Source organism: Nocardia sp. 852002-20019_SCH5090214 (assembly GCF_001665865.1).
Taxonomy (GTDB): domain Bacteria; phylum Actinomycetota; class Actinomycetes; order Mycobacteriales; family Mycobacteriaceae; genus Nocardia; species Nocardia nova.
This window is the reverse complement of sequence record NZ_LZMK01000295.1, coordinates 1-56,582: the sequence shown is the minus strand read 5'-3', so window position 1 is coordinate 56,582 and position 56,582 is coordinate 1. Positions and strand designations below refer to the sequence as shown.

59 protein-coding genes and 1 pseudogene are annotated in these 56,582 nt (G+C 67.9%); 20 read left to right on the top strand and 40 right to left on the bottom strand.

The features are described 5' to 3' along the window. Positions 1-272 precede the first annotated feature (272 nt). The gene (locus A5780_RS42085) at positions 273-650 is read left to right on the top strand and encodes a hypothetical protein (RefSeq protein ID WP_030516063.1); all 378 of its coding nucleotides are present in this window, start codon (positions 273-275) and stop codon (positions 648-650) included. Here A5780_RS42085 and A5780_RS42080 read toward each other — a convergent pair. The 3 genes and pseudogenes from A5780_RS42080 to A5780_RS23400 form a co-directional block, all read right to left on the bottom strand. Beyond that, positions 651-926 (bottom strand): annotated as a pseudogene (locus A5780_RS42080) (Ada metal-binding domain-containing protein); the annotation flags it as partial. A 23-nt stretch (positions 927-949) separates the two neighbouring features. Continuing rightward, positions 950-1,702, bottom strand: a complete 753-nt coding sequence (locus tag A5780_RS23405) for a 2OG-Fe(II) oxygenase (RefSeq protein WP_064909599.1) — start codon at positions 1,700-1,702, stop codon at positions 950-952. After that, entirely contained in the window at positions 1,692-2,177 is a 486-nt protein-coding gene (locus tag A5780_RS23400) for a methylated-DNA--[protein]-cysteine S-methyltransferase (protein ID WP_064903029.1), read from the bottom strand. The genes A5780_RS23405 and A5780_RS23400 overlap by 11 nt, the downstream gene beginning before the upstream one ends. Before the next feature lie 150 nt (positions 2,178-2,327). Between A5780_RS23400 and A5780_RS23395 the strand changes: the two genes are divergently transcribed. Next, a complete protein-coding gene (locus A5780_RS23395) occupies positions 2,328-2,750 on the top strand; it encodes a PPOX class F420-dependent oxidoreductase (RefSeq protein ID WP_063012297.1) in 423 nt (140 codons plus the stop codon). A gap of 17 nt (positions 2,751-2,767) precedes the next feature. Here A5780_RS23395 and A5780_RS23390 read toward each other — a convergent pair whose 3' ends face one another. Continuing rightward, positions 2,768-4,240 carry an NAD(P)/FAD-dependent oxidoreductase gene (locus A5780_RS23390; protein WP_063012155.1) on the bottom strand — a complete coding sequence of 491 codons (1,473 nt, stop codon included), beginning with the start codon at positions 4,238-4,240 and terminating at the stop codon, positions 2,768-2,770. 39 nt (positions 4,241-4,279) lie between these two features. Between A5780_RS23390 and A5780_RS23385 the strand changes: the two genes are divergently transcribed. Further along, positions 4,280-5,317, top strand: a complete 1,038-nt coding sequence (locus A5780_RS23385; protein ID WP_231983061.1) for an AraC family transcriptional regulator — start codon at positions 4,280-4,282, stop codon at positions 5,315-5,317. Between the two features lie 13 nt (positions 5,318-5,330). Here A5780_RS23385 and A5780_RS23380 read toward each other — a convergent pair whose 3' ends face one another. Further along, a complete protein-coding gene (locus A5780_RS23380) occupies positions 5,331-5,813 on the bottom strand; it encodes a nuclear transport factor 2 family protein (protein ID WP_030516069.1) in 483 nt (160 codons plus the stop codon). Positions 5,814-5,916: 103 nt separating this feature from the next. Continuing rightward, complete coding sequence (locus A5780_RS23375; RefSeq protein ID WP_064909598.1) at positions 5,917-6,687, bottom strand: SDR family NAD(P)-dependent oxidoreductase; 771 nt, start codon at positions 6,685-6,687, stop codon at positions 5,917-5,919. A 114-nt stretch (positions 6,688-6,801) separates the two neighbouring features. Between A5780_RS23375 and A5780_RS23370 the strand changes: the two genes are divergently transcribed. Then, a complete protein-coding gene (locus tag A5780_RS23370; RefSeq protein ID WP_064909597.1) occupies positions 6,802-7,521 on the top strand; it encodes a TetR/AcrR family transcriptional regulator in 720 nt (239 codons plus the stop codon). Positions 7,522-7,622: 101 nt separating this feature from the next. On the opposite strand, the gene A5780_RS23365 is transcribed toward A5780_RS23370, so the two are convergent. Beyond that, on the bottom strand, positions 7,623-8,033 hold the full coding sequence (locus tag A5780_RS23365) for a DUF1801 domain-containing protein (protein ID WP_197521839.1): 411 nt from the start codon (positions 8,031-8,033) through the stop codon (positions 7,623-7,625). Between the two features lie 19 nt (positions 8,034-8,052). Further along, the gene (locus A5780_RS23360; protein WP_064909596.1) at positions 8,053-10,602 is read right to left on the bottom strand and encodes an ATP-dependent Clp protease ATP-binding subunit; all 2,550 of its coding nucleotides are present in this window, start codon (positions 10,600-10,602) and stop codon (positions 8,053-8,055) included. Between the two features lie 338 nt (positions 10,603-10,940). Between A5780_RS23360 and ctaD the strand changes: the two genes are divergently transcribed. Beyond that, positions 10,941-12,686: a cytochrome c oxidase subunit I gene (gene ctaD / locus A5780_RS23355; protein WP_082856844.1), complete on the top strand. Its 1,746-nt coding sequence runs from the start codon at positions 10,941-10,943 to the stop codon at positions 12,684-12,686. On the opposite strand, the gene yidC is transcribed toward ctaD, so the two are convergent. Together yidC and A5780_RS23345 are read right to left on the bottom strand one after the other, a co-directional pair. After that, positions 12,683-13,519, bottom strand: a complete 837-nt coding sequence (yidC, locus tag A5780_RS23350) for a membrane protein insertase YidC (RefSeq protein ID WP_064903038.1) — start codon at positions 13,517-13,519, stop codon at positions 12,683-12,685. The two genes, ctaD and yidC, sit on opposite strands and share 4 nt — an antisense overlap. A gap of 115 nt (positions 13,520-13,634) precedes the next feature. Then, entirely contained in the window at positions 13,635-13,931 is a 297-nt protein-coding gene (locus A5780_RS23345) for a DUF6412 domain-containing protein (RefSeq protein ID WP_063012305.1), read from the bottom strand. Positions 13,932-14,058: 127 nt separating this feature from the next. On the opposite strand from A5780_RS23345, the gene A5780_RS23340 reads away from it, so the two are divergent. Together A5780_RS23340 and A5780_RS23335 are read left to right on the top strand one after the other, a co-directional pair. Next, complete coding sequence (locus A5780_RS23340) at positions 14,059-15,153, top strand: dihydrodipicolinate reductase (RefSeq protein WP_064903040.1); 1,095 nt, start codon at positions 14,059-14,061, stop codon at positions 15,151-15,153. Further along, positions 15,150-15,629 (top strand): carboxymuconolactone decarboxylase family protein, encoded by a 480-nt coding sequence (locus A5780_RS23335; protein ID WP_063012167.1) that lies wholly within the window; start codon positions 15,150-15,152, stop codon positions 15,627-15,629. The genes A5780_RS23340 and A5780_RS23335 overlap by 4 nt, the downstream gene beginning before the upstream one ends. 44 nt (positions 15,630-15,673) lie before the next feature. Here A5780_RS23335 and A5780_RS23330 read toward each other — a convergent pair whose 3' ends face one another. The 10 genes from A5780_RS23330 to A5780_RS23285 form a co-directional block, all read right to left on the bottom strand. Continuing rightward, on the bottom strand, positions 15,674-16,315 hold the full coding sequence (locus tag A5780_RS23330) for a hypothetical protein (protein ID WP_063012169.1): 642 nt from the start codon (positions 16,313-16,315) through the stop codon (positions 15,674-15,676). 22 nt (positions 16,316-16,337) lie between these two features. Beyond that, complete coding sequence (locus A5780_RS23325) at positions 16,338-17,294, bottom strand: MlaD family protein (RefSeq protein WP_064909595.1); 957 nt, start codon at positions 17,292-17,294, stop codon at positions 16,338-16,340. Further along, entirely contained in the window at positions 17,291-18,352 is a 1,062-nt protein-coding gene (locus A5780_RS23320) for an MlaD family protein (RefSeq protein ID WP_064909594.1), read from the bottom strand. Before A5780_RS23320 ends, A5780_RS23325 begins: the two co-directional genes overlap by 4 nt. Then, positions 18,349-19,434 carry an MlaD family protein gene (locus A5780_RS23315; protein WP_063012307.1) on the bottom strand — a complete coding sequence of 362 codons (1,086 nt, stop codon included), beginning with the start codon at positions 19,432-19,434 and terminating at the stop codon, positions 18,349-18,351. The genes A5780_RS23320 and A5780_RS23315 overlap by 4 nt, the downstream gene beginning before the upstream one ends. Beyond that, positions 19,434-20,480: an MCE family protein gene (locus A5780_RS23310; protein ID WP_063012175.1), complete on the bottom strand. Its 1,047-nt coding sequence runs from the start codon at positions 20,478-20,480 to the stop codon at positions 19,434-19,436. The genes A5780_RS23315 and A5780_RS23310 overlap by 1 nt, the downstream gene beginning before the upstream one ends. Further along, a complete protein-coding gene (locus A5780_RS23305; RefSeq protein WP_064909593.1) occupies positions 20,468-21,466 on the bottom strand; it encodes an MlaD family protein in 999 nt (332 codons plus the stop codon). Before A5780_RS23305 ends, A5780_RS23310 begins: the two co-directional genes overlap by 13 nt. Continuing rightward, positions 21,463-22,488 carry an MlaD family protein gene (locus A5780_RS23300; protein ID WP_082976669.1) on the bottom strand — a complete coding sequence of 342 codons (1,026 nt, stop codon included), beginning with the start codon at positions 22,486-22,488 and terminating at the stop codon, positions 21,463-21,465. Before A5780_RS23300 ends, A5780_RS23305 begins: the two co-directional genes overlap by 4 nt. A 5-nt stretch (positions 22,489-22,493) precedes the next feature. Continuing rightward, complete coding sequence (locus A5780_RS23295) at positions 22,494-23,360, bottom strand: ABC transporter permease (RefSeq protein ID WP_064909591.1); 867 nt, start codon at positions 23,358-23,360, stop codon at positions 22,494-22,496. 1 nt (position 23,361) lies between these two features. After that, complete coding sequence (locus A5780_RS23290) at positions 23,362-24,207, bottom strand: ABC transporter permease (RefSeq protein ID WP_030516086.1); 846 nt, start codon at positions 24,205-24,207, stop codon at positions 23,362-23,364. A gap of 272 nt (positions 24,208-24,479) precedes the next feature. Beyond that, positions 24,480-25,055 carry an isoprenylcysteine carboxylmethyltransferase family protein gene (locus A5780_RS23285; protein ID WP_064903051.1) on the bottom strand — a complete coding sequence of 192 codons (576 nt, stop codon included), beginning with the start codon at positions 25,053-25,055 and terminating at the stop codon, positions 24,480-24,482. 202 nt (positions 25,056-25,257) lie between these two features. On the opposite strand from A5780_RS23285, the gene A5780_RS40180 reads away from it, so the two are divergent. Beyond that, a complete protein-coding gene (locus A5780_RS40180) occupies positions 25,258-26,724 on the top strand; it encodes a hypothetical protein (protein WP_197521838.1) in 1,467 nt (488 codons plus the stop codon). Positions 26,725-26,727: 3 nt separating this feature from the next. Here A5780_RS40180 and A5780_RS23275 read toward each other — a convergent pair whose 3' ends face one another. Continuing rightward, a complete protein-coding gene (locus A5780_RS23275) occupies positions 26,728-27,672 on the bottom strand; it encodes a phosphotransferase (protein WP_064909590.1) in 945 nt (314 codons plus the stop codon). Positions 27,673-27,766: 94 nt separating this feature from the next. On the opposite strand from A5780_RS23275, the gene A5780_RS23270 reads away from it, so the two are divergent. Beyond that, positions 27,767-28,213 (top strand): MarR family winged helix-turn-helix transcriptional regulator, encoded by a 447-nt coding sequence (locus tag A5780_RS23270; protein WP_064909589.1) that lies wholly within the window; start codon positions 27,767-27,769, stop codon positions 28,211-28,213. Positions 28,214-28,235: 22 nt separating this feature from the next. Then, positions 28,236-29,198, top strand: a complete 963-nt coding sequence (locus A5780_RS23265; protein ID WP_082976668.1) for an MBL fold metallo-hydrolase — start codon at positions 28,236-28,238, stop codon at positions 29,196-29,198. On the opposite strand, the gene A5780_RS23260 is transcribed toward A5780_RS23265, so the two are convergent. Beyond that, positions 29,170-29,817 carry a class I SAM-dependent methyltransferase gene (locus A5780_RS23260; protein WP_063012193.1) on the bottom strand — a complete coding sequence of 216 codons (648 nt, stop codon included), beginning with the start codon at positions 29,815-29,817 and terminating at the stop codon, positions 29,170-29,172. The genes A5780_RS23265 and A5780_RS23260 overlap by 29 nt on opposite strands. Positions 29,818-29,917: 100 nt before the next feature. On the opposite strand from A5780_RS23260, the gene A5780_RS23255 reads away from it, so the two are divergent. Next, positions 29,918-30,658: a VIT family protein gene (locus tag A5780_RS23255; RefSeq protein WP_036524962.1), complete on the top strand. Its 741-nt coding sequence runs from the start codon at positions 29,918-29,920 to the stop codon at positions 30,656-30,658. Here A5780_RS23255 and A5780_RS23250 read toward each other — a convergent pair. Together A5780_RS23250 and A5780_RS23245 are read right to left on the bottom strand one after the other, a co-directional pair. Further along, positions 30,655-31,314: a pentapeptide repeat-containing protein gene (locus tag A5780_RS23250; RefSeq protein WP_064909588.1), complete on the bottom strand. Its 660-nt coding sequence runs from the start codon at positions 31,312-31,314 to the stop codon at positions 30,655-30,657. The two genes, A5780_RS23255 and A5780_RS23250, sit on opposite strands and share 4 nt — an antisense overlap. Positions 31,315-31,355: 41 nt before the next feature. After that, entirely contained in the window at positions 31,356-31,793 is a 438-nt protein-coding gene (locus A5780_RS23245) for a hypothetical protein (protein ID WP_063012197.1), read from the bottom strand. Between the two features lie 85 nt (positions 31,794-31,878). Here A5780_RS23245 and A5780_RS23240 point away from each other — a divergent pair, with 85 nt between their 5' ends. Beyond that, the gene (locus A5780_RS23240) at positions 31,879-32,664 is read left to right on the top strand and encodes a helix-turn-helix domain-containing protein (protein ID WP_063012311.1); all 786 of its coding nucleotides are present in this window, start codon (positions 31,879-31,881) and stop codon (positions 32,662-32,664) included. 31 nt (positions 32,665-32,695) lie between these two features. On the opposite strand, the gene A5780_RS23235 is transcribed toward A5780_RS23240, so the two are convergent. Further along, positions 32,696-33,310, bottom strand: a complete 615-nt coding sequence (locus A5780_RS23235; RefSeq protein ID WP_064906770.1) for an NAD(P)-dependent oxidoreductase — start codon at positions 33,308-33,310, stop codon at positions 32,696-32,698. 142 nt (positions 33,311-33,452) lie between these two features. Between A5780_RS23235 and A5780_RS23230 the strand changes: the two genes are divergently transcribed. Both A5780_RS23230 and A5780_RS23225 read left to right on the top strand, forming a co-directional pair. Further along, positions 33,453-34,112, top strand: a complete 660-nt coding sequence (locus tag A5780_RS23230; protein WP_064909587.1) for a PadR family transcriptional regulator — start codon at positions 33,453-33,455, stop codon at positions 34,110-34,112. A 189-nt stretch (positions 34,113-34,301) separates the two neighbouring features. Next, positions 34,302-35,510: an FAD-dependent monooxygenase gene (locus A5780_RS23225; protein WP_064909586.1), complete on the top strand. Its 1,209-nt coding sequence runs from the start codon at positions 34,302-34,304 to the stop codon at positions 35,508-35,510. A 55-nt stretch (positions 35,511-35,565) separates the two neighbouring features. Here the strand turns inward: A5780_RS23225 and A5780_RS23220 are convergent, their stop codons facing one another. Continuing rightward, a complete protein-coding gene (locus A5780_RS23220) occupies positions 35,566-37,599 on the bottom strand; it encodes an MDR family MFS transporter (RefSeq protein ID WP_064909585.1) in 2,034 nt (677 codons plus the stop codon). A 231-nt stretch (positions 37,600-37,830) separates the two neighbouring features. On the opposite strand from A5780_RS23220, the gene A5780_RS23215 reads away from it, so the two are divergent. The 3 genes from A5780_RS23215 (at position 37,831) to A5780_RS23205 (ending at position 39,648) form a co-directional block, all read left to right on the top strand. Continuing rightward, a complete protein-coding gene (locus A5780_RS23215; protein ID WP_063012207.1) occupies positions 37,831-38,706 on the top strand; it encodes an oxidoreductase in 876 nt (291 codons plus the stop codon). Positions 38,707-38,770: 64 nt separating this feature from the next. Then, positions 38,771-39,244 (top strand): hypothetical protein, encoded by a 474-nt coding sequence (locus tag A5780_RS23210; protein ID WP_063012209.1) that lies wholly within the window; start codon positions 38,771-38,773, stop codon positions 39,242-39,244. After that, complete coding sequence (locus tag A5780_RS23205; RefSeq protein WP_064909584.1) at positions 39,241-39,648, top strand: DUF3817 domain-containing protein; 408 nt, start codon at positions 39,241-39,243, stop codon at positions 39,646-39,648. The genes A5780_RS23210 and A5780_RS23205 overlap by 4 nt, the downstream gene beginning before the upstream one ends. 14 nt (positions 39,649-39,662) lie before the next feature. On the opposite strand, the gene A5780_RS23200 is transcribed toward A5780_RS23205, so the two are convergent. The 10 genes from A5780_RS23200 to clpS all read right to left on the bottom strand — a co-directional run bounded on the left by A5780_RS23200 (position 39,663) and on the right by clpS (position 46,866). Beyond that, entirely contained in the window at positions 39,663-40,271 is a 609-nt protein-coding gene (locus A5780_RS23200; protein WP_063012213.1) for a non-canonical purine NTP pyrophosphatase, read from the bottom strand. Next, complete coding sequence (gene rph, locus A5780_RS23195) at positions 40,271-41,038, bottom strand: ribonuclease PH (RefSeq protein ID WP_030516106.1); 768 nt, start codon at positions 41,036-41,038, stop codon at positions 40,271-40,273. Before rph ends, A5780_RS23200 begins: the two co-directional genes overlap by 1 nt. A gap of 76 nt (positions 41,039-41,114) precedes the next feature. Next, positions 41,115-41,879 (bottom strand): cyclic nucleotide-degrading phosphodiesterase, encoded by a 765-nt coding sequence (locus tag A5780_RS23190; protein WP_063012215.1) that lies wholly within the window; start codon positions 41,877-41,879, stop codon positions 41,115-41,117. Positions 41,880-41,948: 69 nt separating this feature from the next. Further along, entirely contained in the window at positions 41,949-42,719 is a 771-nt protein-coding gene (locus A5780_RS23185) for a rhomboid family intramembrane serine protease (RefSeq protein ID WP_231983060.1), read from the bottom strand. Between the two features lie 105 nt (positions 42,720-42,824). After that, positions 42,825-43,787: a PLP-dependent cysteine synthase family protein gene (locus A5780_RS23180; protein ID WP_063012217.1), complete on the bottom strand. Its 963-nt coding sequence runs from the start codon at positions 43,785-43,787 to the stop codon at positions 42,825-42,827. Between the two features lie 5 nt (positions 43,788-43,792). Continuing rightward, positions 43,793-44,104 carry a MoaD/ThiS family protein gene (locus tag A5780_RS23175; protein WP_051756375.1) on the bottom strand — a complete coding sequence of 104 codons (312 nt, stop codon included), beginning with the start codon at positions 44,102-44,104 and terminating at the stop codon, positions 43,793-43,795. A 47-nt stretch (positions 44,105-44,151) separates the two neighbouring features. Then, positions 44,152-44,574 (bottom strand): Mov34/MPN/PAD-1 family protein, encoded by a 423-nt coding sequence (locus A5780_RS23170; RefSeq protein WP_064909583.1) that lies wholly within the window; start codon positions 44,572-44,574, stop codon positions 44,152-44,154. A gap of 163 nt (positions 44,575-44,737) precedes the next feature. Beyond that, positions 44,738-45,820: a P1 family peptidase gene (locus A5780_RS23165; protein ID WP_064909582.1), complete on the bottom strand. Its 1,083-nt coding sequence runs from the start codon at positions 45,818-45,820 to the stop codon at positions 44,738-44,740. Positions 45,821-45,839: 19 nt separating this feature from the next. Further along, a complete protein-coding gene (locus A5780_RS23160; RefSeq protein WP_063012315.1) occupies positions 45,840-46,409 on the bottom strand; it encodes a DUF2017 domain-containing protein in 570 nt (189 codons plus the stop codon). Between the two features lie 22 nt (positions 46,410-46,431). Beyond that, entirely contained in the window at positions 46,432-46,866 is a 435-nt protein-coding gene (gene clpS / locus A5780_RS23155; RefSeq protein ID WP_369817606.1) for an ATP-dependent Clp protease adapter ClpS, read from the bottom strand. Positions 46,867-46,980: 114 nt separating this feature from the next. Between clpS and A5780_RS23150 the strand changes: the two genes are divergently transcribed. Both A5780_RS23150 and A5780_RS23145 read left to right on the top strand, forming a co-directional pair. Beyond that, positions 46,981-48,294: a nicotinate phosphoribosyltransferase gene (locus A5780_RS23150; protein ID WP_064907091.1), complete on the top strand. Its 1,314-nt coding sequence runs from the start codon at positions 46,981-46,983 to the stop codon at positions 48,292-48,294. Between the two features lie 35 nt (positions 48,295-48,329). Next, complete coding sequence (locus A5780_RS23145; protein ID WP_064909603.1) at positions 48,330-48,908, top strand: isochorismatase family protein; 579 nt, start codon at positions 48,330-48,332, stop codon at positions 48,906-48,908. A gap of 71 nt (positions 48,909-48,979) precedes the next feature. Here the strand turns inward: A5780_RS23145 and A5780_RS23140 are convergent, their stop codons facing one another. Then, a complete protein-coding gene (locus A5780_RS23140; protein ID WP_064909581.1) occupies positions 48,980-49,840 on the bottom strand; it encodes an alpha/beta fold hydrolase in 861 nt (286 codons plus the stop codon). Between the two features lie 212 nt (positions 49,841-50,052). Here A5780_RS23140 and A5780_RS23135 point away from each other — a divergent pair, with 212 nt between their 5' ends. After that, complete coding sequence (locus A5780_RS23135; RefSeq protein ID WP_064909580.1) at positions 50,053-52,173, top strand: ATP-dependent DNA helicase; 2,121 nt, start codon at positions 50,053-50,055, stop codon at positions 52,171-52,173. Between the two features lie 174 nt (positions 52,174-52,347). On the opposite strand, the gene A5780_RS23130 is transcribed toward A5780_RS23135, so the two are convergent. From A5780_RS23130 to glgP, 3 genes are all read right to left on the bottom strand, one after another. Then, positions 52,348-52,878, bottom strand: a complete 531-nt coding sequence (locus A5780_RS23130) for a DoxX family protein (RefSeq protein ID WP_082856848.1) — start codon at positions 52,876-52,878, stop codon at positions 52,348-52,350. Between the two features lie 174 nt (positions 52,879-53,052). Further along, positions 53,053-54,417, bottom strand: a complete 1,365-nt coding sequence (locus A5780_RS23125; RefSeq protein ID WP_064909579.1) for an NCS2 family permease — start codon at positions 54,415-54,417, stop codon at positions 53,053-53,055. 137 nt (positions 54,418-54,554) lie between these two features. Continuing rightward, the coding region (glgP, locus tag A5780_RS23120; RefSeq protein WP_064909578.1) for an alpha-glucan family phosphorylase at positions 54,555-56,582 on the bottom strand (2,028 nt) is incomplete at its 5' end.

Here is a 56,582-nt window from a genome sequence, read left to right as displayed (position 1 = left end):
TATCCCATACCTTATTTCGAAAAGCCGGAACACTCCGCCGATTATTGTGCCGGATATCGAATTGCGTTCGTCGCCAAGACTTTCGGCGATGTCGCCCGGCAGGACCCGCACGGGTTGCGGCGCTGTCCGATTCGCGTCGATCGCCCGGGGACCGGGGGCGGTCCCGGCCGGGTGGTGTGCACCACCCAGCCATGAGAGGGCCGGATTGCGGGGTGATTGCGGCTCTCGGCGCTTACACTTTGCGAGACCAACTGGAAAGGGACTGGCGCAGAATGGACGCGGTCGTCACGGAAGTTGCGGTCGAAGGTAAGCGGCTCATCGACGAGGTGTGGCTGGGGCGGATCAGTCGCGAGCAGGCGGTACATCGGTTCGTGCAGGTGGGCGACGGTTTGGTCGAGTTCGACACGGCCGCCGACATCGTCGACGACGGACTGGCCTGGCTCGATTCCCACGCCTCCCGGCTACGACTACTGGCCTGGTGCTCCTGGCTGGAACTACCGGTCTTCGGCGGCCTGGCCGTGCTCGGCGTGCTGACCGAGGACTACCTGTCCACCGGATTCTCGCTGATCCTGCTGGCCGCCCTGCAATTGGTGCACCGGCACATCGGTCCGCCCCGGCCGCCGATCCGGCGGCGGCAGCGCAGCATCTGAGCGCGCGGATTTCCAGCGCCGATACGCCTCCGGCAGACACCGCGCGCACGGCCGGTATCCGGCGGCGACGGCGGTGGCCTCGTCGGCGAAGAACACCCGGTATGCGGCGTAGTTGCCGCGACGCAGGGCGCGCAGTGCCGCCGGGCAGTCCAGCCGCCCGTAGATGCGCTGACGCCGATGCCCGCCGACCGTGCCCGCGGTCGGGCTGCGGTACGGCACGGCGTCGGAGCCGAGCAGCACGTAATACCGCGCCGGAGCACGGTCCCCGTCATCCATCGACACCCCTGTCGACGCCGCCCTCACGCATCGTGGAAAACGAGGCCGAGGGTATGGCGGTGCCCGCTGCGCACCACGCTCACGCCGTGGCGCATGGGCGCGGCCGACCAGCCGCGGGCGGACCGTACCGGGCGCTCGCGGGTGGTGAAGACCAGCCCGTGCCCCTGCGGCAGAGTGACTGCCGCGCCGCGGGATTGGGCGCGCGGGCGCTGTTCGACCATCAGGAATTCGCCGCCGGTGTAGTCCGAGCCGGCGGCATCCAGTCCGACCACCACCTGCAGTGGAAAGATCATGTCGCCGAAGAGGTCTCGATGCAGCGCGTTCCAATCGCCCGAGCCGTAGCGCAGCAGAATCTGCGCCGAGCGGTTCTGCCCGGCCCGGTGGCACTGGGCGATCCAGTCGTCCAACTCGTCCGGCCACGAACCGGGGCGGCCCAGTCGTTGCGCCCACATCCGCGCGATGGGCAGCAGTTTCGGATACAGCGCGGCGCGCAACTCGGAGACCACCGGAGGCAGATCGTGGGTGAAGTAGCGATATTCGCCGGACCCGAAACGGTGGCGCGACATCTCGATGGTGGAGCGGAAGCGGTGGTCCTCGCCGTACAGGGCCGCGAGCGAGCGGCATTCGTCCGCGCTCAGCAGGCTGCCACTGAGCGCGTACCCGTGCTCGTCGAGGTCCTCCGCCATCCGCGTCCAGTCCTGCGCATCCACCCGAGCGCCGAACGACGTCGCGGTGAGCCCCGGTCCGGTCGCTGCCGGACCGTTTTCACGCGGCATGTTCGAGCTCCAGCAGTTGCCGCTTGCGCTCGAGTCCGCCCGCGTAGCCGGTCAGGCGGCCGTTCGCGCCGATCACCCGGTGGCACGGTCGCACGATCAGAACCGGGTTGGCACCGATCGCGGCCCCGACCGCCCGCACCGCAGCCCGCGGCGCACCGACCCGGGCGGCGATGTCACCGTAGGTCACCGTGCGGCCGTACGGGATGTCGTCGAGCGCCTGCCACACCCGACGCCGGAATTCGCTGCCCTCGACCGCATAGTCGAGTTCGAAGCGGGTGCGCTGCCCGGCGAAGTAGCTGTCTAGCTGGCACACGACCGATTCGAACGGTGCGCGATCCTCGGCCCAATCAGGTTGCGCTACAGCACCTTTCCCGCCCGCGATGGACAGGGCGGTGAGGGCGACACCACCCGGGCGCACCTCGCCGACGAGCATGAGCTCACCGAGCGGACTCGCCGTCGTCGTGTAGACCGTCATTGCTGATCCTTTCGGTATTCGATCCGTACGCTCCCCAATCTGCCGGAGCCCCGGATCGAATACCGGCGGAAATCAGACATCGCGTCCGAACCGCGCGGCGGGTGCGCGCATTGCGGGAATGAAATGATTCGCGCAGGCGTCGGACCGGATATGCGACTTCCCGATTCCGCGCGCGAATTCGTCGGCGCCGGCGCCAACGCGACCCTGGTCACCCTGAACGCCGACGGCAGCCCGCAGATTTCCGTCGTCTGGGTGGCGTTGCAGTCCACTCCCGAGGGCGACGAGCTGGTCAGCGCACATCTCGGCGAATATCTGAAGGTGCGCAACGTGCGCCGCGATCCGCGGGTGGCGCTGACCATCGTCTCGGATCAGCCCAGCGAGTTCATGCGGCCGTATCTGTCGGTCACCGGCACCGCGCGCATCGTCGAGGGCGGGGCGCCCGAACTGCTGCAGGAACTGGCCGCCGTGCTCGCCGCACCGGGTCTGAACTTCCCTCCTGCCGACGCACCGCCGGGACTGCTGACCCGCGTACGGATCGACAAGATCGGCGGCGTCGGCCCCTGGGCGAGCTGACCGGACCGGCGCTGCACTCAGGCGTTCGACAGCGCCGCCGTGCGCCGGACCGGCTGCAGCGTCTTGTCCAGATTCGTGCGCATGGTCGTGGCCGAATCCAGCAGGTAGTTCTGCCGCACCTTCCACGGATGCCGATCGCCCTGCCGCGGGAAGTCGCCGATGGACCGCTGGATATAGCCGGAGGCGAGGTCGAGCAGCGGATGTTCGGTGAGCTCGCCCTGCGGTTGCGGTACCACCGCGTCGTATCCACGCCGGTCCATATGGGCGATCACCTTGCAGACCAGCCGTGAGGTCAGGTCGGCGCGCAGCGTCCAGGACGCATTCGTGTAGCCGATGCAGACCGCGAAGTTGGGGACGCCGGTGAGCATCGTTCCCTGCCAGACGAACCGGTCGGACAGGTTCACCGGCTCACCGTCGACCTCCAGCGTGATACCGCCGAAGGCCAGCAACTTCAGGCCGGTCGCCGAGATGACGATGTCGGCGGGGAGCACCCGGCCCGATGTCAGCCGGATGCCCTCGGGCACGAAGGTGTCGATGTGATCGGTGACCACCTCGGCCTTACCCTTGCGCATCGCCTTGAAGAAGTCGGCGTCCGGCACCGCGCACAGCCGCTGATCCCACGGGTTGTACTCCGGGGTGAAGTGTTCGGCGACCAGCTTCTCGTCCTTGAGAATGCGAGTGGTCAGCCCGGTGAGCAGCTTGCGCGCCGCCTGCGGACGACGTCGGCAGTACTGATAGAAACCGACGTTGAACAGGATGTTCTTCGTGCGGATCACACGATGCGCCAAGCCCGCCGGCAGCAGTTCCCGAATCTTGTCGGCCTGCTTGTCCCGACCGGGCACCGCGGAGATCCAGGTCGGTGAACGCTGCAGCATGGTCACCAGTTCGGCCTGCTCGGCCATCGCCGGAACCAGCGTCACGGCGGTGGCGCCGCTGCCGACGACCACGACCTTCTTGCCGGCGTAGTCGAGATCCTCCGGCCAGAACTGCGGATGCACCATGGTGCCGGAAAAGGTCTCCACGCCCGGGAATTCGGGCGCGTGGCCCTCGTCGTAGTCGTAGTAGCCGGCGCACGAGTAGAGGAAGCGGCAGCTCAGCGTGCGCTCCGCATCGCCCTGCCGCAGGGTCAGCGTCCATCGCGACTCGGCGCTGGACCATTGTGCCGCAACGACTTTGGTGCCGTAGCGAATATGCTTGTCGATCCCGTAGCGGCGCGCCGTCTCGGTGATGTAGCGCAGAATCGAGGGACCGTCGGCGATCGATTTGGCATCGCGCCAGGGCTCGAACGGGTAGCCGAGGGTGAACATATCCGAATCCGAGCGGATGCCGGGGTACCGGAACAGGTCCCAGGTGCCGCCCAGCGACTCGCGCGCCTCGAGAATCGCATAGGACTTTCCGGGCAATTCGGTCTGCACGCGGTAACCGGCGCCGATTCCGGACAGACCAGCGCCCACGATGACGACGTCGACATATTCACCAGCTGCGGTCATGGTTCCAGTCTCCTGGTTCCGCCCGCGGCATTCTTGACTTTGCGCGACAAGTATTTGATTCTGGACGACATGTCGGTGATCCGCTCGGCCGGTTTGCGCGGTTTTCGCGCGACCGTGGCCGAACTCGGGGGAAATGCGGAGGAATACGCGGCCGCGGCCGGTTACCCGATCGCCGCCCTGGACGCGGACGATCTGCTGGTGTCGGACGAGGCGATGGCGCTGGTGCTGGAGATCGCCGCCGACCGGCTGCGGTGTCCCGATCTGGGCCTCCGGATCGCCGCCCGGCAGGACCTCGGCATGCTGGGACCACTCGCGCTGGCCATCCGCAGCTCGCCGACCCTGGCCGATGCGCTGGAGTGCACCTCGCGCTACCTGTTCGTGCACGCGCGCTCGCTGAGCCTGACCATCGAACCGGATCCCTACGGCGACCGCGGTGTGACGGCCCTGCGCTACGGCGTCGAACCGGGGTTCCCCCAACCCGTCCAGGGCACCGATCTCGGCCTGGGATTTCTGCATCGCACGCTGATCCGGCTGGTGGACGGCCCGTACGGCCTGCGCTCGGTGGAGCTGCCGTACCGCCCGCCGGGTCCGCGCGCGGCCTACGAGAATTTCTTCGGCGTCCCGGTGCGCTTCGAGCGACCGGCGGCCATGCTGCGGCTGCCGAGCAACCTCACGAGCCGGGCGATCGCGGGCGGCGATGCGAATCTGCGCCGGCTGGCGGTGGCATTCCTGGCCGAACAAGCCGGTGACACCGGCGCCTCCACGGTGCCGGGGGTGCGGGCCGCCGTACAGCAGCTGCTGGGCACGACCGCACCGCAGATCGATTCGGTGGCAAGGCTTTTGACGATCCATCCGCGCACCCTGCAGCGGCGCCTGGCGGCCGAGCACACGACCTTCGCCGCCATCGTCGACGATGTGCGCCGCGGTGAGGCCCGACGCTATCTGACCACAACGGATCTGCCGATGAGCCAGATCGCCTCACTGCTCGGCCTCGCGGAACAGGCCACCCTGACCCGCTGCGCGCGCCGCTGGTGGGACAGCACTCCCACCGCGATCCGGCGCACCGCCCGGGCCTGAGCGGCCGACCGGATCAGTGCGTGACGCTGGGGTCCCAGCGGCTCGCGGTGATGGTGAATCCCTGGATCGAGGACAGCGGCATCATCGCCTCGTAGTTGCGCTGATAGCCGGTCTTCGTGATGCGCCAGCGGCCGTCGGATTCACGGCGATAGGTGTCGCGGTAGTACGCGGCGCCGCGAATCATGATCCCGTGCTCGGGAACGATGACCGTATCCTCGAGACACCAACTGCCGGAGGCGGAATCGCCGTCCACCGCGATCTCGGGATGACTGCACACATGCGAGGTGATCATGGTGCCGGTCATCGCGCCGCTGAGATAGCCGACGATGGCGTCGCGGCCCTCGAACTGCAGCGGCTTACCGCCCGACGGCGAGCCGTAATCGGCCACCGCGTCCGCGGCGAGGGTATCGGCGAACTCGTCCCACTCCCGCAGATCCAGCGTCCGCAGATAGCGGTATTTCAACGCACGAATCTCTTCCAACGCAACCAGATCCATCGCGGTCACCTCCTGGTTTCGGCCCCGCCAGCACAATAGAACACGTTTCTGTTTCGGTCCGGGCTTTCCCGATGACCGGGACGGCCCGGACCGATTCGCCACATCAGGCGTGGGTGCCGCCGTCGATGCGCACCTCGGTGCCGGTGATGAAGGCGCCGTCGTCGGAAGCGAGCATGGCCACCACGCCTGCGACCGTGTCGGGCGAGGCGAAACCCTGGCCGAGCATCGGCATGAGCTTGGTGAACAGCGAGAAGTCGGCGTCCTCGGGCAGGCCCGGGCCGCGGCCGTCGGTCATATCGCTCGAGATCGAGCCGGGCGCCACGGCCACCGCGCGCAGGTTCTGCTTGGAGTACTCCGAGGCCAGCGCATGGGTCATCGACATGATGCCGCCCTTCGACGCGGCATAGGCGGCCATATACGGGTGCGCGAAGTAGGTGGACGTGGAGGCGAAGTTCACGATGACGCCGCGGCCGCTGTCCAGCAGCGCAGGCAGCGATTCCCGGATCATCAGGAAGGTGCCGGTGAGGTTGGTGGTGATGATGCGGTTCCAGTCCGCCAGCGGCATCTCGTGGGTGTGCGCCGAGCGGAGAATGCCGGCCGCGTTGACCAGCGCGTCCAGCCCGCCCAGGGTCTCCACGGCCCTGGCGACCCCGGCCTGCACCGAGGACTCGTCGGAGATGTCGATCGTGACGGTGGTCAGCCGATCGGCGCTGCCCTTCTCGGCGGCCTGCTTCGCGGTTTCGGCCAGCCCCGCCTCGTTGACGTCGGCGGCCACCACGGTGCCGCCCTCGGACAGGATGCGATGCACGGTGGCGCGGCCGATCCCGGATCCGCCGCCGGTGATCAGAACCCGGCGGTCTGCGAAACGCTCCATTGCGAAACTCTCCTCAACTGCGATTTTCTCATTTTGATTGACACAGTACGCCTGAGTGGCACGTTGTGCCAGAGTGACAATTCGCGCTTAGACTGTGCGGACAGGAGGTGACTCATGCCCGAGTCGAGAACCGGCCCGTCCGCCCCCGCATCGCAGCGCCCGAACCTGGCCGCGCGGCGCAAGTCGGCGACCCGGATGGAGATCGCCCACACCGCCGCCCGCTTGTTCGCCGAGCGTGGCACCGCGGCGGTCACCGCCGAGCAGATCGCCGCCGCCTCCGGCGTCGGCCTGCGCACCTTCTATCGCTATTGCCGTACCAAAGAGGATGCCGTGGAACCGATGCTGTCGGCGGGTGCGTCTCGCTGGCTGGACATTCTCGGCGACGGACCGGACCGATTGCCTAGGATCGCGGAACTGGAGACCGCCGCGATCCGCGCCCTGAACGTGGTGGACCGCGACGAACTCGATATCACCCGCGGCCTGCTGCGCGCGATGGCCGACGATTCGGCCCTGCGCGCGGTCTGGTTCCGGGTCAACCTCACCGGTGAGCACGCCCTGCTGGAGTTGCTGACGAAACTGTCCCCGGACACCGATCCGCTGCGCCTGCGCACTCTGGCCGCCGCGGCAGCCGGCGCGATCCGCATCGGACTCGAGCAATGGGCCGACGACGACGGCCCGGTGGCACAGCCGGGTAGTGTTGCCGAAACATCCTCGGCCGCAGCGCGAACCGATACGCGAGCGAGCGGACCGGCTCCCCTGGTGGTCAGATGTATGCGCGAACTCACCGCCGGCGTCTACGCACAAGCCGCTGCGGACACGACAACGGCGGGCTGAAAACGGCCACGGCGCCGGACCGCGCGATCCGCCCACGGCGACGTGCGGGCCTGCGCCGATCCGCCGCACGACGGGTCCATGAACTCTGCCGGGCAGATCCGTCAATCCACCTGTGCGGCATCATGTTTCAGCTTGCGCCAACCGCCCGCGCGATTGTTCGCGATGATCTGGCGCAGCATCGCCGACAGCGCGGGGGCGTTGATCGTCTCCCCCTCGCGAATCGCCACGGTGCGCGCCGTCGTATTGTCGTGGCCGCCCGTGATGATGCCCTCCGGATCGGGCACCATCACCCCGTCGTAGAGGAATATGTCGACGTGCGTCTTCGTCGCCAGAAGCGCGCAGATGTTTCCGTCGAGGACGAAATACGGTCGTACTCTGCGCTTTACGGTCTCGGTGACATCCCGGTCGGCGGCGTGAACGAGTTCGCGCACCTGGCGGCAGAGATCACGCTGCCACGCCGGTAGCGCGTCGATGTAGGCGTCGACGCGCGGATCGGCCACGTAGCTCACCATGCCGGACTCCTGGCGGAGGTCAGCTCTTGCCGGATTTCGCTCCGGACTTCTTCTCGGACTTGGCATCGGACTTACCGTTCGCCTTCTTACCCTTCGGCTTCTGGCCGTTCGCGGAAGCGTCGAGCGAGCGTTCGGCCCCGGATCCGGCCACCGCGGCGACGAGCAGCCCGGACTCGTCGGCATCGACGCGCACGGTGTCGCCCGGGTTCAGCTCGCCACCGAGCACCAGCCGGGACACCTGATTCTCCAGTTGCTTCTGCACCGTCCGGCGTAGCGGGCGAGCGCCGAATTCGGGCTGATAACCGTTCTCCGACAACCAATCCCGCGCCGCGTCGGTGACGTCGAGTTCGATGTTCTGGGCGCGCAGGCGGCGCCGGGGGCCGTCGAGAACCAGATCGACGATGCGGCGCAACTGTTCCTGGTCGAGCCGGTGGAACACGATGGTCTCGTCGATGCGGTTGAGGAATTCCGGCCGGAAATGCTGTTGCAGCCGCTCCATCAACCGCGGGGTGATGGCGTCGAGCTCCGCCGAAGTGGCCTTCAGAATCAGATCCGAACCGATATTGCTGGTCATGATCACGATGGTGTTCTTGAAATCGACCGTGCGACCCTTGGCGTCGGTGACGCGCCCGTCGTCGAGCAACTGCAGCAGCACATTGAAGACGTCCGGATGAGCCTTCTCCACCTCGTCGAACAGGATCACAGAATACGGCTGGCGGCGAACCTTGTCGGTGAGCTGTGCGGCATCCTCGTAGCCGACATATCCGGGCGGTGCGCCGACCAGCCTGGACACCGTGTGCTTCTCCTGGAATTCGCTCATATCGAATCGGATCAGCCGGTCCTCGTCGCCGAACACCGCCTCCGCCAGCGCTTTCGCCAATTCCGTCTTGCCCACACCGGTCGGGCCGAGGAACAGGAACGAGCCGATCGGACGGTTCGGATCCTTCATCCCGGCGCGGGCGCGGCGCACCGCCTCGGCGACGGCCACGATCGCCTCGTCCTGCCCGATCACCCGCTTGTGCAGCACGTCCTCCAGCTGCAGCAGGCGCTGTCGTTCCTCGACCGTCAACTCCGACACCGGAATTCCGGTCTGCTTGGACACCACCTCGGCGATGTCGTCGAGAGTGACCGTCGGCGCCTCGTCGGCGGTGATGTGGCCGACCCGTTCCTCGGCGGCGGCGATCTCGCTCTTGAGTTCGTCCGCGCGGGCGTAGTCCTCGGCCGCGACGGCGGCATCCTTCTCGCGCTCGAGGCGCGACAATTCCTCCTGTGCCGCACGCAGATCCGGGCCCGGCATGCGGGTGCGCAACCGGACCCGGGCGCCGGCCTGGTCGACCAGGTCGATCGCCTTGTCGGGCATGAACCGGTCGGTGATGTAGCGGTCGGACAGCTCCGCCGCGGCGACCAGCGCCTCGTCGTCGTAGTGCACCTGATGGTGCTCCTCGTAGACGTCGGCGAGTCCGCGCAGTATTTCGATGGTGTCCGCGACCGACGGTTCCGGGACCAGCACCGGCTGGAAGCGGCGCTCCAGGGCGGCGTCCTTTTCGATGTAGCGCCGGTATTCGTCGACGGTGGTGGCGCCGATGGCATGGAGTTCGCCGCGGGCCAGCGCCGGTTTGAGCAGGTTGCCCGCGTCCATCGAACCCTCGCCGCCGGTGCCGGCGCCCACGATGGTGTGCAACTCGTCGATGAACAGCACCAGTTCGTCGGAGTGCTCGCGGACCTCGTCGAGAATCTTGGTCAGCCGCTCCTCGAATTCGCCGCGATATTTGCTGCCCGCCACCAGCGAGCCCACATCGAGGGCCACCACCCGCCGGTCGGCCAGGGTGCTGGGCACGTCGCCGTTGACGATGCGCTGCGCCAGGCCCTCGACGATCGCGGTCTTGCCGACACCGGGGTCGCCGATGAGTACCGGATTGTTCTTGCGCCGCCGGGAAAGGATTTCCACGGTCTGCTCGATCTCCTCGGCGCGGCCGACGACCGGGTCGACCTTGCCCGCGCGGGCCTCGGCGGTCAGATCCCGGCCGTATTCGTCGAGCGTCGGTGTGTCGGTGGGCTTCTTCTGCCCCTCGGCGACGGGCAGTTTTGCACCCGAAAGAGACTGCGCGGCAGGACTTTCCAGATTGTCGGCAATGCCCAGCAAGATATGCTCCGGGCCGATGTAGCTCGATCCCGCTTCGGCGGCGTTGCGCTGCGCGGTGCGCAGGGCCAGTTTGGCGCCGGGGCCCAGGACGACTTGGCCGCCCGCGGTCGCGGTGGCCTCTCCGCTGCCGGCGGCACCGCGCATCTGCGCGGCGACCTGGTCCGGATCCCGGCCCAGCTGGGCGATGATCCCGCGCGACGGTTCGACCTGGGTGGCGGCGTAGAGCAGATGTTCGGCGGTGACCTCCGGATTACCCCAGTCCTGCGCGGCCGAGCGGGCGATCGCGATCAGCTCCTTGGCGCTGTCGCTGAGCAGCCGGCCCAGATCGATGCGCTGTACCGGTGGCTGCGCGGCCATCCCGGGGCCGAAGAAGCGATTGAACAGATCGTCGAAGGAGTTGAACGAACTGGGCCAGGCAGCGGTCATGTCCACACCTCGTATCTCGGAATCTCGTCGTCGCAGCGGCGAGCGAACGGACAGCTACGGTCCGCACCGCCGCACTCACCTCAGAACCACTCCGAAACGGTCGGGTCCAACCGTACTCCCGGCCGTCGTTTCCGTGGAGGTCACCGAAGCATCCGTTACTTCCCAGCGATCCGCGTGGAAGTTTCCGGCGATCCATCTGCCGGGAAGTGGGTATCGATGGGAGCATGGGCGCGTCCGGCGAAGATCACGACCGATCGCGCACCGATACCCGGCGGGATTCGACACGTTGATCTTGCCGCGGTGCCACACTCGAAGATGGTTGGGCTCGAGGAGGAACTGTGACTACAGCACCATCTCGCGGCGCCGCCGAGATCGAAGCCGCAAGGCCTTATCCCCGGCGGATCGCCCCGAAGGGTTCGCAGCTCTGGACGATCGTCACGACGACCGATCCGAAGCTGCTCGGCATGATGTACATCGTCAGCTCGATGGCGTTCTTCCTCGTCGGCGGGCTGATGGCGCTGCTGATGCGGGCCGAGCTCGCTCGCCCGGGTCTGCAGTTCCTGTCGCCGGAGCAGTTCAATCAGCTGTTCACCATGCACGGCACCCTGATGCTGCTGTTCTATGCCACGCCCATCGTGTTCGGCTTCGCCAACTGCATCCTGCCGTTGCAGATCGGCGCGCCCGATGTGGCCTTCCCCCGACTGAACGCGCTCAGTTATTGGCTCTATCTCTTCGGCGCCACACTCGCCACCGCAGGATTCGTCACACCGGGCGGCGCCGCCGACTTCGGCTGGACCGCCTACACCCCGCTGTCGGATATCGTGCACTCCCCAGGTGTGGGCTGCGATATGTGGATTCTGGGTCTGGCCGTCTCCGGCCTGGGCACCATCCTCGGCGGTGTCAACATGCTCACCACCGTGATCGTCCTGCGCGCGCCGGGTATGACCCTGTTCCGGATGCCGATCTTCACCTGGAACATCGTGGTGACCAGCGTGCTCGTCCTGATGGTCTTCCCGATCCTCACCGCGGCGCTCATGGCCCTGGAATACGACCGCCGTCTCGGTGGCCACATCTACGATCCCGCCACCGGCGGCAACCTGCTCTACCAGCACCTGTTCTGGTACTTCGGCCATCCCGAGGTGTACATCATCGCCTTGCCGTTCTTCGGCATCGTCACCGAGATCTTTCCGGTGTTCAGCCGCAAACCGATCTTCGGCTACACCGCCCTGGTCTACGCGACGATGAGTATCGGGGCGCTGTCGGTGGCGGTGTGGGCACACCACATGTTCGCCACGGGGGCGGTGCTGCTGCCGTTCTTCTCCTTCATGACCTTCATGATCGCCGTCCCGACCGGGGTGAAATTCTTCAACTGGATCGGCACGATGTGGAAGGGCCAGCTCACCTTCGAAACGCCGATGCTGTGGGCGCTCGGATTCCTCGTCACCTTCCTGTTCGGCGGCCTGTCGGGCGTCATCCTCGCCAGCCCGCCTCTGGACTTCCACGTGACCGACACGTATTTCGTTGTGGCGCATTTCCATTACGTGCTGTTCGGCACGATCGTGTTCGCGACGTTCGCCGGCATCTACTTCTGGTTCCCGAAGATGACCGGCCGACTACTCGATGAACGCCTGGGCAGACTGCATTTCTGGACCACCTTGCTGGGCTTCCACACCACCTTCCTGGTGCAGCACTGGCTGGGTGCGGAAGGAATGCCGCGTCGCTATGCCGATTATCTGCCCTCCGACGGATTCACCACGCTCAACACCGTGTCCACCATCGGTTCGTTCATCCTCGGTTTCTCGATGATCACCTTCGTGTGGAACGTGTTCCGCAGCTACCGCTACGGCGAGGTGGTCACGGTGGACGACCCGTGGGGGTACGGCAATTCGCTGGAGTGGGCGACGACCTGCCCGCCGCCCCGGCACAACTTCTACGAGCTGCCCCGGATCCGGTCGGAGCGGCCGGCATTCGAGTTGCACTATCCGCACATGATCGACCGCCTGCGCGCCGAATCGCATATCGGCTGGGGCGCCCCGCATGCGGAGGTTTACGAGACCGCCCCCGCCGAACAGGAACGGGCCTAGATCGTCGGGACCGCCGGTGGCGGCAGCGGTTCCAGCGGGCCGAGCCTGCGATGGACCACGTGCTGCTGCACGAAGGTCCAGGTATTGCTGGTCGCGAAGTAGACCAAGATGCCGACCGGCATCACCAGGCCCGCGACCAGTGTGCCCAGCGGAAACAGCCACAACGTCATCGCGTTGATCAGCCGCATCTGCGGGGTGATCTCGAGCTGGCGAGCGATCGACGCCCGCGCGGTGCAGTGGGTCGCGACGGCCGCGATGAGTACCAGCGGGATCGCCACGACGGCCACCGACGCCACGCTGTCGGTGGAGGTCAGCGTCGCCGACAGCGGTGCGCCGAACAGATCGGCGTGCAGGAACGACCGCACCTGCTCCGGTGCGAACACGTAATTCGCGGTATCGGCGTTCTGCGCCGCGGACATCGCCGTGGTGTTTCCGAGGAACGGCACATACGAGCCGCCGCCGGTGCGGTCGAAGGAATGCAGCACATGCAGCAGTCCCAGGAACATCAGCAGTTGCACGAGCACCGGCAGGCAGCCGCTGAGCACGTTGAAGTTGTGCTGCTGCTGCAATTTCCGGGTCTCGACGGCCAATCGCTCGCGGTCGTCGCCGCATTCGACGCGCAGCTGCCGCATCTTCGGTTGCAGAACGGCCATCGTGCGGGAGAACCGGACCTGAGCGAGGAACGGCCGATACAGGGCGGCGCGCAGGGTCACCACCAGCATGACGATCGCCAGGGCCCAGGACAGGCCGCTCGCGGCGCCGAACAGGACGGCGAATCCAGTGTGCCAGAGCCAGAGAACGGCGGCGACCGGGTAGTACACGAAATCGAGCATGGGATATCACCTCACTTCGAGGCACCCGTGAAGGTACGGGCGAGTGAACAGGGGCGGCTGGACAGCTGCGCGTTCACTGCGGCCGGCTGGGAGCACCGGCGTGGGTGACGCGCGATCAGCTCCAGCGACCCGGTGCCCTGGGCCGCACCCGGCCCGCCGTATCCGGATTGCTCTGTCGCAGAAAAGATCCCCGCCGCCGCTGCTGCGCCGACACGGGTGGTCCACTGCTGACACCGATCGGCTGCAGTCGCACCCGGCTGGAGTAGGCGGCGACCACCGCCAACGCGAGAACCGCCGCGGCGGCAACCGCCAGCAGTGAATTCGGTTCGCCCGCAGGCATGATCGTGGCGGCGACCACGGACAGTACGAGGGCGCACAGCATCAGCGCCGTCGAACGGATCCGCATCACCATGACGATCAGGGTACCGAACGGCACGGCGCACCGAGCTGAGCCGACGGCCTGGTGTCCGGGCACAGGGACCGACGGCAGACCCGGCAAAACGCCCACAGCGAACCAAGCACTTGCTAGTGTCGGAGCGATGATCTCGACGATCGTCTGGGGTACGGGCAATGTCGGCCGTGCCGCGATCCGCGCCGTGCACGCGCACCCCGAACTGGAATTGACCGGGGTGCTGGTGCACGATCCGGCCAAGGTGGGGCGCGATGCGGGCCGGCTGGCCGGACTCGACCACGACCTCGGTGTCGCGGCCTCGGCCGATGTCGACGCCCTGCTGGCACGCCATCCTCGCGCGGTCGTGTACGCGGTGTCCGGCGATATCCGGCCCGACGACGCCCTGCGCGATATCGTGGCCGCGATCCGCGCGGGCGCCGTGGTCGTCACCCCCGCCCTCTACGCGCTCTACGATCCCCGCAACGCTCCCGCCGAGGTGCGCGAGCCGGTGCTGGCGGCGATCGCGGCGGGCGGTGGTTCGCTGTTCGTCTCGGGTATCGATCCCGGGTGGGGCAACGATGTGCTGCCGCTGCTGGTGAGCGGGCTCGGTCACCGGGTCGACACGATCCGCTGCCAGGAGATCTTCGACTATTCCACCTACGACCAGCCGGATTCGGTGCGCTACCTGGTCGGGATGGGACAGCCGATGGACTACGAGCCGCCGATGACCGCGCCCGGTGTCCCGACGATGGTGTGGGGCGGTCAGATTCGCCTGATGGCACGCGCCCTGGGCGCCGAACTCGACGGCATCCGCGAGACGCTGGACCGGCGTGCCCTCGGCACCACGGTGACCACCGCGGCGATGGGTGACTTCGACGCGGGCACCCAGGGTGCGGTGCGGTTCGAGGTGCAGGGCATGGTCGGCGGCCGGCCGCGCATCGTGATCGAACACGTCACCCGCATCCACCCCGACTGCGCACCCGACTGGCCGCGCCCGCCCGACGGCGCGGGCGCGCATCGCATCATCGTGGAGGGCGATCCGCGCATCGAGGTGACCGTCGAGGCCGAGACCGAGGGCGGTAACCGCGCGGCCGGCGGAAATGCCACTGCCGTCGGCAGATTGGTCAACGCCATCGACTGGCTGGCCGCGGCCGAGCCCGGCCTCTACGACGCCCTCGACGTCCCCTTGCGCCCCGCGGTCGGCAGATTCGCGAGCGACCCATCCGAAAGGACACCGCAATGAACATCGACATCCCCGAGGGGACGGATCCGATCGGCTACGTCTGGGGTGAGATGGTGCCGGGGATCGGGCCCGCCGCCTCGAAACTGTCGCTGGCGGTCTACTCCCACAGCACCCTCGGACTGCGAGAGTTCGAGGCGGCGCGGCTGCGGATCGCACAGATCAACGGCTGCCTGTTCTGTCAGGACTGGCGCACCGAGCGCGACGGGCAGAAGGTGGAGATCGGCTTCGAGCAGGCCGTCACCGATTGGCGCACAACCGATTCCTTCGACGACCGAACCCGGCTGGCCGCCGAATACGCCGAACGCTACGTCCTCGACCACCACAATCTGGACGACGAGTTCTGGGCCCGGATGCGTGCGCACTACAGCCAGGCCGAGATCGTCGAGCTGAGCATGTGCATCGGTTCGTGGCTGGCGTTCGGCCGGCTCAACCGCGTCCTCGGACTCGACACCGTGTGCGTGCTGCCGGGCCACTGAGGGTCCGGGCGCTGCCCGGGGGTGCTACTGCTCGGGCGAGGCCGTCACTGTTTGGGCAGGGCCCCGGCCATTCCGCCGACGTCGGTCACCTTCCAGCCGCTGCCGGGATCGACGTCGACCGTGTAGGTGACGGTGGTCTGCGCGCCCTGCGGCGTCTGTGCGCTGGTGGAGTTCACGTCGAGGAAGACGTCGACCTTGTAGACGCCGTTCTCGTTGCTCATCACCTTGGCCGCGATCGGGGTCGCCGACGACGTCCACTTCAGCGGGACCAGGATCTCCTGCAGTTTCGGTGCGGTAGCGTCGAATTTCCCGGCCAGCTGCGGCGAGGTGCCGGCCTTCAGCTTGCCGATCCACGCGCCGACGTTCCGGTAGTCGATATTCGAGGCGCCGACCGCGTAATCGGTGGCGACCTGCTCGGCATGCTGCTGCGCGGCCGCCCGGTCGTCGCGGTCGCGCAGATCGCCGCGCGCCGACAGCCACAGCGATCCGAAGACCGCGGCCGGCGCGATCAACGCCACGCCGGCCGCCACGGTGGCGACGGTCGACAGCCGGATCGACAGTGTGCGAGGCGTTTTCGTGGTCTGCGCGGTGGTCTCGGCTGCGGTTGTCTCGGCAGGCGCGGCCGCGGAGGACTCGGCCTCCGCGTCGACTGCCCGCTTCGGTTCGGTACCGATGTCGTTCGACATGGCGTCCTCCTTCTCGGTGGTACTACTTGACATTGATGCGCACCCGCACGGTTCCGTCGGTGCCCACATCGTCGAGGGCCTGCGTGATCAGATCGGAGATGTCGATGCGCGGCGCGGAATCGGTGGTCGCCGCCGCCAGCGGCGCGAGCGCCGGGCCCAGGGATTTCAGTTCCGGACCGAGTTGCGCCAGCCGGTCGGTCAGCTTCGCCAGGAACGGCGCCAGGCCGTTGCCCTCGGTGTAGCTTTCGGCGGGACGGGCGTCCACCATCAGGCCCACCGCCGCGACCAGATCGTTCAGGGCGTGGGTGAACTGCACGAACGCCGGTGCCGCCGTACTCGTGGCCGGACCGGCCCACTCGATATCGGCGGCGGCGGCCTGAAAGCTGTTGAGCAGATCCGCGATCCGCGGGCTGCGGCTCATGATCGCGGCGGCCAGCAGATCTCCGGAACGGGTCAGATTCGGAATCGCGGCGTCGGTGCCGTTCAGCGCGGAGCTCGCGGTGGCGACCAGCGAGCCGACCACCTCGGGATCGAGCTGGTTCATGGTCTTGGTGACCAGCCGCGCGACGTCCGGAATCGACAGCGGCATGCGCACATTCGACGTTTCCAGACGCTGGCCGTCGTGCAGGTACGGCCCGTTACCCGAGGTGGGCCGGAATTCGACGTACGGTTCGCCGAGGGCCGACAGATGTTCGATGGTCACGGTGCTGTCGGCCGGCACCCGTTTGTCCGCGGACAGCCGCATCCCCACCTCGACACCCGCGGCGGTATGCCGCACGGCGGTGACGCGGCCGACCTCGAGTCCGGTGAGCAGCACCGGCGATCCGACACCCAGACCACCGGAATCGGTCAGCACCATGGTGGTTCGGTTGTAGTCGGCGAACGGGTCGGCTCGTACGACGCCGAAGGTCAGATAGCTCGCTCCCAGGACGGTGATCGCGACGATACCGCCCAGCGAGGTCAGCGCACCCCACCTCATCGCACCACTCCGATCATCCGCAGCGTCGCCAGGATGCGGTCGGTCTGCTGATCGGGCGGCACCTCCGCGGACGCGTCCGAGCGCACGCCGACGATATTCACCTTCGGCCCACGTTCGACGAACGGAATCACCTTGTCGCGCAGCAATTCCACGACCGCCTGCAAGTTCGAGGGACGGCTCAGGTCCACCGGTCCGGCCGAGAGCAGCAGCGGCGCGACTGCTTGGGCGGCACCGTCGGCGCCGCGCAGCACCGGCCCGAGCCAGGTCAGCGACGCACCCACCGGCCCCAGCCCACCGAAGATCTTCGTCACGCCGACGATGGAATCGGTGATGCCGTTCATTCGGTCGACGGAGGTCCGGCTGAGGATGTCGTCGAGTTCCGGCTGAATATCGTGCAGCACCTGAGCGTTGGTGCCCAGACCGTTGAGCAGCGCGTCGACGCTGTCCAGGTTGTTCGACAGATCCGTGGCGTCGGTGGCCATGGTGTGCGAGATGCGGGCGGTCTGCGCCGGATCCTGCGGCAGGGTGCGATTGAACTGCTCGATGACGTCCTGCAGTTGAGTCACCGCACCGCCCTGGGTGAAGGCGGCGATCAACGCCATCGTATCTTCCAGTTGCACAGGCGGTTTCGACTGCGCCATCGGAATCGTGGACCCGTCGTGCAGCAGGGTGCCGAAACCGTTCGGCGGGGTGGTCAGCGCGACGTGGATATCGCCGAGCACCGTGTTCTGCCGCAGTTCGGCGACGGTGGTCGCGGGTAGTCGCGCCGCTGTCGAGATGTCGGCGTCGACCACGACGTAACCGCCGCGTCCGCCCGAGGCCGCCGGATTCACGACGGTGACCCCGGAGACCGTGCCGACCTGCGCGCCGTTGGCCATGATCTTGGCGCGCGCCGGCAGGTTCAGCACATTCGAGAACTCGATGCGCACGCGGTAGGTCGGGCCGGACACGGTGGTTCCCGGTACCGGCACCGACGACGGGTCGAACGCGCATCCGGCGGCCGACACTGCTGCCGCCAGGACGATCGCCGAGCCGGCGGTGAATCGCCGAAACCTCATCGCGCACCTGCCATTCCGAATATCAGGGCCGCCATGTCCACCTTCGCCAGGCCGTCGGCGGCGGTGCAGCGCCCGGGGGCGAGCGCGTCGATCGCCGCGCACACCTGATCGGCGTGTTCCTGCGGAATCGCCACCTTCGGCGGGGCGTAGCCGATGCCGGAGTCGCCGATCGTGTGCACGATCCGGGCGAGAACCGGTGTCAGCGAGATCATCTGGGCCAGTGAGCCCACATTCGCGCGCAGGAATTTCACCAGCGGAACGGTGTCGTCGAGGGCGCGCATGATCGGATCGCCGAACAGGGTGGTGATGTCGTCGAGCATCGGCAGCACCTGCCCGAGGCCGTCGAACAGCGCCGCGCCGGGCCGCAGCAGATCCTCGGTGGCCTGGTCCAGGACCGGCCCCAGGCGGGTGAGCATGGTCTTCAATTCACCCCAGTGCGCCTCCACATCCTTGGACACCGAGGCGAACGCGTCGAAAATGCCTGCCAGATGGGCGATATCGGCATCGGGCGCGGACAGCGCGGTACCGAGTTTCTGCACCAGCGCGTTGATCTGCGGTCCGGTGCCCGCGGTGGCGTCGTTCAACGAGGTGAGTCCCCGCGCCAGGGCATCGGGGTGCGCGGCGTCCGGGCCCTGGATCTGCGACGACAACGCGGCCAGCGCGTTCAGGGTGTCGCTGATGCTCTTGGGCGTCAGGGTTTTGGTGAGGCAGCGGGCGGGATCCCAGCGTGCGGTCTCCTTGCCACCGGACACCACCGCGAGTTCGCGGGAGGCGACGATGCTGTCCGACAGCGTCGTCGCACCGGCGTCGGCGAGGATCGGATGATCGGATCGGACGTCGAATTCGACCTTGACCGCATTGCCCTGTGTGGCAACGGATTTCACGGTACCCACGGTGATGCCGCGCATCGTGACCTGGTTGCCGGGATAGAGCCCGACACTGTCGGGCATGATCGCGCAGTAGGCCGTGGTCGCCCGCATCGGCTGGAAGGCGACGAGATAGCCGACCGCCGCGACCGCGACGACGGCCACCGTCCCGGCGATCGACATGAAGGCCCGCGAACCGAGCAGCTTGTGCAGCATCAGCAGTCCTTCCCCGGCACCGGAATACACAGGTGGGCGGCCGGTGCGCCGACCGTCTGCCCCGACTGGTCGACCGTGACCGCGTCGTCCGCACCGCTGAGTTGCGCGAACTTCTGCTGCAGGCTCCGCACCGTCCCGATCACCGGCTCGAGTTCGCCGCCGAGCTTTTCCAGCTGCGGCAGCGCGTCACTCAACTGCCGCAGTTTCGGTTTCAGCGCCGAATCGTAGGTGGGCGCCAGTGCCGCGACCCGCTCGATCACCGCGCGCAGCAGCCGCACGCCCTCGCGCAGTTCGGCGCGCTTGTCGACCAGCAACGTCTCCATCTGGTTGACATTGACCATCAAGCGGCCCAGGTCGTGTTCGGCCCCGTCGTACATCGTGACGTATTCGTCGGCGACCGCGATCGCGTCGGTGACCTGGGTGCGCTGCCGGTTGAGCGCGTCGACGTAGGTGCCGAGCGTGTTCAGGGTGGTGCGCAGCGCATCCGGCGCGGCCTCGATGGAGGTGTCCAGGGCGGCCAGATTGCGGCGCAGCGTGTCGCCGTCGATCTGCCGCAGCGGTTGCGCCGCATCCTGGAAGGTCTGCACGAGGCTGTAGGGCAGCCGCACCCGATCCATCGGAATCGGCTTGTCTCCCAATGGTTTACCGCCCACGGGAAACAGTGCGACATAGTTGCCGCCGACGATGGTCAGCATCCGGATGTCCAGCGTGGACTGATCGCCGACGAAGACGTCCGAATCGACGGTGAACCGCATCCGCACACGATCCGGATGCAGCTCGAGCGATTTCACCGTGCCGACCGGGATACCGGCGACGCGAATATCGTCGCCGACCTTCACCGACTGCGCTTCGGACAGTTCGGCGGTGTAGGTCTTCTTGCCGAACGGCACCACGTAGAGGATGCCCGCGGCGGCCGCGCAGACCACCACGAGCGCGACGCCGACGATACCGAGCCGGATTTCGCGCCGGCGGATGGTCGCCGCATCCGCCACGCGCCTATCCCGCGACCGGAAGAGATTCGCCCGGAACAGTTTCAGCCGTTGCATATCGCCACCTGCTGTCCCGCGACGAGCACCCGCACCACCTGCGGCAGTTCGGCATTTCCCTTGGAGCACTGCGGTTTCCAGCCCGCCACCGCCTTCGGCGTCGCCGCGTCCAGCCCGCCGAGCAGGGCCGGCAACTTGCCGAAGACGTCCACGGCCTCCTTCGGGTCGGGAAACAGCCGCCGGATCAGTGCGTCGACGTCGTTGCCGGACTGCAGGCCGAGGGCGTCGAACAGGCTGTCCAACGGTCCCAGCACCGACGGCGCGGCCATCGCGAACTGCGCCAGCCCCCCGATGTTGGTCTGCAGGGCCTGGAAGATATCGGTGAGCCGGGCCAGCAGCGGCACCAGATAATGCACCCGCCCGCCGACGCGCTGCGACAGATCCGACATGTTGTGGATCAGGGCGCCAATCACCTGCTGGCGGTCGTCCACATAGGAGGCGAGCCGGCCGATCGCGGCCAGCACCGGTTCGACATTGCTGCCGTCGCCCTCGATCAGCGCGACCATACTGGCGCTGAACTGGTTGATCGCTTCCGGGGAAATGGTGGCCAGCACCGGTTTCAGGCCGTTGAACATGCTAGTGACATCGAACGACGGCACGGTGTGGTCGATGCCGATCGTGCGTCCGGCCGGCAGCCGCGTCCCCGGCTTCGGCTGCTGCTGCAGGTCGATATAGCGCTGACCGGTGAGATTCTGATAGCGGATGGCGAGCTTCGAATTGTCGAAGATCGGCGCATCAATCTTCAGCGACAACCGGACTCGTGCCAGTGTCCCGTCGAGGGAGATGTGCTCGACCTTGCCGACCTGCACGCCGAACTGGCGCACGTCGTCGCCCACCTTCAGCCCGTTGGCATCGGTGAACAGCGCCTGATGCGTAGCGGTCTCGCCGCCGACGGGCCGCTTGATCGCGGTGAACACGACCGACAGCACGACGATCATCACCACGGCGGACAAGCCCAGCCGCCAGGCGGCGGCGCCCACCTTCATCGGATCCCTCCCAGCAGCGGTGCCGGCACCGGCACGCCGCGCACATCGATTTCCGTGTCGAGCACCGGGCCGTCCGGGGTGTCGTGCAGGCCGGCGCGCAGGCGGCGCACGAGTTCGGCCAGATCGGCGCCGGACTGCTGTGGCCGGGGGACCATCCGCGCCAGCACCGCGAGGACCGGAGCCACCGCGTCCGTGCTGCCGGACAATTCGGATCCGGCACGAGTGCCCAGACCGGCCAGCGCGGGCAGGACCGAACCGGTCAGCGCCGACGTTCCGGCGTCGTAGGAGGCCCGATTGTTCTGCAGCCGTGGGATATTGCGGATCAGGTCGAGGACCTGGATGGTCGCGCCCGCGAAGCGGCCGCCGCCGTCGAAGGCCGGGCCGAGCCGGCCGACCAGTTCGGAACTGGGCATCTTCTGGTTGTCGGTGATGGTCTGTGCCACCGAGATCAACGCCTGGGCCAGCGGCGTGAATCCGCGCACGTCGTTGGAGACCTGGGCGATCACCGTGGCCATCTGCGGGGTCAGGAGTGCGTTGCCGGTCTGCGACAGCCCACGCAGCAGTCCGCCCATGGTCGCGTCGTAGACCGCGTCGGCGTGCTGCCCGGTGAGGTCGATGGTGGAGCCGCCGCGCAGCGGGGCGCCGCCGGAGCCCGGCCGCAACTCGATCTCGCTGATGCCGAACAGGTTCGCCGGCGCGTAGTCCACCCGCAGGCTGTCGTCGATACCGTGCAGCTGAGATCGGTCCAGTCGCAGCGTGATTCGCTGCGTGCCGCCGTCGGCGGGCACGATCGCCGCGACCTCACCGACCTGCACACCGTCCACTCGCACCGGTGTGCCGGTCAGCACCCCGTCGCCGATCTGCTCGGTGTGCAGCGCGATGCGCAGGCTGTCGTCGGCGCGCAGGCCGCGATAGGCCAGCGAGGCGATCGCGACGGCGGCCACGAGCGCGATCGCCACGCCGCCGACCAGCAGCGAGCGCCGCTTGTCCACCGCCACTCCGGGCATTCCGTAATTCGGCACCTGTACTACCCCGTGAAGTCGATCGACGCGTTGAAACCCCACAGCATCAGCGTCAGCACCATGTCGATGGCCACGATCGCCACCGACGACGCACGCACCGCGCGACCGGACGCGATGCCGACGCCCTCGGGCCCGCCGGTGGCGAAGAAGCCGTAGTAGCTGTGGATCAGGATCACGACGGTCGCGAAGATCGCCACCTTGATCACCGCGGCGGTCACGTCGAATCCGGAAACGAACTGGAAGAAGTAGTGGTCGTAGACACCGGCCGACTGGCCGTGGACCAGTGTGACGAGTCCGCGGCAGGCCAGATACGACAGGATCAGCCCGATCAGGAAGGTCGGCACGATCGAGACGGCGCCGGCGATCACCCGGGTGGTTACCACGAACGGGACCGACCGCAGGCCCAGGGCCTCGATCGCGTCGATCTCCTCCGAGATGCGCATCGAGCCGATCTCGGCGGTCATGCGACAGCCGGCCTGGGCGGCGAATCCGATGGCGGCCACGATCGGAGCCAGCTCGCGGGTGGTGGCGTAGGCCGAGACGATGCCCGAGACCGGGCCCATGCCCAGGATGTTCAGCATGGTGAAGGATTCGACGGCCACCGAGGCGCCCATCACCAGGCCGAGCACGATCATCATCGGCACCGTGCCGCCGCCGACGATCACCGACCCGCGTCCCCAGGTCATATCGGAGATGATGCGCAGCGTCTCGTCGCGATACCGCCTGAGCGTCAAGGGGATCGACGACAGCACCTGCCAGATGAAGGCCAGGACGAAGCCCAGTCCCTCCACGCGAGCCAGCAGCAAGCCGCGGCGGCGATAGAAGCGCACGAAGTGGCTGAGCCCCTTGGGCATATAGGTCGAGATCGCCACGTCAGACCAGCCTCGTCGGCAGGAACATCTCGACCACCTGGGTCACGCCGAGATTGACGATCGCGATCGACACCACCGACAGCACCACGGCCGCGTTCACCGCATCGGCCACGCCGCGCGGGCCGCCCTTGGCCTCCAGTCCGCGCTGGCAGGCGATGATCACGACGAGAAATCCGAACAGCACGGCCTTGAGCAGCGAGACCCACACATCGGCGACGGTGGTGAAGGATCCGAAAGTGGCCCAATAACTTCCGGGGGTGACGTTCTGACCGCCGACGGCCACGGCATAGCCGGCGACGATGCCGACGAAGATGATCAGGATGTTCAGCAGCGGCGCGACGAGGATCATCGCCACCAGTCGCGGGATCACCAGCCGGTGAATCGGCGAGATGCCCATCGTGTTGAGCGCGTCGATCTCCTCGCGGATGGTGCGCGCGCCCAGATCGGCGGCGATCGCGGCCGCGCCCGCGCCGCCGAGCAGAAAGCCGGTGGCCAGCGGCGCGCCCTGTTTGATCACCCCGAGCCCGCCGGTCGCGCCGAGCAGCGAATCCGCGCCCAGGGTGTGGATGAGGTTGCCGACCTGCACCGAGACGATCACGCCGAACGGGATCGCGATCAGGATCGCGGGGATCGCGGTCACCGTCACCAGCCGCCACGCCTGCAGAATCGCTTCGCGCCACTGGAATTCGCGCCGCACGACGTCGGTGGCCGTGCCGGTCACCGATTCCCGGGCGATATCCACGGCCCTGCCGAAGGTTCGCAGTGCGGACACGACGGTGTCCGAGAAATTCTTGCGAACGATACGAACAGCGGACGCGCCCGAGGAGGCCCGGGTCACCGGCGCCATGATCGGCGGGCCGCGTCCGGGCGGTGTGGCTCGAATTTCACAATCGTCTCTCCGTGATCGGCAACACTGCCAACACGAAGCTATCGGTTACAGCTAGTTACAGTAAAGCTGATCACGGTGTGAGGGTGACCGCTCCGAGGGGCGTTCGAAGTGCGGCGATAAATCCAGCTCACGTGCATGTTTTCTTAAGTGAACGCGAGTTCTGGAACCTGTTATCAGCAACGAACGGCTATCGCTATGACCCGCGTCACGTGTGACCGGCCACAAGGCGGTCACCAGAGACCGGGGACGAGCCGCCTCGTGCGAGCGCGGTAGTCCTCGTAGGAACGGCCCAGGGTGTCGACCATCGCCCGTTCTTCCACATCGATACGACGCAGAAATGCCAGGGTGGGCACGACGATCAGCAGCAGCAGCGAGATCCAGTTCCCCGCCGCGACACCGAAACCGATGGTGAGCAGCAGAACTCCGGTATAGGAGGGGTGCCGCACCCAGTGATACGGCCCGCGATCGACGACGGCCTGATCGGCATCGACCTCGACGGTGGTGCGAAAGGCCTCGCCCAGCACCGTGATCGCCCAGATTCGCACACCGAGCCCCACGACCATCAGCGCGACTCCGGCAACCTGCCAGACAACCTCGCGATGGGTGGTGAAGCGCAGATCGCTGTCGGCCGGCAAGGCGATCGAGACCACGTTCGCCACTGCGATCGATACGGCGACGACGATCATGATGGTGGTCCGGGTCCCGCGGTCGCGGACGGTGGATCCTTTGCGGCGCAATCGGTCCCGAATTGCCAATCCGATCTCGAAGAGCAACCAGATCCACGTCGTCACCACCGCGGCATTCACGACGACCCTCCCATGGGCTCGCGGCGGGACCGGGCGCCCGCCGGTACCGAATAAACCACCGCCACCGCGTCCGGCACATCGGGAAAGTCCCGGAGATCTCCCCCGATCTCATCCCAGGAGGCCTCGCGCCGTTCCGACAGAGCTGCGCAGTATTACTGTATTGATCCGACGGCGAACGGGCGTGCCGCGTGAAGGGGAGCCGATGACCGCCGAACTGATTCCGGGCGAGCTGACCCACGACGGCCGGCGGCGGAGCTTTCATCTGCGACCGCCCCGGGACCCGGACAGTCCGCTGATCATCGCGTTGCACGGGAATATGGGACCGGATGCCGAGGGCGGCGGTCTGCTCATGCACGACTGGACCCGATTCGCCGATCACGCCGAGGAATGGGGTGTCGGTGTCGTCTATCCGGACGGCTGCCACGGCAGTTGGGCGGACGGCCGCGGCGTCACGGCCGCGGAGGAAAACGGGGTGGACGATGTGGGGTTCCTGCGCACCCTGATCGACTGGTGCGCGGAGAAGTTCCGGACCGCATCCGATCGAACGCTGGTGGCCGGCATTTCCAACGGCGCCTTCATGTCCCATCGTCTCGCGCTCGAATGCAGCGAACGGGTCGCCGTCTTCGCCGCGGTGGCCGGGGCACTGCCCGCCGATCTGACCGCGGTGCGGCCGACCCACGCGGTGTCGGCGATGCTGATCAACGGCGATGCCGATCCCCTGGTTCCGCTCGCCGGCGGCCATTCCCGCCACCGCGGGCCCGGACGGCGAACCGCGCGGTCGGATTCTCGGCGCCGCCGCGACCGCCGAGCACTGGGCGAGCCTCGACCGATGCGCGGACGAACGAACTACCGTCACGACCGCCGGCTCACGACGCGTCACCGCCGCACACGGCATCGGCGATACCGCCGTGACGGCATGGACGGTAGTCGGCGGCGGTCACACCTGGCCGGGTGTCGCCGTCCCGGAGGAATGGGCCGGTGCTCCCGGTGCGGTATCCACCCTGGAATTCGATGCCACCGTCGAAATCCACCACTTCGCCCGCCCGCTGCTGCGACCGGCGGCGCGGCGGCTACGTCCACCTCGGTCGGAGAAGGAGAACCGATGAGCATTCTCGGCAAACTGCTCGCCAATCGCCGCGCCGGTACATCGGAGCTGGCGTGGAATCAGCCGAACCTGAGCAGCGACACCGTCTTTCGGCTCACGAGTCCGGATTTCGAGCCGGAGACCACGCTCGACATCCGGCATGCCTCCCACCGAATCGGTGGCGCCGACGAGTCCCCGGCGCTGAACTGGAGCGGCGCGCCCGACGAGGCGGCGGGCTTCCTGCTGGTCGTCGAGGATCCCGACGCTCCGATGCGGAAGCCGTTCGTCCATTGCGTCGCGCTCCTCGAGCCGTCGCTGCGGAGCTTGGCACGCAACGCATTACGTGCCGATACCACCGAGCCGGGGGTACGGGTGCTGCGCTCCGGTTTCGGCAGCGGGTACATGGGTCCCGCGCCGGTCAAAGGACACGGTCCGCACCGGTACGTCTTCCAGTTGTTCGCCCTCGGCGCGCCCCTCACCACAGCCGCGGGCAAACCTGTCGAGAACGCGAAACCCCGGGATGTGCTGGCGGCCGCGCAGGCCGTGGGCCGGGCCCGGATCGACGGTTTCTACGAACGTCGTTGAGGCTCAATCGCCGTTCGGCCGATAGCTGCGCAGGGCCTGCCGCAGTACCGCCAGTCGCTGGTCCCGAAAGTCCGTGCGGCCCTGTTCGATCGCGTCCAGTACGTCGAGGGCGGGGTCGGCACATGCCCAGAAGCGCAGCTTGTTCTCGGTGACGGGCTCGAGATCCCGTGCGCGACAGCGCTGGATCTCGCGCACGAAGTCGCGCCCCGCCTCCGGGTACAGATAGCAGAGGTCGTAGTCGGGATCGCCGATCTCCACATCGCCGAAGTCGATCAGGCCGCTGATCGCGCCGTCGGTGATCAACAGATGGTCCAGGCTCATATCGGCATGGATGAGGGTCGGTTCGAAGTCGAAGTTCGCGTCGTCGTCGAGATATCGCTGCCAGGCTGCGGACAACTCCTCGGCCTCGGCCGCGTCCAGCAACGGAAGCACCTCGGCGCGAACGGCCTTCAGATCCGCGGCGAAATCACCCCGCAGATCGGTGACCTCGACACCGAAGCTCCGTGCCCGGTCCGCCGGAAACGAATGGATCAGATCGATCAACTCCGCGATCGTCCGCGCCGCGTCGGAGTGCAGCAATCCCCGCTCGGCCCATTCTTCTTCGTCGAGCGAGTCGCCCGGTACCAGCGGATACACACAGAACTCACCCGGCCCCAGCGGATTCGGCGCGGTGAACAGGAATTGCGGAATCGGCACCGGCAGCAACGGGGCCAATTCCGGAAGCAGACCGGCCTCGCGCGCGATTCCTTCCGCGCCGTGCGGGTCCTGGGGCAGACGCAACACGTAGGGCTGTCCCGCCCAATCCAGCTGCAGCGCAACGCTGTCCAGCCCGGCGCCCAGCAGACACAGTGAACCACTCGCCAACTCCGGCCGGGGCGAGCCGGCGAGGACGCCGCGTACCCGGTCCTGCCAGCCGGGGGGAAGTTCTACGCTCGCGCGCATATCCATGTCCGAATCGTAGAACCGGTGTCCACCGGTTATCGCCGGGCGGCGATCGGCGCACGCCGGGCGGCCGGGATGACGGCCGTCTAAGATCGGCAGCGTGCCGGAATCCGGGAGCTCAGTACCCGCCTCGGTCCAGGTGTGGCGGGCGTTGCAGCGGGTGTACGTCGACCTGCGCCCGGAGCTGGATGCCCAACTGCGTCGCGGCTACGGCATGCCCGCCAGCTGGTACGACATGCTCGTGGAACTCGCGGGCACGCCGCGTCTGCGGATGAGCGACCTCGGCGCGACCATGGTGCTCAGTCGCACCCGGGTGAGCCGCCTGGTCACCGAACTGGAGGCGCGCGGCCTGGTCACCCGCGAAACCAATCCCGCGGACGGCCGATCGGCGTACGTCGCCATCACCGTGGCCGGGCGGCAGCGGTTGCACGAGGCCACCCCCCGCCATCACGCGGTCGTCGACCAGCATTTCGCCGGTCTGGGCGCCGACGAACTCGGCGCTCTCGCCACCGCCCTGCACAAGGTGCTCGCCGAGGACAATCCGTGACCCGGTGGCGCACAATGGGCCGATGTCCGCTCTCTCGACGGTGCTCGATCCGCTTCGGCACACCGCCGGCTATGCCCGCTACTTCCTGAACAAGAGCGCGCGCGACCGCGAGGATGCGCAGGCATTGCGTGAGCTCGAAGCCCGGCCGCTGACGCTGCCCGCCGGTCTCGAACTCGAATGGCTGGGCACCGCCGGGTATCGGATGACCTACGAGGGCGCGACACTGCTCGTCGATCCGTTCCTCACCCGGGTGCCGTTGTCGACGGTGGTGCGCCGCCGCACCGCGCTTCCCGATCCCGCATCGATCGACCGCTTCCTGCCCGGCCTCGGCGACGTAACGGGAATTGTTGTCGGACACGGCCATTGGGACCACGCGCTGGACGCTCCCGAGCTCGCGCGCCGTTTCGGCTGCCCGGTCTACGGCTCACGGTCGGTGCGCAATCTCATGGCCCTGCACGGACTCGGCGAACGGGGTGTGGAGGGGGAGCCGTACCGCCGCTACGAACTCGGACCGTTCACGGTGACCTTCGTGCCGAGCGTGCATTCGAAGATCCCCTTCGGCACCCGGATCCCCTCCCCCGGCGACACCAGCTGCGAATCCCTGGCCGCGCTGGCGCCGATGGCGTACGGCTGCGGACAGACCTGGGGCATCCACATCGCGGTGGCCGGTATCGAGATCTACCACCAGGGCAGCGCCGATCTCATCGATGACGCGATCCGGCACCGCGAGGTCGACATCTTCCTCGCCGGAGTGGCCGGACGGTCGGTGACGCCGGACTACTGGCACCGGATCCTGACGCGGCTGCGCCCCGCCACCGTCGTGCCGATGCACTACGACGACTTCCTCCGGCCGCTGGACGCGCCCATGGGCTTCACGGTCGATATCGCCCTGGCCGCGGTGCCCGACGAGATCGGCGCCGTGAGTCGCGCGATCGACGTGGTCGCCCTGCCGGCGCTCAGTCCTCGCGAACCGGACGCCCGATGAGCAGATGAGCCGGAATCGGCTGCCGGTCGATCTGCCGGTGTTCGACCGCCAGCCCTGCTCGTTGCAGCGCGCCCGATACCTCGTCGACCGGCCGCAGCCGGAAGCCGTGCGCGGTGAACGGCATCTTCGCCATCGCCGCCGGATCTCCGATGCCGACCACCACCCGGCCACCCGGGCGCAGCACCCGAGCCAGCTCCGCGCAAGCCCGGTCCAGATCGTCGATGAAATAGACGGTATTCACCGTGATCACCGCATCCAGGCTCGCCGATGCGAGCGGCAGTTCGGTGAGCGCGCCTTCCACGATCCGCAACCGGCCGGTGCCGATATCGCGGGCGAAGCGAGAACGGGCACGCGCCGACATATCCGGAGAGATCTCCACGCCGTGCACGGTCCCCGCCTCACCGACGGTGCGCAGCAGGATCGACAGCCCCACGCCCCCACCGAAGCCGATATCGGCCGCGGCCTGTCCCGCGCCCACCTCGGCCGCCTCGACCGCGGCGTCGATGGCGAAGCGATTGGCCCGGTTCAGCATCCGCGCCACCACCTTGCCCAGCACCCCGTGCGGATTGCCCAGCTGTTCGGCGACCGTGGACATAGCGCGTGTGACAAGGGAATTCATGGCACGCATGCTACCGATCCGGGCTCGCCTGGGCGGCGGACGCGGCTCGCCTGCGGCGCAGGTCCACCACCCGGCCCGCTCGGCGGCCTACTCTGCATCCGTGAACGACTCCGACAATGTGCGCGACTCCGGAAGCTGGAAGCATCCGCACGAACCCCACGGCGGCGGTTTCGCCTCCCGGCTGAACTGGTTGCGGGCCGGAGTGCTGGGCGCCAACGACGGCATCGTGTCGACCGCGGGCCTGGTGGTGGGCGTCGCCTCGGCCACCGCGGCCACCACGCCCATCCTCACCGCCGGTGTGGCCGGGCTGGTCGCGGGTGCGCTGTCGATGGCTGCCGGCGAATACGTCTCGGTCAGCACCCAGCGCGACAGCGAACGTGCCCTGCTCTCGCTGGAGAAGCGGGAGCTCGCCGAAGATCCCGATTACGAACTGACCGAGTTGACCGAGATCTATCGGCACAAAGGACTGTCGGAGGCGACCGCGCGGCAGGTCGCGCAGGAGTTGACCGCCCACGATGCCTTCGCCGCGCACGCCGAGGCGGAATTGGGTCTGGACCCGAACGAGCTGACCAACCCGTGGCAGGCCGCGTTCTCCTCCGCGCTGGCGTTCACCTGCGGCGCCCTGTTGCCGCTGCTGGCGATTCTGCTGCCGCCGGCGAACTGGCGCATTCCGGTGACCTTCGCCGCCGTGCTGGTGGCGCTGGCCGCGACCGGATCGCTGAGCGCGCGCCTCGGCGGCAGCAATCGACGCCGGGCCGTGCTCCGGGTGGTGATCGGTGGTGCGCTGGCCATGATCGTGACCTACGGTATCGGCCAGATTCCGGGCGTATCCAGCGGCTAATCGCGGATTCGATTGTCGCGCACGATGATTCCCGCCGCCCGCGCGAAGGCGGGCGCCATCTCCATCAGCTGGGGTGTGGTGATGATCGCCCCCTTCAGCGTTCCGATATCGGCGATGAGGTCCAGGGCGGTCGCGCCCCGCAGGTCCACGTCCTTCAAGGTGGCCCCGTGCAGGGCGACGCCTTCGAGCCGCGATCCGGGAAAGTCGACCTTCCGAAATGTGGCGGCGGAGAAGTCGGTATCGCGAAACACGCAGTCGGCGAAGGTCACGTCCTGCAGTGTGGCCGCACGGAAGTTCACCGATTCGAATTTGCATCCCTCGAACCGGATGCGACGCAGCTGCGCGTCGACGGCGATGACTCCCGACCACGCGGAGTCGACGAATTCGGCATTCAGCCACCGAGTTTCGCAGGCGTCGATCCCGATCCACCGCACCCCGCGCAGCCAGACGTCGTCGAATCGGCAGTGATTCAGGCTGCCGCCGCCGAGGACCACACCGGTCAGCGCCGACTCGCTGAACCAGGAGCCGCCCGCCGACACCTCGTCGAGGGACGTGGCGTCGAGGTGGACCCGCTCGTACTCGGTGTCGGGTGCGAGCGGTTCCAGCAGCGGCGTCAGACTCGGGGCATACGGCAGATCGGCGAGGTCGCGAGGCATTCCTGCACCCTAGACATGCGCACCGACAGGCCCGCGGCGGCTCACTTCACGAATTGGTGGTCGGTGCGCACCCTCCCGTCGGTGTCGAAGGTCAGCACCTCGAGTCCGGATCCGGCGACCGTGCCGTCCGCGCGCGAACGCATCACCCAGGTCAGGGCCACGGCGGCCCCGGCGTGCCGAACCGGCTCGCCCTCGGGCTCGAAGACATGCTCACCGTCGGCGACGAACATGTCGTATGCCCGGGTGACACGGGTGAACATCGCGTCGTAGCCGCGGACCTCGATCGCCGGAGCGGCGACCCCGTAGTGGCGGGCGGTGTCGCGAATGCCCTCGGGCGGATTGACCATGACCTGATAGCCGTCCTCGGCCCAGACCTCGCGGATCAGCGCGCGACGCCGGTCGGCATCGGGTTCGTTCCACTGGCCGACCCAGCGGTCGAGCAGATTCTTCAATTCGATATCGGTGGGTTCGTAGCTCATGCCGCCGAGTCTGTCCGCCGGCCCGCACTCGCGCGATTCCCTCCAGGGTATGGCGGAGCGCCACCCCGGGGCCGACGATGATCCCATGACGACAGTCGCGCAACCTGGACCCTTCGCGCAGGAACTGCGACGCTGGCGGGGGCTGCGGCGGTGGAGCCAGCTCGACCTGGCCATCCGCGCCGATACCACGCAGCGCCACCTCAGCTATCTCGAACAGGGCCGCTCCCGGCCGGGCCGATCCATCGTGCTGCGGCTGGCGGAATCACTGGAACTGTCGCTGCGCGAACGCAATGCGCTGCTGGCGACGGCCGGCTACGCCCCCGCTTACGACGAATCCGGTGTGGACGCACCGCAATTGGCTCCGGTGCGCGCGGCGCTGCGCACGATCCTGTCCGGGCATATGCCCTATCCGGCGCTGATCGCCGACCGCTACGGATGTTTGATCGAAGCGAACGCCGCGTTCGACGTCTTCACCGAGGGCTGTGCGCCCGAACTGCTCACCGCGCCGATCAATGTGCGCCGCTTGGCATTACATCCGGACGGCTTGGCGCCTCGGGTGGTCAACTTCGCCGAATGGGGCCGACATGTCACCGAATCCATGCGGGCACGCAACCGCCACTCACCGGATCCGCGCGCCGAGGAACTGGTCGCCGAATTCGAGAGCTACCTCCCGGACACCGACCCCGGGCCCGGCTATCTCGGCTTCGCGGTGCCGCTGCGACTGCGCGGGGAGGCCGGCGAGTTGCGTTTGATCACCACACTGACCTCGTTCGCCACCGCCACCGACGTCTCGCTGGCGGAACTGCATCTGGAGGCCTTCCTGCCCGCCGACGAATCCACCGCGGAACTGCTCCGCCGGCGCGCCGGGTGACCGATCGCGCTCGACCGGCCGGCGCCGAAACCTACTGCACCGGTTCGAAATCCATGCGGCCGTCTTCGGTCACCGCGTAGATGCCCGAGGCCAGATCCAGCGCGACCACGGTCCGTGCCGCGGCCTCGGCGATATGAATGCGCGGCGGATCGGGCCGGTCCGCGTCCTCCGGATAGTAGGTTCCGGGACCGTAGAACTGGCCGTAGCGCAGGACGACGCCACCGATCCCGAGCACCGCATCCTCGAGGAACTGCTTGGCGGCCTGTCCCTCTCCGGTCATCTCCCACGCGACGCTCTGGGCGAGAAAGCGTTTCGCACCCGCTGCCTGTGCCGCGGCGATCAAATTCGCGGTGCCCTCGCGGCGCATCCGCGAATTCGCCGCCCGTCCGGCGGGCAGATCGGCGGGATCGTCGGGCAGGTCGGTGAGCTGGTGCATCACCAGATCGGGCGCGAAATCGCGTACCGCCTGTTCCAGCGCCGCCGCGTCGTAGACATCGCAGACGACCGGCCGCGCACCGAAGCCGGTCAGCATCGACGTCTTCGACTCCGAGCGCGTGAGCCCGGCTACCTCGAACCCGGCCGAGACCAGCAGAGGTGTCAATCTGGCGCCCAGCACTCCGGTCGCGCCCGCCACAAAGATCCGCACGACGAATCACGATAACCGCCCGACTCCGGTCGGCCGGTCCGACACTCTCGACTGCGCGGTGCGTGCGCTCCTTCGTTCGTCTCCCTCTTGCCCAGTCATACTCGTCGACGTATATTCGTAGACGAGTAAGGAGGTGTGGGCAATGCCCGAGAAGCGGAAAGTCGCCAATCTGCTGGCCTTGGCGGTCCTGGCGACGCTGATCGAACGTCCCATGCACCGCTACGAGATCGCGGCCCAGATGCGCGAACGCGGCAAGGACCGCGATATGGACATCAAATGGGGTTCGCTCTACACGGTTGTGCAGAATCTCGAGAAGCACGGATTCGTCGAGGTCATCGGCAGCGAGCGCGACGGCGCCCGGCCCGAGCGGACGATCTACCGGCTCACCGACGCCGGCCGCGCCGAGGCCGAGGACTGGATCCGGGAACTGATCTCGACCCCCGAACCCGAACCCCATCGGTTCGTGGCGGGCTTGTCCGTCGTAGCCCTGCTGCCGCCGGACGAGGTGATCACACTGCTCGACGAGCGCACCCGGCTGCTCGCGGCGGAGATCGCCGAGCGCCGCCGCGAAATCGAGGAGCAGACACGATTTCTGCCGCGGCTCTTCCTGGTCGAGGCCGAATTCGGCGTGGCGATGCTCGAGGCCGAGGCGGCCTGGGTCGCCGAACTGCGTACGGAACTCGCCTCCGGCACCTTCCCCGACATCGATTTCTGGCGGCGCGCCCACTCGGAACAGATTCCGCCCGCCGAGGTCGCCGCGATGGTGGAAGGAGGGACGTTCCGACAGCCGGCCGACGACTGAAATCCACGCTACGACAATCCACCGACGAACCGGGCCCGGCGCAGTGCGGCAACACCGCGCCGAGCTCGATCCACTTACCTCTCGAACCGCATTCACGCAGGCGAACCCAGCCCGAGTATGGCAACTTCAGGATAACTGGGCAGCGCGTGCGCGGATCGGATCGGGTTCATCCACTCGAGGAGATTTCCCATGTCCGCAGTCACATCCGCCCTCGTCATCGGCGGCGGTGTCGCCGGCCCCGTCGCCGCCACCGCCCTGCGCAAGGCCGGAATCGAGGCGACCGTCTACGAGGCCTATCCGGGACCGGCCTACAACATCGGCAGCGCCCTGGGTTTCGCACCCAACGGCCTGGCCGCCCTGGACACCATCGGCGCCGGCGATGCCGTGCGGGCCGTCGCTCTGCCGATCACTCGCACCGTGATGTCGTTGGGCCACAAAGATATCGAGCTGCCGACGGCCGCCGGCCTGGAACCGCTGCACGCGATCGATCGCAGCGCCCTGCATCAGGTCCTGCGCGATCATGCCGTCGACACCGGCGTGGCGGTCGAATACTCCAAGCGCCTGGTCGGCGTCGAGGAACATCGCGACGGCGTGACCGCCCGGTTCGCCGACGGCTCCACCGCCACCGCCGATATCCTCGTCGGCGCCGACGGCATCAAGTCGCGCGTGCGCACGCTCATCGATCCGAACGCCCCGGGCGCCGACTACACCGGCATGCTCGGTTTCGGCGCCTACACCGCATGCTCGCATCCGGTCACCCCGGAGACCATGGTGTTCGCCTACGGTCGCAACGCCTACTACCTGTATTGGTCGATGCCCGACGGCCGGATCGCCTGGGGCGCCAATCTGCCCCACAAGCAGTATCTTTCGCTGACCGAGGCGCGGGAGGTCCCGGCCGAACGGTGGTTGCGGACCTTGCGCGAGGTCTACGGCGAGGACACCCCCGGCGCCGAACTGGTTCGCAACACCCGGCCGGAAGAGTTGGTCGTCACCGGCGGCCTGCACATCATGCCGCCGGTGCCGCACTGGTATCGCGATCGCATGGTGCTGGTCGGCGACGCGGTGCACGCGCCGTCCAACAGCACCGGCCAGGGAGCGTCGATGGCGATCGAGAGCGCGGTGCAGCTCGCTCGCTGCCTGCGCGATTTCGATTCACCGGCAACGGCTTTCGCCGCCTACGAACGGATCCGTCGTCCCCGGGTGGAGAAGGTGGCGGCCCGGGGAGCCAAGATCAACCAGTCGAAGACCGTCGGCCCGGTGATGCGCCGGATGATGCCGCTGGTCATGCCGCTGGCGACCAAACTCTTCAAAATGGAGGAGGTCATGGCCCGCGAACAGAGCTACACCATCGACTGGGACGCGCCGGTCGACGAGCGCGCGGAACTCGCTGTCGCGTGAGCGTATTCACCTGGAGGGCAAGGTAATCGAGCCCGGGCGCCGCGGCCGGCGGTGATCACACCGTCAGCCGCAGCGCCTCCGGCCGTTCCACTTCCTCCAGCAGTTTCGCCGCGATATTGTCCAGCGCGCGATCGAAGAGTGCGCGATCGTCCGGGTCGGCGCAATCCCAATCGTCGAGATAGCGGCACAGCCATTTGCGCCAAGCGGCGAGAATGCGGTCGTACTCGGCCTGGCCACTCGCGGTCAGATCCATTCGGTCGCCGTCGAATTCGATGTAGCCGGATCGCACTGCCTTGTCGTACACCGGTTCCAGCACTTCCGGCGGCATCCAGTGCGCTCGCGCCACCGCCGCGAGCTCGGCCGAACCGCGGGCGCGCTGCAACATCTTCACCTGCCCGATGGCCCAGGCCTGATCCCGGCCGAGCGGACTGTCCGCGGCCGCCAGGATCTGCGGATCGGGCAGCTCGTCGTCGCGCAGTCTGCGCAGCACGTTCGCCAGCGAATGCTCCAGGCGGACAATACGATCCGGAGAATCGGGCACCGAGAAACCGCCGCCCACATCGGCCGCCTCCGCGCGGACGCTGTCGCGCAACGGAACCTGCTTCAGGAACCACGCCACGACGAAACCGACCACGGCCACCGGCACCACCCAGCGGAAGACGTAGTCGATGGTGTCGGCATAGGCGTCGATGATCGGGATCGCCTGGGCGTACGGAAGCTGGTGCAACAGTTGCGGACTCTGCGCCACCGCGGGCGGCACCCCGGGCACCTCGGTGAGCGCCTGGCGCAGATTCGGTTCCAGCTGATTGCTGTAGAGCGTGCCGAAGATCGCGGTGCCGAAGGTCGACCCGACGGTCCGGAAGAAGGTGACACCCGAGGTGGCGGTGCCCAGGTCCTGGTACGGGACGGTGTTCTGCACGACGATCGTCAGCACCTGCATCGCCAGGCCGATGCCCAGACCGAGGATCAGCATGTACAGCGATTGCAGCCAGAAGCCGGTGGTCCGGCCCATGGTCGACATCAGATACAGCCCCACCGCCATGACCGCGGTGCCCGCGACCGGGAAGTATTTGTAGTAGCCGGTCCGGCCCACCACCTGGCCGGAGATGATCGAGGTGGTGAACAGGCCCACCACCAACGGCAGGGTGCGCAGTCCGGACGCGGTGGCCGAGACACCGTTGACGTATTGCAGATAGGCCGGCAGATAGGTCATCGCGCCGAGCATCGCGAAGCCGACGATGAAGCTGAGGATCGAGCAGACGGTGAAGACGTTGCTGCGGAACAGATGCATCGGCAGCATCGGCTCGGCCGCGCGGGTCTCGACGAAGACGAACGCTGTCAGCAGGACCACCGCGGCCGCGAACAGTCCGATGATGGTCGCCGAACCCCACGGATATTCCTGGCCGCCCCATTCCAGTCCGAGAATCAGACAGCTGACGCCGATCGCGACCAGTGCGATGCCGGCGTAGTCGACCACCGGCCGCACCGCGGCGCGGATCGACGGAATCGCCCGTGCCGCAACGGCGATCATCAGAATCGCCAGCGGCACGTTCACGTAGAAGCACCAGCGCCAGCTGGCATGGTCGGTGAACAGCCCGCCCAGCGTAGGGCCGACCACGGTGGTGATGCCGAAGACCGCGCCCAGCGCACCCTGATACTTGCCCCGGTCACGCAGCGGGATCACATCGGCGATCAGCGCCATCGAGGTCACCATCAGCCCGCCCGCGCCGACTCCCTGGATGCCGCGCGCGACGATGAGCAGCGTCATGCCGTGAGCGAGCCCCGCCACCATCGACCCGATGATGAAGATCAGTCCGCTGAGCTGGAAGATCAGTTTGCGGCCGAACAGGTCGCCGAATTTTCCCGCCAGCGCGGTGGCGACGGCCTCGGCCAGCAGATACGCCGTCACGACCCAGGCCATATGCCCGGCGCCACCCAGGTCGGCGACGATGGTCGGCAACGCGGTCGACACGATGGTCTGGTCGAGCGCGGCCATCAACATCCCCAGCACGACGGTGGCGAAGACGACGTTGACACGGGTATGGCTCACGGGTGCGGGCGATTCGGCGACTGCGGCGACACCGGACATTAGCTCAGTATGTGCCCTTGGCCCGATTCGATCGGCGTAACACGGCAATACGCCGGCTTGCTTCCCTCACCCGCAAATCTTCGGCATTCATATCGCCCATGCCGGAGCGATGGTCGATACCCTGACGACACGGCGACCGAACCCTACCGCCGGAACTTACTCTGGAGTAAGGTCACGCGGTGAGGATGCGACGAGGCTCCTACTCCCAAACGTAAACAGTGAGGTCTCACCATGGCGTGGAATCCCAGCGAGATCCCGGCGCAGCACGGACGCACGTTCGTGATCACCGGAGCCAACGGCGGTATCGGCAAGCACACCACCCGAGCACTGGCCGCCAAGGGGGCGACCGTGATCATGGCCTGCCGCAACACCACGACAGCACAGCAGGTCGCCGACGGTATCGAGGGTGATGTCCGAGTTTCCGCACTGGATCTGGCCGATCTCGCCTCGATTCGCGAATTCGCCGAGCGCACCGGGGAATTCGATGTGCTGATCAACAACGCGGGACTGATGAACATCCCCTTCTCGCGGACCGAGGACGGCTTCGAAACCCAGTGGGGGGTCAACCATCTCGGTCACTTCGCGCTGACCGGACTGCTGCTGGACCGTATCGGCGACCGGGTGGTCACTCTCGCCAGCATCGCGCACCGGCAGACGCCGAAGCTGTGGATCGACGACCTCAACTACGAGAACCGCCGCTACCAGCGCAACCTCGCCTACGCACAGTCGAAGTTGTCGAATCTGATGTTCGCGCGCGAACTGCAACGACGCCTGGCCGAGTCCGGATCCGCCAAGCGGTCCTATGCCGTCCACCCCGGCGTCTCGCCCACCGATCTGTTCACCCGGACCGAGACCCCGCTCGACAAGGTCGCCAAGCCCTTCATCGCGTTGGCCGGGCACTCCCCGCGCAAGGCGGCGGAGTCGAGCCTCTACGCGGCCACCGTGCCGGACGCCGATCCGAACACCTACTGGGGACCGACGCTGCTGTTCGGTTCCCGCGGTCCGGTGCGGCCGTCACCGTCGAGCGGGCTGTCGAAGAACACCGATCTGCAGCGGCGGCTGTGGGAGGAATCCGAGCGGCTGACCGGCGTGACCTACAAATTCTGACCAGCGCCGATCGCCGGGCACCTCACACTACGGCCTGTGTAGTAGACCGGGTACCGTGGTAGGCGTGTCCGCTCCACATCGTCGCCCGGCCCTGATCATCCTGGTGGTCGTGGCCGCGCTGGCGTGCCTGGGGTTGGGCTGGTGGCAGTGGGGACGGTTCGAATCCTCGTCCGGAACCGCGCAGAACCTCGGTTACGCGCTGCAGTGGCCGCTGTTCGCCGGATTCGTGGTCTTCGCCTATTTCCGGTTCGTGCGACTCGAACGCGATACCGCCGCCGAGCACACCGAGGCGACGGAACCGGCCGAGGCATCGAGCCCGGCCGACTCCGCGACTCCGGCTCGGCGGAAGACCAAACGGGCTGCTCCGCGCGAGATCCCGGCCGGCATCCTGCCCGAACGGCCGACCGCCGCCCGCGACGACGACCCGGTGCTGGCCGAATACAACAAATACCTTGCCGATCTGCACGCACAGGATGTGCGCGAGCGGATGCACGCCGTGGGGCTCGACGGCCCCGACATCGAGAGGAGAGCCGGTTGAGCGCCGACCGCCCCACCACCCCGGCCGCCACCACCACACCGGCACCGGCCGGCACGCCCGCCCCCACGGCCCGCGACACCGGCCGCATCCGGTCGGCGCTGACCCGCTACCGCGTGCTCGCCTACATCACCGGTGTCTGGCTGCTGCTGTTGTGCGCGGAGATGGTGTACAAGTACCTGCTGCTCGACGACAGCAGCAAGGCGCCGCACTGGCTTTTCTACATCGGCCAGATCCACGGCATCTTCTACATGCTGTACCTGGTGTTCACCATCGACCTGGGCATCAAGACGCGCTGGAAGCCGCTGACGTTGGTGATCACCGCGCTCGCCGGAACCATCCCGTTCCTGTCCTTCGTCTGCGAGCACTACCGCACCCGCCAGGTCCGAGCCGAGTTCTTGAGCTGAGCCGCTCGGCGCGCTCAGGACTCGGCGAGTTCGGCCAGTGCCGGAAGCAGGGCGCGCAGGGCTCGGCCGCGGTGGGAGGCGGCGTCCTTGTCCGCCGGAGTGAGCTGGGCCGCCGAGACCGACCCGCCGGCCGGGACGAACAAGGGGTCGTAGCCGAAACCGCCGTCGCCGACCGGCTTTCGCGCGATCCTGCCCGGCCATTGGCCGAGGGTGACGACCTCACGGCCGTCGGCGACCAGGGCGCAGGCCGAGACGAAGCGGGCGCCGCGGCGTTCGTCGGGGACGTCTCCCAGCTGGGCGAGCAGCAGCTCGTTGTTGGCCGCGTCGTCGCCGTGGCGGCCCGCCCAGCGCGCGGACAGCACGCCCGGCATACCGTTGAGAGCGTCGACCGCGAGGCCGGAATCGTCTGCCACACAAGGCAATCCGGTGGCCGTCGCACCGTCGCGAGCCTTGGCGAGAGCATTTTCCTCGAAGGTCGCACCCGTTTCGGGGGCCTCCGGGAACGGCGGCACCTCGTCCAGGCCGATGATCTCCAGACCCGCGACGCCCGCCTCGGCGAGGATGCGGCGCAATTCGCCGAGCTTCTTCGCGTTGCGACTGGCCACCAGTACCCGGCGCGCCATTACTTCCTCTTCTCGCCCGGCTCGGGCAGATGTCCCGGATACGGCAGCGCGAGCGCCTGCTTCTGGACCTCGAACAGCTGCTCACAGCCGGCCAGCGCGGAATCCAGCAGCTTGTCCAGGGTCGAGCGGGGGAAGGTGGCGCCCTCGCCGGTGCCCTGGATCTCGACCAGGGTGCCGGTGTCGGTGGCGACCACGTTCATATCGACCTCGGCGCGCGAATCCTCCTCGTACGGCAGGTCCAGGCGCACCCGCCCGTCCACCACACCGACGCTGACCGCGGCGATCATGCACGAGATCGGCTGCGGATCGGCCAGGCGGCCGGCGGCTCCGAGGTAGGTGATCGCATCCGCCAGCGCCACGTAAGCGCCGGTGATCGCCGCGGTGCGGGTGCCGCCGTCGGCCTGCAGGACATCGCAGTCGAGGGCGATGGTGTTCTCGCCGATCGCGGCCAGGTCGATGCACGCCCGCAGCGACCGGCCGACCAGACGGCTGATCTCCTGGGTGCGCCCGCCGACCTTGCCCTTCACCGATTCGCGCCCGCTGCGGGTGTGAGTGGCGGCCGGCAGCATCGCGTATTCGGCTGTGAGCCAGCCCAATCCGGAGTCGCGCCGCCACGGGGGCACGCCCTCGGTGACGCTCGCGGTGCACATCACCCGCGTCTGACCGAATTCGACCAGTACCGAACCCGCCGGATGCGTGGTGAATCCCCGGGTAATCCTTACCTCGCGGAGTTCGTCGTCCGCTCTGCCATCGGCTCGTCTAGACACCACGCCAGCCTAAGGGATGGGTACGACGCCCCTCCCCCGGCGGGGCACCAACATCTCCACCCGGCGGGGTCGGCGCTCAGATGTCGATGACCTCGCCCGGCGAGACCGCGTGCACGGGCCCGCTGAACTGCTCCTTGGCCTCGGCGATGACATCTTCGCGCGAGGTCCACGGCGGAATGTGGGTGAGCAGCAGTTCGCCGACACCCGCACGGTCTGCGATCATTCCGGCCTCGGTGCCCGAAAGGTGAATCCCCGGTGGGCGATTGGCCGGATCGTGCGTCCACGAGGCTTCCGACAGCAGGATGTCGGCACCCTCCGCGAGTTCGAAAACGGCGGGGCACAAGGCGGTGTCACCCGTGTAGACCAGGGTGCGGCCGGTGGCGGTGGTGATGCGCAGGCCGTAGGACTCCGGCGGGTGGTACATCCGGCGGGCGACCACCGTGTGGCCGGGGCCGAAGCGCACCTCGGCGCCCTCCTCCCAGGGGCGCATATCGATCACGTCGGACCAGTCGTCGCATTCGCCGCCGATCTCGGCCGAGGCGTTGCCGATTCGCAGCGCCGAATCCGAGGGGCCCTGCACGATGGCCTTCCCGGTCGGCGGGTTCGGGTGATACCGCCGCCACACCAGCAATCCGGGCAGGTCCAGGCAGTGATCGGCGTGCAGGTGGGTGAGGAAGATGTCGACCTCGCCGGGATCCAGGTGGCGCTGCAACGCACCCAGCACGCCGGGACCGAAATCGATCACGGTGGGGGTCATATCCGGACCGGTCAGCAAATAGCCCGACGCAGGGGAATCCGGGCCGGACACACTGCCCGAACACCCGAGGACGGTGAGGCGCATTCCCCCATGCTGCCACGCTGCATTCTCACTCAACTGGGGATCCCCCAAATCGCCGGCCGGGTTCCGCAGTCACCCCGACGATGCGAGGCGGCCGGCACTCTCCCCGCGACGATGACGACGTTCATTCGATGAGAGTACCCAGCCGGCCAGCAGTCCACCCAACGCACCGAAAAGATGCCCTTGCCAAGAGATTCCGGACTGTCCGGGCAGCACACCCCACAGAATCGAGCCGTAGAGCAGACCCACGACGACGCCCACGAGGATCTGCCACAGGTTGCGGGTGAACAGGCCGCGCGAGATCAGATAGGTGAGCCAGCCGAACACCAGGACCGAGGCGCCGATATGCACCGAACCGCTCGCCCCGGTGAGCCAGGTGCCGATCCCGGCCACGATCCAGACGATGGCGGTGGCGGCCAGACCGCGACCGATCCCGGTGAGCAACGTCAGCAGTCCGAGCACGATCACCGGCAGGGTGTTGCCGATCAGATGCGCCCAATTCGCGTGCAGGACGGGGGCGAAGACGATGCCCTCCAGACCCGCGGCCGTCCGGGGCCGCACCCCCGCACCGTCGAGGTCGTGGTTCGAGACGGTGTCGACCCCCTCGACCGCGTACAGCAGCGCCACGAAGCTGAGGGTCATCGCAATCGCCCGCTGCCACAACAACTTCAGCGCGGCGGTGCGTCCGGCCTCGGATGCCGGCGTGGCGGGAACGGGCCGCAGCGAGGGAGATTGCGAACCGGGCGGTACGGAACCGGCGGGTGTTCCCGCGGACTTCTGCAGTTCGGCCCGCAGCGCGGCAATCCGATCCGGGTCGAAGGACGGGCCCATCTGCTCGGCCACCGCCATCACCTCCTCGCGAGACCGGCCGTCCGGTCGCTCGCCCTCAACGGTACCGCTGCGGCGAGGAACCGGACTCGGACCGGCGCTGCGGCCGGTCCACCGGGATTACGCCCAGAGCTGGCCTTCGAGCCGTTCCTCGGCATCCTCGAGCGTGCCGTCGTACGCGCCGGTCGACAGGTATTTCCAACCACCGTCGGCCACCACGAACGCGATATCGGCCCGCTTGCCCGCGCGCAACGCCTTGTTGCCCACACCGAGGGCGGCGTGCAGGATCGCACCGGTGGAGATGCCGGCGAAGATGCCCTCCTCCAGTACCAGCTCCCGGGTGCGCCGCACCGCGTCGTAGGGCCCGACGGAGAACCGCGAGGTCAGCACCGATTCGTCGTAGAGCTCCGGAATGAAGCCCTCGTCGATGTTGCGCAAGCCGTAGACCAGTTCGCCGTATCGCGGCTCGGCGGCCACGATATCGATCTCCGCGACCTTCTCGCGCAGGTAACGACCGGTTCCCATCAGAGTCCCGGTGGTGCCCAGACCGGCGACGAAGTGGGTGATCTCCGGAAGGTCCGCCAGGATTTCCGGGCCGGTGCCCTGATAGTGCGCGTCGGCATTGGCGGGATTGCCGTACTGGTACAGCATCACCCAGTCGGGATGTTCGGCGGCGATCCGCTTGGCCTTCGCGACGGCCTGGTTGGAACCACCGGCGGCCGGCGAGTCGATGATTTCGGCGCCGAACATGGTCAGCAGCTGCCGCCGCTCGACCGAAGTGTTCTCCGGCATCACACAGACCAGGCGATAGCCCTTGAGCTTGGCTGCCATGGCCAGCGAGATGCCGGTATTGCCACTGGTCGGCTCCAGAATCGTGCAGCCGGGCCGCAGCGTGCCGTCGGCCTCGGCCTGTTCGATCATGCGCAGGGCGGGCCGGTCCTTGATCGACCCGGTCGGGTTGCGGTCCTCGAGTTTGGCCCACAGCCGGACGTGGTCGTCACCGTCCCATTTGGGCGACAGCGTCCGCAGACCCACCAGCGGGGTGTTGCCGAGGGTCTCGATCAGCGATTCGTAGCGTGCCACGGAAATCAGCGGCCGAGCGCGCCGCCGGCGACGGTGCTGTCCAGGCCGCCTCCGGCGACGGCAGGAAGAATGGTCACCGATCCGTTGGCCGGAACCTCGGCCTCCAGCCCACCGGCGAAGCGCACGTCCTCGTCGTCGACGTAGATGTTGACGTAGCGGTTGAGCTTGCCGTCGGACAGCAGGCGCTGTTCGAGTCCGGGGTAGTTGGTCTCGAGGTCACCGATCACCTCGGCGAGGGTGGAACCGGTCGCCTGGACCCGCTTCTCACCTCCGGTGAGGGTGCGCATGATGGTCGGGATGGACACGGTTACCGACATGGGTGCTCCTGTTTCTTCTGGTCGCCTGGTTCGCGGACGCGTCGGGCTCAGGCCCGGGGGTATTCGGTCACGATCTTCACCGGTTCCTCGGTGACCACACCGTCGAGGATCCGGTAGCTGCGCAGTTCGTGCTCGTGCGGGTCGCGGGTGGACACCAGCACGTAGTGGGCGTTCGGCTCGGAGGCGTACGAGATGTCCGTCCGGCTCGGATAGGCCTCCGTGGCGGTGTGCGAGTGGTAGATCACCACCGCCTCCTCGTCGCGGTCGTCCATCTCCCGCCAGACCCGCAGCTGTTCGCCGGAGTCGAACCGGTAGAAGGTGGGCGAGCGCTCGGCGTTGATCATCGCCACGAATCGCTCGGGACGGTCGGAGCCCTCGGCGCCGGCGATCACACCGCAGGCCTCGTCGGGATGATCGGCGCGGGCGTGCGCCACCATCGCATCCACGAGATCGGCCCTGATCACCAGCACAGTTCGAATCCTTCCGCTCACGCCCGCGACGCGCCCGGCCCGCGCGGGTCGTATCGCTGCCGTCAACGGCCGAGGATATTCGGCTATTCCCACCCACCGCGCGGCCGGGCCTGATATAGCACGTCGGAGGGCGGCGGAATACCTCGATCGGGGCGGACGCCACTCAGCCGAACAACTCACGGTAGGTCGGTATGCCCGCCACCGGGTTCGCCCGCAGGACCGCGTCCACGATCGCCCGCTCCACACAGACCGCGGCCGCGGTGCACAGTTCGTCGAGCAGCAGCAGATCCGCCGGAAACGCGGGCGGCAGCGCGATATTCGATTCCGCGGTCGCCGTGCCGGTGGCCAGCGCGAACAGAGTGTCACCGTCCAGCGGGGAATGGGCGGGACGGATCGCGCGGGCCAGCCCGTCGTGCGCGGTGACGGCGAGGCGGCGACATCCCGCCGGATCCAGCGCGGCATCGGTGGCCACCACACCGATGGTGGTGTTGAGCACGGTTCCCTTCACCGGCAGGGCATTGGCGCGGGCCAGCGCTTCGGCCGTGGCGGGTGCCAGACCGAAATGCTCCGGTCCGTCGGTACCCGCTCCCCACGGCAGACCGGTCCGCGGATCGAATACCGAGCCGACCGGATTGGCGACCACCAGCGCACCGACGGTATGACCGGCGGCCGGGCCCGCGGTGAAATGCACACTGGCCGTGCCGATTCCGCCTTTGAGGGAACCGGCACGCGCGCCGGTACCGGCGCCCACACTGCCGCGCTCGAATACCGCACTCGCCGATTCCGTTGCGCGATAGCCGAATTCCGCGGTCGGCCGGATATCCCACGCCCCCACCGGGAGATCGAAGATCACCGCGCCCGGAACGATCGGCACCACCCGCGAGGGATCGGCCGGATCCATCGGAATGCCCTCGCCGTCCTCCTCCAGCCGGCGCATCACCCCGTCGGCGGCCGCCAGCCCGTAGGCGCTGCCGCCGGTGAGCAGTACCGCATTCACCTGCCGCACCGTCTGTCCGGGATCGAGCAGATCGGTCTCGCGAGTGCCCGGTCCCCCGCCGCGCACGTCGACCGAGGCGGTGGCGCCGCCCGGCACGCGCACCACGGTGCATCCGGTCGCGGCGCCCGAACCCAGCGTCGCGTCCGGTTCGAGTTCGTGATGATGGCCGACGAGCACACCAGCGACATCGGTGATCGAATCGCGAGGTCCCGGCACCGAAGTCACATGTCCTCCTGCAGAGGTCGGCATCCGCGCGGCGAGAGCGGAGTCAGGGAGCGAGGGCGTGCAGCAGCGAATCCTGCATCCAGGTGAGCCAGTGGTAGACGTCCAGGTGCGGGGCGCGGGGGTCGTCCGGATCGAGTTGGTCCGGCGTGTCGGGATCTATGCCCAGTGCGGTGCCGAGCGCGAGCCGCACGTCGTTGAGCGCGTTCAGCCAGGCGTCGGCCTGTTCGGGGGTGAGCACGATCTTGCCGCCGCGCTCGGGCAGGGTTTCCAGAACCACCGTGCCGGCGGCGACCTTCGCGTCGATGATCTCGGGTTCGTGCAGGCTGCGCAGAGCGCTGTTGAGATCGGCGCGGTCGGCGTCCGGGGAACCGGGTTCCTTGCGATGGAAGTCGGGCAGCAGCCGCGCCAGCCGCGGGTCCTCCGGCGCAGCGCTGTTGCCGGTGCGAAGTCCGGTCAGCTCCGCGAGATCGTCCTCGGGGGTGGACCGGGCCCGATCGGTGAGCAGTCCGGTTACCGCCCCCACCAGCGAACGCAGAACGTCCGCCTCCCTGGGGTCCATTTCCGACCGCAGCTTGAGCCCGCTCAGCGAGTTCTTCCTGCTCCACTTGCGCACGGGGCTACCGTAGCCGTCGCGGTCACTGGTCACGTTGCATGGTCGCCCAGAGTCCGGCGGCATGCAGACGCTGAACGTCGTGCTCCATCCTGTCCCGGGACCCCGACGACACCACCGCCTTGCCCTCGTTGTGTACCTGCAGCATCAGTTCGGTTGCCTTGGCTTTGCTGTAACCGAACAGCTTTTGGAAGATGTAGGTGACGTAGTGCATCAGGTTCACCGGGTCGTCCCAGACCACCGTGACCCACGGCCGGTCCTCGGCCTCCAGGATCTCGGTGACCTCGACGGTTTCCGGTGTGGCCTGAGCCGCCGACAACTGTCCGGCTACGGCGCATACGCGGCTGCTCCGCCCCGCCCACGACTGCCCCGGCCATGCCGTGTCCTGCGGGCCCGTCGCTCGCGCTGCTGCCTGGTTCGCGCCGACCGGACCGGCGGCGATCCGGACGGCGTCTCTCATGCACAGACCCATACCCTCAGAGTACGACGCGCCTCCGGATAAACAACACCCGCGCCGAGCAGGTCCCGAAGGCCATCCGCGCCGCCGCGCGTCCGGTATGTCTACAGTGGCCGCGTGGACACATCGGCCGCCGCCGCGAGCACCGCCCTGCTGACCGACCAGTACGAGCTGACCATGCTCGCGGCCGCCCTGGCCGACGGTTCGGGCCAGCGGCAATGCACCTTCGAGGTATTCGCTCGCCGGTTGCCACACGGCCGCCGATACGGCGTCGTCGCGGGTACCGACCGGTTGCTCACCGCGTTGCGGGACTTCCGTTTCGGCGAAGCCGAACTCGCTGTGGCAGCGCGATTCCTGGACCCGCGCACCCTGGAATGGCTGCGCGATTTCCGCTTCACCGGCGATATCGACGGCTATCTGGAAGGCGATCTCTACTTCCCCGGCTCGCCGATCCTGTCGGTGCGCGGCAGTTTCGCCGAGTGCGTGGTGCTGGAAACGCTGATCCTGTCGATCCTCAACCACGACAGCGCGATCGCCGCCGCGGCGGCTCGGATGGTCAGCGCGGCCGCGGGACGCCGGATGATCGAGATGGGTTCGCGCCGCACCCACGAACTGGCCGCTCCCGCCTGCGCCCGCGCCGCCTATCTGGCCGGATTCGACGCCACCTCGAATCTGGAGGCGGTGCGGCGCTACGGGATTCCCGGCGCCGGCACCAGCGCTCACGCCTTCACGCTGCTGCACAGCGGCCCGGACGGGCAGCACGAGGCGGCGGCGTTCCGCAGTCAGGTCGACGCGCTGGGCATCGGAACCACACTGCTGGTGGACACCTTCGACATCACCGCCGGAGTGGCCCGGGCCATCGAGGTGGCCGGGCCCGAATTGGGCGGTGTGCGTATCGATTCCGGCGACCTGGGCGTCCTGGCGCGGCAGGTGCGCGATCAGCTCGACACCCTCGGCGCGAAACACACCCGGATCGTGGTGTCCGGCGATCTGGACGAATACGCGATCGCCGCCCTGCGCGCCGAACCGGTCGACGTCTACGGCGTGGGCACCTCCCTGGTCACCGGGTCGGGCGCGCCGACCGCCGGAATGGTCTACAAGCTGGTGGAAGTCGAGGGCGTACCGGTGGCCAAGCGCAGTAGTCACAAACAGTCGCGAGGCGGTACCAAGCGCGCCGTGCGACTGTCCCGCGACACCGGCACCATCGTCGAGGAGATCGTGTATCCGGCCGCGGCACCCCGACCCACCGGCAACGGGTACGAGGTGCGGGATCTGCTGATTCCGCTCATTCGCAAGGGCGAGCCGGCAGCCGATTCACCGGACCTGGCCGGCAGCCGGGAGTTGGTGGCACGCGGGCTGGTCAGCCTCCCCTGGGAAGGTTTGAAATTGTCCGCGGGCGAACCGGCTGTCGCGACCACATTCCTACAATGAAGGAGAGGCAACCGGCGCGAAACGAGGTGCGGGAGATGGGTAGAGCACTCATCGTCGTCGATGTGCAGAACGACTTCTGCGAGGGCGGCTCCCTCGCGGTCGCGGGCGGCGCCGCGGTGGCCCGGCAGATCAGCGGGTATCTGGTTGCCCGGGGCGACGACTATGCCGCCATCGCCGCCACCCGCGATCTGCACATCGATCCGGGCGGCCACTTCTCCGATCGGCCCGACTTCGTGGACACCTGGCCGCGTCATTGCGCCGTCGGCACCCCGGGTGCGGATTTCCACCCGAACCTGGAGACCACACATTTCGAGGCGGTGTTCTCCAAGGGCGCCTACAGTGCCGCCTATTCCGGCTTCGAAGGGGCGACCGAAGAGGCGGTCGGATTGGCGGAGTGGTTGCGCGCCAAGGGCATCGACGCGGTGGACGTCTGTGGCATCGCCACCGACCACTGTGTCCGCGCCACCGCCGCCGACGCCCGCGCGGCGGGTCTGTCCACGCGGGTTCTGCTCGATCTCACCGCGGCGGTATCGGCGGAGACGACGCAGATCGCGCTGGATTGTCTGCGTGCGGCCGGTGTCGAGTTGTCCGGACAGGTCCCTTTGCTGAACTGACCCGAGCCTTGCTGAACTGACCCGACCCGCCCCGCGGTCCCGGGCGGACCGGACTTCGGCCCCGCCCGACCTCAGCCGGCCAGGAAGTCGACCAGCGCACCGGCCACCGCCTCGGGGTTCTCGACTTGGGGATAGTGACCCGTCGCGGGCGGTTCGTCCAGCACCTCGAAGCGCGCTCCCGGCAGCCGTTCCCGCAGGCGCGGAAGGAGATGGCCGCCACTGATCGGATCGGCCGGACCCCATACGAAAAGCGTGGGCCCGGAATACGTTTCGAGCGCCTGCTGCCAGCGTTCGGCATTGGCCCGGCGCTCGGCGTGGTAGCGATTGAGCGCCCATTGCACGTGCTTACCGCCACCGTCGGTCATCGCCAGCCACATCTGATGCAGATCGGCATCGGGGACCGGGCGCCCCAGGATCCTGCGCAGGGTCATCCGGAAGGTCGTCTCCGACATGAGCGGATTCAGTATCTTGCCGATCGGGGTGGTCATCAGATGCTGAATCGGCAAGGGCCGGTACAGGTCCGGGTACAGGCCGCCGTTGAGCCAGGCCATCCGCTGTACCCGCGTACTGTCGCGGGCCAGTAACTCCTGTGCCACGCTGACCCCGTAATCGTGTGCCACGAGCGCGGTGCCGGTGATTCCGAGTCGCTGCCAGAGCTGTTCGACCAGCGTGGCCTGTTCGGTCATCCGGTACTCGTGCCCGCGCGGTTTGTCGCTGGCACCGAAGCCGAGGAAATCCAGAGTCGTTACCCGGCAGCCGGATTCGGTGAGGGCGGGCAGGATCGAGACCCAGTCGTGCGAGGACGTCGGATATCCGTGCAGCAGCGTCACCGGCCGCCCGTCGATCGGGCCGTCCTGCCGGTGGAAGATCCGGTGGCCACTCAGTTCCAGGTGTGAACCCCCGGCGATCCAGGTGCGGTAATCCGGCTCCACGCGCGTCTCCTTCCCCGTACCGCACCCCCTGATGCGGATTACCGCCAACCCTACTGGCCGTCCCGGACGCGGCCACCGGATCCGGCGTCACCGCGACGGCCCCTGTGGACAACCGCCGGCCTGTGCACAACCTCGCGCGGACGGGAGCGGGCAGGCACGGGCGACCGCCGCCGGTCGGGTCGATTGTCGGCAGGGGGCGCTAGTCTTCCTGGGTGCCCGAACTCCCGCCCGTACCGACCCTGCTGGCGACCGCCGTGGAAGCACTCGGCGGTACGGCGCGTACCGGTCAGCAGACGATGTCGGCCGCGGTCGCGCACTCCATCGACACCAAGGAGCACCTGGCCGTCCAGGCCGGAACCGGCACCGGTAAGTCGCTGGCGTATCTGGTGCCGAGCCTGCGGCACGCGGTGCAGAGCGGACGCACGGTCGTGGTGTCGACGGCCACCATCGCGCTGCAGCGGCAGCTGGTCGACCGCGATCTGCCCCGGTTGGCGCAGGCGCTGGAGAAACCACTGGGCCGGCGCGCCCGGTTCGCGATCCTCAAGGGCCGCAACAACTATCTGTGCCTGCACAAGATCAACAGCGCGATCCCGGACGAACCACCGGAGACCGAACTGTTCGACGCCTTCGCGATCTCCCGGCTCGGGCGCGAGGTGCAGCGACTCAACGAGTGGGCCTCCGATACCGAGACCGGCGACCGGGACGAACTGGTCCCCGGCGTCAGCGACCGGGCATGGCGCCAGGTCAGCGTGTCGGCGCGGGAATGCCTGGGCAAATCGCGCTGTCCCTTCGGCACCGATTGCTTCGCCGAACGCGCTCGCGCGGAATCAGGACAGGCCGATGTGGTGGTCACCAACCACGCGTTGCTGGCCATCGATGCCATCAGCGGCATACAGGTGCTGCCCGAACACGATGTGGTCGTCATCGACGAGGCGCACGAACTGGTGGACCGGGTCACCGGCGTGGCGACCGCGGAACTGTCCACCGCCACCATCACCGCGGCGGCCAAGCGCTGCACCAAACTCGTCGACGAGGGCGATCTCGACCGGCTCGAGGGTGCGGCGGAGGCTTGGCACGAATTGCTCGAGGATCTGCCGGCGGGCCGCTGGGACGAGTTACCCGCCGGCGGCGATCAGGTTCTGGCGCTGCTGCGCGACGCCGCTTGGACCGTCCGCACCGCCCTCGCACCTCCCGGTTCCGGTGCGCCACAAGGCGATCCGGAGGCCGCCGCGGCCCGCAACATGGCGGTGGCCGCGGTCGAGGAGGTGCACGATACGGCCGTGCGCGCGCTGACGGCGTTCGAGGAACCCGATCCCGCGGCCCGCCGCGATGTGCTGTGGCTGGCGGTGGACGAGGTGCGCGGCGTCGCCCGGCGCACGCTGCACATGGCCCCGCTCTCCGTGGGCGGGTTGCTGCGCAGCCGGTTGTTCGGCACCGCGACGGTCATTCTCACCTCGGCCACGCTGCAGGTCGGCGGATCCTTCGACGGATTGGCCGTCACCTGGGGCCTGCCCCCGCAGACACCCGATCGCGCCGGAACCGACGTCCCGGGCGCCGACCGCGCGGACAAGGGCATCCGCCGCATCGACCCGGCCATGGCCAACGGGGCCGAAGCGCCCGCCGACACGTCGGCCATGCGCTGGAATTCGCTGGATGTGGGCTCACCCTTCGATCACGCGAAATCCGGCATCCTCTACGTCGCCAAACATCTCCCGGCCCCCGGCCGCGACGGCCTGGCCCCGTCCTATCTGGACGAGATCGAGCGGCTGATCGAGGCGGCCGGCGGGCGCACGCTGGGGCTGTTCTCCTCGATGCGGGCCGCCAAGGCCGCCAGCGAGATCCTGCGCGAACGCCTGGACACGCCGATCCTGTGCCAGGGCGAGGACGCCACCGGCACGCTGGTCCGCCGCTTCGCCGAAGATCCCGCGACCTCGCTGTTCGGCACGCTCTCGCTGTGGCAGGGCGTGGACGTTCCGGGACCGTCGCTGAGCCTGGTCATTCTCGACCGGATTCCCTTTCCCCGGCCCGACGATCCACTGCTGGTCGCCCGGCAGCAGGCCGTCCAGGCGCGCGGCGGCAACGGCTTCCTGACCATCGCGGCCAACCACGCCGCCCTGCTGCTGGCTCAGGGCACCGGACGGCTGCTGCGCAGCGTGCACGATCGCGGCGTGGTGGCGATTCTGGATTCCCGGCTGGTGACCGCCCGGTACGGCGGATATCTGCGCGCCTCGTTGCCGCCGTACTGGGAGACCTCCGATCCCGAAGTCGTCACCAAGGCGCTGCGGCGGCTGACCGCCACAGCCGTCGATCTGACCGCCGCCGCCGAAAAGTGAACGAACCGTTATGTGACACCACCCACATTGGCTGGGAAAGTACTTCTATCCGAAAGTAAGTTGGCGGGCGATACTTCCGGTGCACCCCCAATTCCCACATCGGAGTATCCGAGGTCCCCGCGTCGCGAACCCTGCACGCGACGTGGGGACACTCATATCGCCCGGGTCGCGAAACTACTTCACCAACAGGGTGATCACCGCGGCCACCACACCGATCACGACCGCGCCGACTCCCCAGACGATGCCGTGCCGCTGCCACGGCCGCCCGTGGTCGACCGAGAACCGGCCCGGGCCGGTGAAGCCCAGTGCCACCGCGACCACCGCGAACAACAGGGCGGATTCGTATCCGGCGAGCCCGTGCGGCCAGGTCACATGCATCGCATTGATCATGGTGCCGAGCACGATCGCGGCCGCCAGGGGTGTCACCAGCCCGAGGAACAGCAGTCCGCCGCCGACGGCCTCACACAGCCCGGCCAGGGTGGCGAAGAATTTCCCGGGGTCGTAACCCATCTGCTGGAATCCGTCGGCGGTCGCGGACAGGCCGTAACCGTTGAACCAGCCGAAGAGTTTCTGGGTGCCGTGCACGAACAGCAGTCCGCCGAAGACCAGCCGCAGCAGTAGGAGGCCGATATCGGCGGCGACGGGATCGGCGACCGTCCGGAATTCCAGCGAGCGGGCGGTCCGGGTTTCGGTGTTGGCGGTCATGATCGCGGAGTCCTCATCTCGTTAGTTGGCGAAAGCAAAACGGACTGCGGTCCGATTGATAACACGGTCACCAACCGAACCCGGTTCACGGAGTTGTTCCGTGCGGTTCGTTCCGTCCGGCTTGCTCATAGGACGAGGAATCCCCGCCGAACTCATCGGCGGCCGCCGAGCGGTCTACTCGGCGAGGAAGAAGAAGTACGCGAGGAAGACCGCCATCAGCACCCACATGACCGGGTGCACCTCCCGCCCGCGCCGCCGCGCGACCATGACGACGGGATAGAAGGTCAGCCCCATCGCGATTCCGTTGGCGATCGAGTAGGTCAGCGGCATCATGATCACGGTGATGAACGCCGGAATCGCGAATTCGAGCTTGCTCCAATCGATGTCGCCGAGCGCGCGCGACATCAGCACACCCACCACGATCAGCGCCGGCGCGGTCACGGCGGGAACGTCGGCCACCACCGCGAAGATCGGGAAGAAGAACATGGCGGCCAGGAACCACCCCGCGGTCGACACCGCGGTGAGCCCGGTACGCCCGCCCGCACTGACGCCGGCCGTGGATTCGACATAGGCGGTGGTCGTCGAGGTGCCGATGATCGCCCCCGCGGCGGTACCGATCGAATCGGCGGCCAGCGCCTGCGCGGCGCGCGGCAGTTTCCCGTCGGGCCCGAGCAGCCCGGCCTGGTTGGCGATTCCGATCAGCGTGCCCGAGGCGTCGAAGAAGTCGACGAACAGCATGGTCAGCACGACGATCGCCATCTGGCCGGTGAAGGCGTGCGGCAGATTCACGATGGCCTGGCCGAAGGTCTGGTCCAGCCCGTGCGGCAGCGCCACCACCTGATGCGGCAGATGCACCAGCCCGCTGACGATGCCGGCGACCGTCGTGCAGACGATGCCGTACAGCACCGCGCCGTGCCAGCCCAGCACCAGGAAGACCACCGTCACCAGCAGTCCGAACAGGGCCAGCAGCGTGGTCCCCTTGGTGAAATCACCCAGGTGTACGAAGGTCGCCGGATCCGAGACCACGATCCCGGCGTTCTTGAAGCCGAGGAACGCGACGAACATGCCGATCCCCGCGCCGACGGCAAGTTTCAGCTGCAGCGGAATCGCGTCGATGATCTTCTCGCGGATCTTGGTCACAGCGAGGATGAAGAAGATGATGCCCGACAGCAGCGTGCCCGACAGCGCAACCTGCCAGTCGATCCCCATCCCCAGCACGACCGAATACGCGAAGAAGGCGTTGAGCCCCATCCCGGGCGCCAGCGCGATCGGATAGCGCGCCCACACCCCCATCACCAGCGTGCCCACCACCGCGGCCACCGCGGTGGCGGTGAACACCGCCTGGGTCGGAATGCCGCGCGATCCGAGTTGACCGTGGTCGCCGAGAACCGCCGGGTTGACCGCGAGCACATAGGACATCGCCAGGAAGGTGACGGTGCCGGCCATGAGCTCGCGCTTCATGGTCGATCCGAGCCTCGCGATTCCGAAGTAGGAATCGAGGCGTCCCTTGGACCGTGACAGGACGTCGACACTGCTCATGTACTGCTCTCCACCCTCGCCCCGGACCTATCGGACTGTGCCGAGGGCACCGTATCGGTCCCGGACCGGTCGATGCCATTCAGATCGGCGAACATGCGGCAAATCACGTTCCCCGATATCCGCGCTGACCAGACGTTCTACGGCCGCGCCGCGGCGACCAATCCGAGTTCCGCCGGGCCCGACAGCAAACGGTGTCTGGGCAGCACGCGGACGGTATACCCGACGGCACCCGAATGCGGCACCGGCGTGGTGACCGCGAACTGCTCGGTGCCGGCATCCGTGGCGATGTGGTCCATGTCGACGACCTCGGTATCGGTCAGCTCGTCGTCGGAACCGACCCGGCCCAATACCGCCTGCACCACCACGTCGCCGACGGACAGCCCGGCGAGATCGATGCGGGCCCGCAGCGACAGTTCCGCACCGATCACCGGAATATCGGGCAGGCCGGAGCTGTCGACCTGCAGGACCTTCACCTGCGACCACGCCCCCTCGAGGCGGCGGCGGTAGTCGGCCAGCTCCCGCGCCCCGGCGAAGTCGTCGGCCGCGACCGCGGCGTACGACGCGGCGGCCGGAAGGTAGTAGCCGGTGGTGTAGTCGCGGACCATGCGCGAGGCGAGCACCTTCGGGCCGAGGGTGCGCAGCGTGTGGCGCACCATTTCCATCCAGCGCACCGGCAGGCCGGAGTCGTCGCGCTCGTAGAACCGCGGCAGCACCGAGCGCTGCAGCATCTCGTACAGCGCGGACGCCTCCAGATCGTCGCGCCGATGTTCGTCGCGGACGCCGTCGGCGGTCGGGATGGCCCAGCCGTTGTCGCCGTCGTACATTTCGTCCCACCAGCCGTCGCGGATGGAGAGATTGAGGCCGCCGTTGAGTGCGGCCTTCATCCCGGAGGTCCCACAGGCTTCCAGCGGACGCAGCGGATTGTTCAACCACACATCGCAACCCCAGTAGAGGTAGCGGGCCATCGACATGTCGTAGTCGGGCAGGAACACGATGCGGTGCCGCACCGCCGGATCGTCGGCGAACCGCACCACCTGCTGGATCAGTGCCTTACCCCCGTCGTCGGCGGGATGGCTCTTACCCGCGACCACCAGTTGCAGCGGCCGCTCCGGATCGAGCAACAGCGCGCGCAGCCGGTCCGGATCGCGCAGCATCAGCGTGAGCCGCTTGTAGGTGGGCACGCGCCGGGCGAATCCGACGGTCAGCACCCCGGAATCGAAAACCTCGTCCACCCAGCCCAATTCGGCCGGGGCCGCGCCGCGTTCGAGCCAGGAATCCCGCAGCCGGCGACGCACCTCGGCGACCAGCACCGCACGCAGCGCCGCCCGGGTCTCCCACAGCTCGCGCAGATCCACCGACCGCAGCTGTTCCCAGCCGCGCGCCTCGGCCACGAGCTCCGGCCCGACGAGATCGCGCGCCTTGTCTATCCATTCGCGAGCCGCCCAGGTCGGGGCGTGCACCCCGTTGGTCACCGAACCGATCGGCACCTCGGCCGCGTCGAATCCGGGCCACAGCGGCGCGAACATGTCGCGGCTGACCTCGCCGTGCAAGCGCGAAACACCGTTGGCGCGCTGGGCGAGTCGCAAACCGAGGTGGGCCATGTTGAACACCGAAGGATCGGCCTCACGTCCCAGCGCCAGGATCCGGTCCACCGAAATTCCCGGCAGCAGTGGCGATTCCCGTTCCCCGTGGGCGCCGCCGAAGTAGCGGCGGACCAGCCCGGCGGCGAACCGGTCGATACCGGCGGGCACCGGAGTATGCGTGGTGAAGACGGTCGCGGCCCGCACCGCGGCGAGCGCGGAGTCGAAATCCATTCCGCCCGACATATATTCGCGGATCCGCTCGATCCCGAGAAATCCAGCGTGGCCCTCGTTCATATGCCACACGTCCGGATCCGGCAGACCGCGCGCCCGGGTATAGGCGCGGATCGCGCGCACGCCGCCGATGCCGGCCAGAATCTCCTGTTTGATGCGGTGGTCCTGATCGCCACCGTAGAGCCGATCGGTCACCGCCCGCAGTTCCGGATCGTTGTCGCTGATATCGGAATCGAGCAGCAGCAACGGAATTCGCCCCACCTGCGCGATCCACACCCGGGCGCGCAGCACCCGGCTCTCGGGCATGGGCACGTGGACGAGCACCGGGGCGCCCTCCTCGGCCAGCAGTCG

Coding starts and splice junctions, on each gene's coding strand:
- A5780_RS42085 (WP_030516063.1), top strand. CDS start 273: ATGGACGCGGTCGTCACGGAAGTTGCGGTCGAAGGTAAGCGGCTCATC.
- A5780_RS23405 (WP_064909599.1), bottom strand. CDS start 1,702: ATGCCGCGTGAAAACGGTCCGGCAGCGACCGGACCGGGGCTCACCGCG.
- A5780_RS23400 (WP_064903029.1), bottom strand. CDS start 2,177: ATGACGGTCTACACGACGACGGCGAGTCCGCTCGGTGAGCTCATGCTC.
- A5780_RS23395 (WP_063012297.1), top strand. CDS start 2,328: ATGCGACTTCCCGATTCCGCGCGCGAATTCGTCGGCGCCGGCGCCAAC.
- A5780_RS23390 (WP_063012155.1), bottom strand. CDS start 4,240: ATGACCGCAGCTGGTGAATATGTCGACGTCGTCATCGTGGGCGCTGGT.
- A5780_RS23380 (WP_030516069.1), bottom strand. CDS start 5,813: ATGGATCTGGTTGCGTTGGAAGAGATTCGTGCGTTGAAATACCGCTAT.
- A5780_RS23375 (WP_064909598.1), bottom strand. CDS start 6,687: ATGGAGCGTTTCGCAGACCGCCGGGTTCTGATCACCGGCGGCGGATCC.
- A5780_RS23370 (WP_064909597.1), top strand. CDS start 6,802: ATGCCCGAGTCGAGAACCGGCCCGTCCGCCCCCGCATCGCAGCGCCCG.
- A5780_RS23365 (WP_197521839.1), bottom strand. CDS start 8,033: ATGGTGAGCTACGTGGCCGATCCGCGCGTCGACGCCTACATCGACGCG.
- A5780_RS23360 (WP_064909596.1), bottom strand. CDS start 10,602: ATGACCGCTGCCTGGCCCAGTTCGTTCAACTCCTTCGACGATCTGTTC.
- yidC (WP_064903038.1), bottom strand. CDS start 13,519: ATGCTCGATTTCGTGTACTACCCGGTCGCCGCCGTTCTCTGGCTCTGG.
- A5780_RS23345 (WP_063012305.1), bottom strand. CDS start 13,931: ATGGTGATGCGGATCCGTTCGACGGCGCTGATGCTGTGCGCCCTCGTA.
- A5780_RS23340 (WP_064903040.1), top strand. CDS start 14,059: ATGATCTCGACGATCGTCTGGGGTACGGGCAATGTCGGCCGTGCCGCG.
- A5780_RS23335 (WP_063012167.1), top strand. CDS start 15,150: ATGAACATCGACATCCCCGAGGGGACGGATCCGATCGGCTACGTCTGG.
- A5780_RS23330 (WP_063012169.1), bottom strand. CDS start 16,315: ATGTCGAACGACATCGGTACCGAACCGAAGCGGGCAGTCGACGCGGAG.
- A5780_RS23325 (WP_064909595.1), bottom strand. CDS start 17,294: ATGAGGTGGGGTGCGCTGACCTCGCTGGGCGGTATCGTCGCGATCACC.
- A5780_RS23320 (WP_064909594.1), bottom strand. CDS start 18,352: ATGAGGTTTCGGCGATTCACCGCCGGCTCGGCGATCGTCCTGGCGGCA.
- A5780_RS23315 (WP_063012307.1), bottom strand. CDS start 19,434: ATGCTGCACAAGCTGCTCGGTTCGCGGGCCTTCATGTCGATCGCCGGG.
- A5780_RS23310 (WP_063012175.1), bottom strand. CDS start 20,480: ATGCAACGGCTGAAACTGTTCCGGGCGAATCTCTTCCGGTCGCGGGAT.
- A5780_RS23305 (WP_064909593.1), bottom strand. CDS start 21,466: ATGAAGGTGGGCGCCGCCGCCTGGCGGCTGGGCTTGTCCGCCGTGGTG.
- A5780_RS23290 (WP_030516086.1), bottom strand. CDS start 24,207: ATGGCGCCGGTGACCCGGGCCTCCTCGGGCGCGTCCGCTGTTCGTATC.
- A5780_RS40180 (WP_197521838.1), top strand. CDS start 25,258: ATGACCGCCGAACTGATTCCGGGCGAGCTGACCCACGACGGCCGGCGG.
- A5780_RS23275 (WP_064909590.1), bottom strand. CDS start 27,672: ATGGATATGCGCGCGAGCGTAGAACTTCCCCCCGGCTGGCAGGACCGG.
- A5780_RS23265 (WP_082976668.1), top strand. CDS start 28,236: ATGTCCGCTCTCTCGACGGTGCTCGATCCGCTTCGGCACACCGCCGGC.
- A5780_RS23260 (WP_063012193.1), bottom strand. CDS start 29,817: ATGAATTCCCTTGTCACACGCGCTATGTCCACGGTCGCCGAACAGCTG.
- A5780_RS23250 (WP_064909588.1), bottom strand. CDS start 31,314: ATGCCTCGCGACCTCGCCGATCTGCCGTATGCCCCGAGTCTGACGCCG.
- A5780_RS23245 (WP_063012197.1), bottom strand. CDS start 31,793: ATGAGCTACGAACCCACCGATATCGAATTGAAGAATCTGCTCGACCGC.
- A5780_RS23240 (WP_063012311.1), top strand. CDS start 31,879: ATGACGACAGTCGCGCAACCTGGACCCTTCGCGCAGGAACTGCGACGC.
- A5780_RS23230 (WP_064909587.1), top strand. CDS start 33,453: ATGCCCGAGAAGCGGAAAGTCGCCAATCTGCTGGCCTTGGCGGTCCTG.
- A5780_RS23225 (WP_064909586.1), top strand. CDS start 34,302: ATGTCCGCAGTCACATCCGCCCTCGTCATCGGCGGCGGTGTCGCCGGC.
- A5780_RS23220 (WP_064909585.1), bottom strand. CDS start 37,599: ATGTCCGGTGTCGCCGCAGTCGCCGAATCGCCCGCACCCGTGAGCCAT.
- A5780_RS23215 (WP_063012207.1), top strand. CDS start 37,831: ATGGCGTGGAATCCCAGCGAGATCCCGGCGCAGCACGGACGCACGTTC.
- A5780_RS23200 (WP_063012213.1), bottom strand. CDS start 40,271: ATGGCGCGCCGGGTACTGGTGGCCAGTCGCAACGCGAAGAAGCTCGGC.
- A5780_RS23190 (WP_063012215.1), bottom strand. CDS start 41,879: ATGCGCCTCACCGTCCTCGGGTGTTCGGGCAGTGTGTCCGGCCCGGAT.
- A5780_RS23175 (WP_051756375.1), bottom strand. CDS start 44,104: ATGTCGGTAACCGTGTCCATCCCGACCATCATGCGCACCCTCACCGGA.
- A5780_RS23165 (WP_064909582.1), bottom strand. CDS start 45,820: ATGCCGACCTCTGCAGGAGGACATGTGACTTCGGTGCCGGGACCTCGC.
- clpS (WP_369817606.1), bottom strand. CDS start 46,866: ATGAGAGACGCCGTCCGGATCGCCGCCGGTCCGGTCGGCGCGAACCAG.
- A5780_RS23145 (WP_064909603.1), top strand. CDS start 48,330: ATGGGTAGAGCACTCATCGTCGTCGATGTGCAGAACGACTTCTGCGAG.
- A5780_RS23130 (WP_082856848.1), bottom strand. CDS start 52,878: ATGACCGCCAACACCGAAACCCGGACCGCCCGCTCGCTGGAATTCCGG.
- A5780_RS23125 (WP_064909579.1), bottom strand. CDS start 54,417: ATGAGCAGTGTCGACGTCCTGTCACGGTCCAAGGGACGCCTCGATTCC.